Genomic DNA, 50,334 nt, shown 5'->3' with positions numbered 1-50,334 from the left:
TTAGACACATTTTATTTTGAAGCAGACCATCGTTTTTCTACTTCACACGATTATAAGGTTGCCAAGATTATTGCCAATGACCTGATACAAGTTTAATGCTTTCCTGCACCTTTGGGGCTTCATTCTGCTTTTCTGCCTGCTCCGAAGCATCTTGTTTGGTTTCCGGCGTAATAGATAGCTGTATCTTTCTTTCTACGGCAGCCAGTTCCGTTTTAAGCTCACTCAATCGACTTTCCTTAGCCCAAGTACCGTTAACCACTTCCTGAAGTATCGGCAGGTCTTTTTGTATTTCAGCGATTTTCTCCTGCTCCTGCTTCACAAAGCCCGGCAGTTTTTCCAAAGCCCTTAAAAAATTCATTGCGGCGGTTTCGGGGTCTTTTGCCATCAGACCGTTATTGTAGGTGTACTTGATATTGCCCTCGCCAGTTATAAAAAATCTATTGACCCTTTCGAGTGTTGAATTATCCTTTGGAAGTTCTGTTTTAACCAATAATTGAAACCCGTAGAGGTTGCCTATTTCACGATAGTCGCCTGCCGTGCGGGCTTTGTTCGCAATCTCGTTCAGTTTTGCGCCTATTTGTTTCGGATTTGCATTGGGCGGCAAGCCATCTAACAGCACAGGGTTTTCGATTGTACCGTCCGAACGCTTTTGCAGGCGTTGCTGTAAGTTTTCCCAGTCGGTACTCATCCGGTTCAAACGGGATTGAGTGCTTTGCAACATTTCCATATAATCCTGTACCTTAAATTTGGCACTGGATTTAGAGCGGTTGAACGCCTGCTTTTCGCTTTCCAGTCCGGCAATCTGTTTTTCCAGTTTGGCTTTATCCAACAGGTCTGTATTTCCTGACAGGATTGCCACATATTCCGAAAAGTTCATTCCCGATTTTTCGTCCATACTTCCCTCGTCAATCGTTCTTTTGGTCAGGTTGTTAGTCTTTAACTGGTCGATGAAAAGCTGCTTATTATACAGCAGGTTGAATTTGTAACTGTCCAACGATTTTTCAACTGCATAGATAATCACAGCAACTTTATTATCGGCAAAGAATTTGGCAATCTCATTGCCTTTTCTGATTGCCCGCCCGTCCCTTTGGGCAAGGTCAGACGGTCGCCACGGTGTATCTAAATGATGAACGGCAACAGCTCTTTTCTGTGCGTTTACGCCAGTTCCGAGCATACTTGTAGAACCGAACAGTACACGGATTTTGCCCTCGTTCATTCCGTTGATAAGTTCCTTACGTTGCTTATCATTTTTCGCTTCCTGAATAAACCTTACTTCGTGCGCAGGTATGCCGTGGTCCTCCACGAGTTTGCGTTTTATTTCGGAGTACACGTTCCATTCGCCGGGCTTGTAGGTTCCCAAATCGGAGAAAACGAACTGCGTTCCTTTCTGTGCGTTGAACTGGTTGTAATACTTGGCGATATTTACCGCACAATGCGAAGCCTTGTTGTCGGGATGGTCGTCGTATATACCACTTACCATACGCATATCGAGCGACATCTTACGGGCATAGTCCGTCGCAATGAGCATCTTTGCTTTTTCTTCCCTTTGCGATAATGGTTCTCTACCGAGCAAAGTAGCATCGCCCGTTTTGGCAAACTGCATCAGGCTTTGGATAAAGGCTTCTTGGTCGGGCGTTGGCGGTATGTTGTACAATACCTCGTTCTTAGTGGGGCGGTCAATACCAATATCCTTAGCCGTTCTGTAATCCGTGATTTCAGAATAGAACTGTGCCAGTTCCGGCACTTTGATAAAGTAGCGGAAACGCTCTTTTGCTACAATATTGTTAGCTACCGAAAATTCATAATCGGTCGTTTTCCGTGCATAGATAGCTGCCCACGCATCAAAGGAATGAATACCCTGTTTTTCCAATGCACGGGGGCGCAGGTATTTAAACAGCAGGTACAATTCCGTTAATGAATTGCTGATGGTTGTACCCGAAAGAAAGGTTGCACCCATATCCGCATTGGTACGCTCCTGAATGGTGCGGATTGCAAACAGCAGGTTCAGTGCCTTTTGGCTGCCGTCCACGTTCCCCAGTCCGGCAACCCGTGTATGACGGGTGTTGAACATCAGGTTTTTGAACTGGTGGCTTTCGTCCACAAACAAATGGTCTATGCCCATCATCTTAAAGTCCACAATATCATCCTTACGGTTTTCAATATCGTGTTGCAGCGTTTTCAGCTTTACTTCAAGATTTTCTTTCCGCTTGATTACCCCGGCGAGCATTCCCCTTGTCACTTCCTTGCCCTGCGATTTCAGGGCATCGAGATTGCGCTCTACGCTGTCCAGTTCTATTTCGAGGATTTCCTTTTCTATTTCGGGCGATTGCGGTATCATTCCGAACTGGTCGTGCGTAAGTATCACGCAATCCCAATCATTATTTTTAATATTCCCGAAAATCCGCAGGCGTTTTTTCGGCGTAAAATCATCAATACCCGGATAAAGGATTTTGGCGTGTGGATAGGCTTTACGGTAGTCTTCGGCAATGGCAGGTATATTTGCTTTCAGCCCGATAATCATCGGCTTATGGGCTAATCCCAAACGCTTCATTTCCTGCGCTGCGGTACACATTATCAGCGTTTTTCCTGCGCCTACTTCGTGGTCGCAGATAGCACCGTTGTTCAGCTTTATCATCCAAACGGTGTCCTTTTGACTTGAATACAGGTCTTCAATGCCTGCTCCCTTGCGGTCTAATCCCGGAAATTCCTGATGGCTTCCGTCATAGTTTGGGCGAACGAAACAATTAAAGGTATCGTTGTACTGGTCGGTCAGCCTGTTTTTAAACTCATCGTTCTGTGCGTGTAGCCAGTCGGTAAAGGCGGTACGGATTTCGTCAATCTTGGTGTTCGCCATTTGTATGGCTTCCATATCCCGTACTTTAACCTCTTGGTCGCCAACCATTACTTTTTTGGTAATATCAGGCGTGGTATTGACAAGGGCGTGTTTAAGCAGGGCAATACCGTCAAACGTGCGGCTTTCCGCTTTGACCGCATATTTTTCCCAAATGTGCATATTGCCCTGATGACACTTTACGGAAAAGTCGTCGGAGCTTTCGGAGTAATGAACCAGTACATCCGCATCGAACAAATGCGAAGCGAAACGGGCATAAATTCCGGTAGGTATCCACCGTTCGCCGAGGTTAAAATCCAGTTCCTCAAATTCGATACGTTTTGGTCGGGCTTCCTCTAAAGCGGTAAGGCTTTCTTTGGCTTCGGTATCATCGGGATAGTTTTCGAGATAGGCTCTTACTTCATCTGCTTTCTCCACCACGTTGCCTGCAATCCAACGTTCGGCTATTTCATATTCCTGTTGTAGCGGATTGTAGAACAACCGCCCGTGCAGGGCTTCTTTCAGGGTATCGGCAGGCAGGCTGCTGATTTCGGACATAAAGTCCAAATCCACATTTCCGTATTTGTTCAGGGAGGCAGCTAAAGCCTCTTCGGGATTGTCGGTTGCTAACGTGGTAGTAGAGAAACTGACCGGACGGCTGAAAATATCCGCTTTATGGATTATGCCGCCAATGACACGCTCCAGATAGGGGATTTCTTTACCTGCACTGTCTGTTTTTATCAGCTTGGCATTGTCGGCAGTATTGAGATTGCCGTATTTTTTGGTAAAGGCATCGTACAGCAGGTTCAGGGTTTCCCGTTCTTCCCTGTGTTCGGTCTGTTTTTCAGCTTCTTTTTGGTACAGGTTGATATAACTGTCCCTTACGGCTATGTAGGCTTCGGCTCTTGCTTTCTGTGCCGACGGCAATTGCAATGGATGAAAGATAGCTTTTTTGTCTTCCTTATCCACCTCTTGCAAATAGCCGATCCAACCTTTATCCACCACAAGGCAATCATTCCGGTGGAATAATTGCAGTTCGCCGCTATACGGAGCAGGTTCAGGAACGGTGTTAATATCGGTAACGGGAATGGCAGTCTTATCAGACTGGCCATTGCCGTTTATTTGTGAAAACAGGTCGCCGATGGCTTCCTGTTTTTTGCTGTTTACTTGGCTTTTTCCATTGGTAGCACCATTGGATTTTAGCGGTGTATAAGGTTGCTGCCTGGCACTGCTGAACAGGTCGGGTTGACGACCTATTGTGCCTCTTCTTTTATTACTACTTTGCCTTTTGTTTTGGGTAGTTCTTTTAGGTGGAGCAAGCACCATTACAGGCTCACCCGCACTTTCAAACAGGTCAAAAATGCTTAGTTGTTTTAGTTCCTGTGGGCTTTCCTGATGGACTACCGGAGTGGTTATAAGCTGCGGTTTTTGCTGAACGATTGCAGGGTCTATGACCGGAGGTGTAACCTTTGGTTCAATCGGAATTTGTATCATAGGCTCATCATTGCGTTCGCCTTTGTATAAATTCAAATTCAGATGGTTCCCAAAATCTTCGGAAAGCATTTGTTTCAAATCTTTGGCAATACCCTCAACACCGTCTTTATGCGTATAGATTAAGGCAGGTTGACCGTATGGGTCGGTATCTAATTTTTGGTCGGTATGGATAATTCTTGTACCGTCCTGAAAGAGCGCATTGCCCGGCGTATTGTATTCGGTTGGCTTGCTTTGGCAAAACAGATCTTCCCTGTCGGTCAGATTTTGTTTTGCCGTATTTTTTTGCAGGATAATCAGGTCGCTGCCCACTTCCGTACCTGCATATTCGGTAAACAGATTGTTGGGCAGTCTTACAACCGAAACCAAATTATTATCCTGCATCAACGCCCTGCGTATGGGTTCGTTCTTAGGGCTATTCAGAATGCCCTGCGAAGTGATGTAAGCCAACAAACCACCCTCACGGAGCATATCAGCACCTTTCAGAAAAAAGTAATTGTGTATGCTTCGGGCAGCCTGTTCCTTTGCGCTGTTTCTGCTGCGTGAATAAGAAAGGTCAAATACAGAAGTATCGCCGAACGGTATATTACTGGCGATTATATCATAGTTGTTTTGTTCCCTTTCGGGAATTTCCTCAAAACCGTTGATACGGATATTGCTTTCGGGGTAAAGCTGCTTTAAAATCTTGCCTGTAAGCAAGTCTTTTTCATAAGCGGTAACACTGGCTTTCTGATTTTCCGAAAAGGATTGGATGAATGAACCGATACCTGCGGAGGGTTCGAGGAATTTATCAATGTGCAGACCATTATCCCGCAAGGCAGATGAAATGGCATCTATAACCTTTGGCGGGGTATAAAAAGCCGTCAGCACGGAACTTTTCATACTGTCCACATACCTGCGGTATTGCTTATCGTCTTGGGAATTGTCTTTGAGGAGTTGGTGGAGTTCCTGCGTGAGTGGAAAAAGGTCGTGTTCTGTTTTTCTCCAATGATTGATGTCTATTTCGTTTTCTACGGCGTTCAGAACGAACTTAAGACCGCCAAATCCGCTGTATCGCATCATTAGCAGTCTTTCTCCTACGGTGGCTTGCCGTTTCTCCTTTTCCAGTTTAAAAACAATTCGCAGGGCATCAATATTCTGTTGGAGATGGAACCGCTTACTGAAGCCCATTTTCCTCAATCCATATTGAGATGGTTCCGGTCAGTTCGGTATAGAGTAAATCAAACTCATTTCCGTTGGCGAAATCATCAGTTAATTCATATCCTGCGAAAACATGCTCACAAACGGGAAACATTTTAAGGGCGAACGGTCGCAGTTCCTCGTCTGCCATTATGGTATCAAATTCATTGCATACCACTTTGAAAACCGTGTCGAACTTGGAGAAGTGCAAGCCCTCAAAAAGTATGTAATTGGCTATTTCGTCGCATTGCTCAACGGCGTTTCCTGAACGGAAAGCACCCTCATAAGCATTGGCAGCCCACGAAGACCGTTGATCTATAAATTTTTGGTCGTGTGCCTTTTCGGGAAAGCTGCTGTTTAATAATTCTTGCAGTCGTAATCTGAAATACGATAGGTCTTTTTGCTGTACATCCATACTTTATTTTTTTTAGAATTTTACTTAAATCCTAAAATTAGAAGCAGGAGCAAATGCCTTTGATAATGTTGCAGGGTTTAGCTTTGAAAGGCAGGATTTGGCGTAATGGGACAATAAAAAACCTCCGATAATTCGGAGGTTCATTTTTATGGCTTGTTCAATATTTGTAGCATCCTGCCGACTTCAATATCCATTCTCGAAAAGGCAAACCATTTTTTGCACAGGTCTTTGAGTGATGCACCTATATGGTAGTGTTCTGCATTATCAATAATCAAAAATCGGTCGTGGGCATCGGAGAAAACCTCAATAGTTACCGGAGGATAGTGGTTATTGTAGCGTTGTAAATCTAACCGTAACTGATTGCTGATACTTTTGGTAAGGATTGTAGCGGTTATATTAGTCTTACGCTTACCCAACAAAGTAAGCACTGTATCATCCACGTAATTATCAAGCAGGATAATAGAGCTTTTGGCACTTCGGATAATATCGGAAACAAAGGTGTAGGTATCAAATACCTGCCCATTGTAGAAAATGCCTTTCTCGCTGTGGAGCTTGTCGCTTTCCAAAGCTTTAAATAGCTCTTCAAATTTTTGGTCTGCTTCCAGTTGCTTTAACTCGATATTATCTAAACGATAAAACAAAGAGGCATTGCTGATAAGCATACGCCGCATTTCTACAAAGGCTTCCATTATTTCAACACTCATTTTAATAGCAATATCGGAGCGGAGTATGGCAGATGCCATTGCAATGCCTTGTTTGGTAAAAACATAGTGCAAATAACGTCTGCCACCATAATTTAAACTTGAGGTTTCAATTTGGAACCTCAAGTTTTCAACTTCCTCTTCGGTCAGTTCTCTTACTAACTTTTTTGAAGTCTACATATCCAGTAAATAGTATTTAAAATTTTCAAATACAATAAATAGCTGCCGACCTTTCATTTCTGCAATTGGTTATCGCTTATTTCAAATATACAATATTTTAATCATCGCTGAAATAACTGCTCAAGATCAAAATTTCAAAAAATCTTTTCGGTACTACGAAAAAGTAGTGATTTTATCTCAACTCCAATATTCAACTTTACACCAACAGAGCTGATCAGCTATTCACTTCATTTTAACATTTAAAATTAAAGTTATGAATATCGAGAGAACAGAATTTATAGCATGGATGGAGAGGATCATGGAACGATTCGACCTTCTAAAGGAACACATCATATCAAAACAATCCAAATATATTGAAATCGACGGGGAACAGCTGCTCGACAACCAGGATGTATTGCAGCTTCTGAAGATCAGTTCGAGATCCTTGCAGCGTTACCGGACTGACAAAAAGCTGCCGTACTATACGATTAGCGGCAAGCTGTATTATAAGCTGTCCGATGTCCACCAGCTCATCAGGAACAGCCTAAACTCAAAGATCACATAAAGTCAAACACAGCCAAATCATTCGGAAAGATTCCTGATTGAAAATGCCGGGTTGTTGTCCAAGTATCTTCCGTCCGTAGAAATCATAAAATATTAAGTGATGGAAGATAACCAGACTAGTAATATCAATGAAATAAAGCCGGCAAAGGATACGCTTTTGGTCCTGAACATCCATAACAACACGATAGAGATGGTGAAGGGAATCGATAAAGAAGGCAACCTGCAAACAGTACCTCCGGAAAATAAGAAAGAAAATGACCAGCTTGTAAGGGTCGATAAGCACGGGGATCTGTTCTCCAACTTTTTTTCAAATTTTTACCGGCAGCTTAAAAACCCGACGCATTTCAACTTCTTCAAAGTTTTGGAATATGATGCCGTCGATACCGCCAAAGACCTTCAGCAGTATGTCGATCAGGCATCTCCTGAAGAAAGAGAACAACTCAAGGAATATGAGATTTTACCTAAAAATACCAACCCATTAAAAAATCAGAAAACAATGGAAAACAACACAGACAACCAGGAATACCGTTTCCAGCCGGAGCAGATCGACTGGAAAACCATGGAAAAATTCGGGCTTACCCAGGAAAAGCTTGAAAAGATGAATGCCCTAGATCCTCTGCTCAGAGGCTACAAGACCAATACTTTAATTCCCATCACCATTAACCTCGGCGCTGCAGTCAGCAAAATGGACGTCCGGCTTTCCCTACAGGAAGGGGATACGGGCGACATCGGCATTAAGCTTCACGGCATCCGAAGGGAACCCAATCTTAACCTCAAATTCTTGGGTCACGAGTTCAGTGAAGAGGACAAGAAGAACCTGATGGAAAACGGCAATATGGGTAGAGTTGTTGATCTGGTCAATCCCAAGACCGATGAGATCATTCCATCCGTGATCAGCCGTGACCGCCTGACCAATGAACTGGTGGCTTACAGGGCAGAGTATATGAAGATCCCAGACGAGATCAAAGGAATCCAATTGGACGAGCATCAGAAACAAACCCTTTTGGAAGGTAAGCCTCTCTATCTCGAAGGTATGACCTCTACCAAAGGCACTACCTTCGATGCTACTGTGCAGTTCAATGCCGATAAGCGCTATGTTGAATTCATATTTGACAATAATCAAAAGCAGCATCATAGCCAGTCTCAAAAAGAAAACAATCCGCAAAACCAAAATCAACATAAAAACAGCGAACCCCCAAGAGTTTTCAGAGACAAAGAACTGGATGACAAACAGTATGAAAAATTCAAGGCAGGGGAGACGGTCTATGTCAGCGGTCTTGTTGACAGCAAAGGCAAAGAATACCAGGGCTACATAACTTTCAACAAAGAGACCGCCAAGACTGATTTTTCATTTACCAACCCCAACAAGCTAAGGGAAAAAGCACAGCCATCAGAAGCCCATAAAGCACAGACGGCTGTTAACACCGATGGTAAAACCAATGAAGCGACCAAAAACATCAAAGAACCGCTTCAATCCAAACAGCAGGAGCCTGCCAACAAGCAGCAACAGGAGCAGCAGAAAAAACCCGCCAGATCAAGAGGCAGAAAAATGTAATGGAGACCCCATTCCATTAGGGATCCTCGACCTGGCAAGAATAAATCAACCATAACAACAACCATCAAATCCAAACCTATGAAAGCCATCATTGCAGAAAAACCGAGTGTTGCCAGAGAAATTGCCCAGATTTTCAACGCCAACAACAAAAGAGACGGCCACTTTGAAGGAAACGGCTACTGTGTGACCTGGGCATTAGGTCATCTGGTATCATTGGGAATGCCGGAAGATTATGGCATTAGAGGCTTTGACAAAGCCTCTCTGCCTATCTTTCCCAATAATTTTATTCTCACTCCACGAAAGACAAAACAGACTAAACCAAAAAACTACAAGCCAGACCCATCCGCCTTAAAGCAGCTCAAGATCATTAATAATGTCTTTGGTCAATGCACAAGCATTATCGTTGCAACCGACGCAGGAAGGGAAGGCGAGCTCATCTTCCGTTATATCTATGACTACCTCCAATGCAAAAAACCATTTGAAAGACTCTGGATCAGTTCACTGACTGAAAAAGCCATACAAGAAGGCTTTAAAAATCTTAGACCCGGTTCGGATTTCGATGGTCTTTATGAAGCTGCAAAAGCCAGAAGTGAAGCCGACTGGCTGGTGGGCATCAATGCTACACAGGCATTAAGCATTGCAGCGAACAACGATGTCTATTCCTTAGGCAGGGTTCAGACCCCAACATTAGCATTGATCTGCAAAAGATTTCAGGAAAACAAAGGTTTTAAACAAAAGAAATACTGGCAGATCCAGTTACAGCACCGTAAGGATTATTTAAACTTTACAAGTCTTTCCAATCAGCAATGGGAAGACAAAAAACAGGCAGAGCAGATTTTAAAAGCGATAGAACGTGAGGGTAGAGCCACGGTAGAAGAGGTCTCCATCAACACGATCAAAGAACAGTCTCCATTACTGTTTGACCTGACAGAACTACAGAAAGAAGCCAACCGAAAGCTGGGATTATCGGCAGATGAAGTATTACAGACTGCCCAAAGTCTTTATGAAAAGAAGTTCATCACCTACCCGAGAACCGGAAGCAAATACATTCCTGAAGACCTCTGGTCAGAAATCCCTGAACTAGTAAGAATACTGAATCAATCCGACCTATTCAAGCCAGCGATAGCAACACTAAAATTCGGCAATTTCAACAAACGCATTGTCAATGATCTCAAGGTCACAGACCATCATGGACTTTTACCGACCACTAAAATACCATCTGCTTTGACCGCTAGTGAAAAAGCGATTTACTATATGATCGTTTACCGCCTGCTTGAATCATTATCAGAGCACTGTTCCAAACAGAACACACACATCACAATCAAAGTTCATCATTATGAGTTCAGTATCACAGGTTCAAAGATACTCCACAAAGGCTGGCGAGGCATCAAAGGCCTATTGTCTGATGAGAAAAATCCAATCCAAGATAGCAATAGAAATAATAATATCAATTATAGCAATAATAACGAAACACAAGAACCCCAGCTCATTGAACTTCCGGAATTCAAAAAAGTTGATGAGCTTAAAATCTCATCAACAGAACTCCAGGAAAAACTGACCAGCCCTCCAAAACTCTACACCGAAGCAGATCTTTTGTCTGCTATGGAAAACGCAGGCAGGCAGATCGAAGACAAGGAACAACAAAAAGCTTTAGCCAACATTGGTATCGGTACTCCAGCAACTAGAGCCTCCATCATTGAAACCTTAATCACAAGAAATTACATCACCAGAAAAAGCAAAACGCTGATCCCAACCCACAAAGGACAAAAGGTCTATGACCTTATCAAAGACCAAAAAATAGCCAATGTCCTGATGACCGCAGAATGGGAGATGGCGCTCCATCAAATTGAAAATAAAGAACTCGATTCAAACCAGTTCGTCAGCGACATCAAAAACTACACAGGAGAAATTACCCAAGAACTATTATCACTCAACATTTCCCAAGAAAGCATATCTGAACTCAAATGCCCCAAATGCCAGCAGCGTACTCTCACCATCAAAGAAAAGATCGTCAAATGCCCGGATGACCGATGCCAATGGATATTATTTCGGATGATATGCGGCGTACAGCTCAGCATCGATCATATCACTTCGCTCATAACAACAGGAAAAACACCACTGATCAAAAATATGAAAAGTAAAAACGGTAAAAAGTTTGATGCTTTTATTATTTTAAAAGATGATTATACTACATCTTTTGAATTTTCTTAAGATCAATAAATTCCATATTAAACCATCAAACCCACTTTCAGAATAAAGAGTGGGTTTATTCATTTTTTTTAGTACAGAAAAGATCTAATGCAATTAATTATATTTAATTTTCAGCAGCTTTAGTACTTCCAGTATTTTTTAACTTTTTTTTACTATCTGAAGTAATACCCTTTAATTCTCTACCAGTTCAAATAACTCTGAGTGTAAAGGCGCTGCTTCTCATAAGTATTCCAGATTTTGTCAGCTAATTATCAATTTATTATCAAATGATTTGTTTGGCGTCTTTTGTCTCTCAACTTTAGTAAATTTGTAGAACACGCTACAACAATGAAAAGAATTATATATTTTTCGAAAAACGATTTGGCTTGGATATATTCTATCGAGCAGATCAATAACTATTTCAATGATAATAGGCACCTGTCTGAGGCAGTAGAAATAGATGACATCTTAGAGCGTCAACATATTATTGATTATATAGAAAATGGATTTGTACATAAAGATTGGAGTTCTACAGACATTGTTACTTATAATGCCGTTATAAAAGATTTCAAAAAAGAGATTGCGCAGTACTTCAAAAATTTAAAGTGGGAAAACATCCTAAATATGTTCTCTCATATTTCTTATAGCTACACCAAAACATTTTGGTTTCTGGTAAATAAAACTGGAATATACAAAACAATTAATAGCGATCAATTTTTGGAAATAACACTTAAAAAAAATTTTAGGCTTAGTGAAATATTATACTGTAAAAATATTGTGTCATTTTTAGATCATGATATTTATACTTACATGATGTCTAGGCCAAGAACGGCAGAGATATTTCTGGACTATTTTGAGTCCAGTTATGATCAAGAGAGACAAGAAAAATTTTTTCCAAAATCTCTAAACACAACTGAAAGTGAAAAACTTATTTTAAACTATCTTGATTATGATGATGTCAATTTAAATTATGTCCGTTTAGTACAAAATAGTAAAGATTCGCCACATCTACGTATAACAGATAGAACAAGGCTGAAAGCAAAAAGGATTTCAGACAGATTAAATGATGAAATATTAAATAGTGATAATGCATTTTCTATTAAAAAAGGTATTTGTCTATCAGAAGACCAGGAGGAAATAAAGAAAACTATTTACCGAGATGGCGAGGAAATAATATCGTATAGTAGTAAGAAACTTGGTGAAAAAAAGGATGTCGCCACATTGTTTAAGAATTTCAGAACAATATTTAACTTCCTCGATTTCCAGGGTTGTATAGAATTTGTTTCTAAGAGTAGCCATCTTGAAGGTTTTGAGCGAGCGTTTATGAGGTCAAAAAATGATTACATCATTACATCAGCATTTACCTCAAGTTCGATGGATGCAATAATGCGTTTTGAAATCTATAATTATTTTTTAAAGGATTCAAACTTAAAGTTAGAAGATATTTTAGACAGCTACGTCAATAACACTTTGAATATTACTTACAATCTAAATAAATTGAGATTAAATCTTCCCAGTCAAGAAAGCTCCTTCCTTGCAAAAATAAGGTTGATCGTCCCGGAATTTGAGTCAGTGGTTGAGCAATATAAACTCTATGTTGAAGATGATATTGTAGATTACGAATTAATGCAAGTTTCTACTAAAACAACCAAAATTAGTTGCATCCCTTCACTTTTACAAAAAAAGTATGCTTACCCTACAGGAGATGATTACCACAAATTAAAATTTATCTTTTTTGATAGCGGAAGCTATTTGTTCGATTATAAAAAATATGGTGAGCGATATAGTAATTTATACGAGGTTCTAAGAAATGAAAGTCTTAATATCACTGATGTTGACGAAAATAGAAAATCTTTTTTACAATCATTAATAACAGAAGGATATCTAAGAAGTGATGAACAAGGAAATATAACAATAGTAAATACTGACACACTAATCATTATAGGTTACCTGAAAATATACGATGTGATTAGCTACCATTATTTTCCATTAGCTATTCAACAGGAATTGGACAGACTAAACCAATTGGGAATGATTAAATTCTCTGATAAGTTATTTACTGTCGCTGAGCAGGAATATTTTGACTATTACCTTAATAATAGATTTAGTAATGGTTTATGGCTTAGAAACAAATATGTTCACGCCACAAATAGCCACGATAATACTGAGCAAGAGAGAGATTATAAAATATTGCTTAAACTTATGGTATTATTAATATTAAAAATAGATGACGATCTTGTTATAGCAAGATCCATGTTCAAAAATAAAATTGGAAAAATTGAATAATTTTTAAGCCTAGCAGAGCGAACCAGCAACTTTGTCAAGAGGAAGGAGCTCCAAAGTTGGGAGTGAGCTCCTAACTTCTCCACCCAGTTTTAAAATCGTAAGCATCTCAATAAGCAATAAAACTATTTTTAAAACAAAATTTGAGAAAATTATTTTTATGATATAGGCTCGGTTTCATTGATTGTTTAAAAAAAGAATAGATGAAACAATCTAAATTTTGTTGATCAAGTTATAAAACTTAAAGGCCGATTTCTTAAAATTATAATATTTTCCTATATGGACTAATTACGCTGATTTAAATTAGCTATGTGAATATGCAGGTACATAATTATGTATATACCGATGGAAAAAATTGTAATTCCAATTTCACTTAATAATAACTATCTGTAAAAGTATGGTTGCTGCTAAATACATTTATACTAATTAGTTGATATCAAAATGCATATTATTTTTTTAGATGCAAAATAATTATCTTATGAAATTTCCACATTACCTTTTGAAGGCTTCTACATTATTTCAAAAAATAAAAATGGTAGAAATGTATGTGAGAGAGAAATATTCAAAATATAGTTGTAGAATAAGGGTTGTTTTAGTATCTATAATATTACCACTGATTAAGAAAAATTAAGAATTTCTTTGTAATTTAACCGCAAATATTAAATAATTGTATTAACAATCTTTTATTTATTCTAAAATATAAAAAATGTTCTTAGGGGATCTACACAAAATTAAAAATGACTTTTCAGCAAAATATTTAATTGATACAATTGAATCGATGGAAATAAGTAACTCATTTACTTATTATAATTTTCCTTTTTATAAAGGTGAAGTTGATGATGATATTATCAAAGCTCATGTACTGTTTGTCTCTCGGGAATTCGGAGTTATTTTTTTTAGGTGTATAGATGCAGAATCAAAATTAACAGATGAAGAAATAACAAAACTTGACGAATTAGATGGGCATATAGTTGGTAGAATTGGCAAAGTTAATGATTTACGTATTGGGAGAAGAGAACTTAAAATTAACGTGACGCCAAAATTTTTCATTGCAGATCATATCGATGTGGAAGGTGAGGATTATGTTAAAGCGGGAAACTTAGAAGACATTATAGAAAATAATAAGAAACAACTCTTAACTGATGATGAATTTCAAATACTGACCTCTGTAATTGAAGGCTCCTATCATTTGATTTCTAAGAAAGATAGATCTGTCAGTAAAGTGATCGATACCCCACCAACTAAAGGTTACATCTTAAATCAAATACAAAGTCAAATTACATCATTTGATGTAGAGCAGAAGAAGGCTGCACTTAATAATATTGATTCTCCACAACGAATAAGAGGACTTGCAGGTTCTGGAAAAACTATAATATTGGCTATGAAGGCGGCATTATATCATATACAACATCCAGAGGAAGAAATTTTATATACTTATTACACTAAGGCTCTTTATGGTCATATACGATATTTAATAGAAAAATATTATTTTGAATTTGCAGAAAATGGTAGTCCTAATTGGGATAAAATACATATTCTACATGGCTGGGGAGGAAAAGGTGTCAAAGGAGTTTATTCAACTTTGACCGAAGAAAATTTTATTAGACCAATTACTTTTATTGAAGCAAAGCGAAACAATCCAAAAAGTCCTTTTGAGCATTTATTTAATGAATTAGAAAAACATGATCTCAGTGAGAAGTTCGGTTTATCATTGATTGATGAAGGACAGGATTTTCCATCCTCTTTTTATAGAGTGATTAGAAAAATTACCACTAATTCTAGAGTTGTGTGGGCATATGATGATTTTCAAAATATATTTGATGTAAAAATTCAAGATGAAAAGCAAACATTTGGTAAAGACGCAAATGGAGATTATTTTGTGGATTTTTCGAGAGATGAGAATAATTTGCAAGATATTGTTCTTCATAAATGCTACCGAACTCCAAGGATACTTTTATTAAATGCTTTTGCTTTAGGACTTGGAATTTATAACGAACCTGTTTTACAGAGATTAGAGAATAATAATCATTGGCAAGATTTAGGGTTTGAAGTCGAATCGGGAGATTCTCAAACCGGATCCAGAATGTTGATATCTCGTCCTGAAAAAAATTCTCCTTTGATAACAAATGAATTGTTTAAGGAGGATTCTATAACATTACAAATTTTTGACGACCTTTACAAAGAATGTGCATATGTTGCTGATTTGATTGTAAAAGATATTTATGAGCAAGAATTAAATCCTGATGATATTAGCGTGATTGGAATTGATGGCAAACATATACATATTTATTTTGGGGAATTAGAAAAACTTCTGATCGAGAAAGGTATTAAGTGCTTCAATCATCTTAATACAGCCTATAATAATAAATTTTATTCTCAGACTGGGTTCGTAACACTTTCAACACTTAATAAAGCAAAAGGGAATGAATCTGGTATGGTTTATATAGTAGGAACGGAATATGCGTTTCAGCATAAAGACTATATAATTGATAGGAATAAAATATTTACTGCCATTACTCGAAGTAAAGGCTGGGTGGTAATGACTGGTTTTGAGAAGGCTGAGCAATGCAGAGTGGAAATGAATAGACTTAAAATAAATCAGAATAAATTTGATTTTATTCAGCCTTCTGAGAGTTCTACAAGAACCATTTTGAGAGGCATGGATAAGCAGCAGGGTATTTTAAATGAAATTAATGCTAGAGTTCAAGAGTTGAGTAAAATTGGACTCTCGGATTCGCAGATTCTAGAATTAATCAAAGATTTAAACAGCAAAAAATAATGAATATAGTAACATATAACACGTCTTTAAAGGATGCGGAAAAGTTGCTTAAAGAATTTGGTGTATTTAAAAAATCGGGCGATTCTTCTAGGCCATTTTCAGCTGAATTAAAGAAAATCAGTAAAAGTGCCAATATTATTGAATTACATAATTTCATTACATCTAATTCAGAGTTTTCTTTTTTATTAAACGACGATTCGGTATTTCAATTTTCTAAAGAGGGAGATGAGCTGAGATATAGTTTCATACAAACGCCCTACAAATATTTGACTATAGAACAGTATGTAGAAACAATGTACAGCAGAGAGTTTCTAGAAGAGTTAATGGATGAATATACTTCAGTTGAAAATTTTTACCCGGTTATTCAAGAAGATTACGAGCAATTTTTAGAAACCCAAGGATTGACCGCTAATTTTAATTATGTGCGCTACGATTTTAATGATATAGGATACCATCCAATGCTCCACTCTAAATCACATCTTCATATTGGAACAAATAGTAACTTGCGAATTCCACTATCAAAATACTTTACTCCGTTAAAATTTGTCAAATTTTGCTTGAAAAATACCTATTATAGAGAATGGAAAGATTTTTTTCTCAAAAAGACTGATCAAAATAAATTTTTAAAAGATATAAAAAATATGTGTGCTGAATTAGATTCAAAAGATTGGCATAATAGTGAAGAAAATGAATTTTTTATGAGTTAAGAATATCATATCACACATTTATATGCCCCCAACTTAATTTCTGTTGGAGGATATGCATAGAAGCAATCTGATGCTATCATATTTATCAGGCTTTATCCCTCCAGTCTCGATAATGTTTAAAGTAATAGCGATACATATTTTGAGAGATTATTTCTAATTAAACCATTTTTCATACATAGATGCTTTTTTATATTGAATAAAAAATCTTAAAAATAAAGTTTGATCATTTTATACTGTTCTAATCTGACCGATTTCTAGATTGTAATAATTGATTCTCATTTCGGATGAACATTGCACTAAAGAGAATTTTGCAATATTCGAATTGTAACTATCAATATTATCTTCCACAAGTAAATCCTGTTGTTGTTGAGATTTGAAAGCTAACGAATAAACTATATTTTTTTGCGAGAATAAATCTACAAATTCTTCTTGTGATAAATTATTAACACTTCTACCTTTATTTACAATAGCGCTATAGATTTTTACTAGGAAAGTTTTTTCTTCTGTTCCCAAACATTCCTTTAATCTTCTTGCTGAAATTAAAACTTGATTTGTTAGCTCTCTCATGTCAGCACTAAATCCTTTTTTTACATGAGTTAGATATATACGGTCATTAGTATAATATAGTACATCACATAATTCTACGCCATCAACTAAGATTGTGTCAATTACAATGAAATTTTCCATTTCATTATATATTAAATTATAGTCACCTTCTTTATTTAAAAGTCTAGACCAATTCATAAGATAATTATCACGAAGTTTGTATGTTTTTAAAACATGGACAGTTTGAGTCTTTAATTCTTTAATAAATGTATCTCTCAAGAAATACCATTTATTATCTATTAAGAATATTGGAGATGTTCCAAGTCTAAACTCTGAACTAATATGATATAAAAATGAGGCACTAACTGTCTTCACATTATCTTTGTAGCAGGTAATTCTAACTCCTTGAAGAAACACCATAAAGTTAAATTTATCTAAAGGTTGAATTTGTTTCAAAGCATAAGAAATAACATTTTCATAGATATCATCTTTGCTATTGACAATTTTAAACACAGAGTGACCGCCATTTTCCGTCTTTTCTTTTAATCTGTATTCGTCGGCTTCATAAAATTTTTCAATATTGTTAGGATTGCAAAAATCGAATTGAAACAATCTTACGTTTGCATCACCAACTATATATCTAATATCCTCGTAAATATTATCAATCAATAACCTTTTTAAATCTCTTTCGATAAAAGCTGAATCTGTAATTTCAATATAGGAACTTAAAAAGTCAGAAGATATCAATTGCCGTATGACTATTATCTCCTTGATTATTTTATGTAATTCATTAAAATTAATATTTTTCTTTATTTTGATACCTTTTCCAACAGTCAGTTGAGTTCTGGGTCGTTTTTTATCTATCAAAAATTTAAAATGAAGTTTAGATGTCTTTTCATTAAGTTTAATCTGGATTTCCTTTGGAACATTTCCAAATTTTATATAGTCTATAATTTTAAAATCATTTCTGTACTGTTCGCTAAAACCAGCCCTATTTCCAGTTATACCTCTAGCTTTGATTGAGGTAATACTATCTTCTGTTGGTTGAATTATCTTTGAATAAGTATCAATTCCAAAGCTTTGATCAATAAATGGTAAAATAATTTTGTATGAATTCCCTCCAATTACGCAATAAATATCGAATTCAGTCTTTATAAATAATATTAATGCAACAGATTGCTGGAAAAAGTTTTTGGTTTCACTTAAGGTTTTAGGGAAAAATGATTTCCACTCAGATTCAATTTCATCAGTATTGAATGTATAAAGAATATACTCAATATTTTCGATCGTAAAAATACTTAAATCTTCCTGTTCTATTTGATTGTTAAAATCCTTTAGAATTCTAAGTATAATTTCATAATCGCTTAACCCCCTGAGTTTCACAATTTGCTTATCTAATCTATAGATGTTTGGAACAATTTTCATAATTATAGTTTTTTTAAAATTATAAAAATTTCTTCATTTTTGAACCTTTTTCAGAGTAAAATAAACTTCTTTGTTTATAATAATTTTATAAAATCAGAACAATAATAGTGTGTTGATCAAATACATAAATTGTAAGTTTATAACGTCAAAATTCATCTATAAAAAGATGCGAAGTAGATAGTTATAAAATATTTACATTACAAAAAAAATTAGATAATTTGTCTTGGATTAGTTTCATGAGATTGCTTACAACAGTAGACCTATATTTCAATCATAAATTCTGACATATTTTTTAAATCCTCGTTAAAATGTTCCGACAATTGTTCGTCGTGGACTACCTTTCCTAACAAGGATTCGCTGAAAGGAAAGAAGTTTTGATAAATGTTCAGATCGAAACTATCAAGAAATTAGTAAATAAAACAGAAAATCCTAGCTCGTGAGTTAGGATTTTCTTCTATTATGATTTTTGAACTCTTTTTGTAATTGCATTATTTCAAGTTCAAGATTTTTATAATCAGTCGCAGTCAGCTTGGTAAATACAAATAATATATCAATTTTAAAGAAGTTGCAGAATTTAACGATACTCTCTACGGTAGGATTTGTTTCTGCTCTCTCAATTCTACCCACTTGATTACCTGAAAGATTAATCTCATTTCCAAGTTGCAATTGCGAAAGCTTATTCTTTAGCCTATAAAATTGGAAGATTTTTCCAATCTGAAATTTTAAGTCATCTACTTCCCATATATACATATAGTAAATTTTGGACTTTCTTTAATTTTTCATAAACACATATATGTGTTATTGATATTTTTTTATTATATTTGTAAAATAGGTTACAGAAAATGTAACTTTGCGATACTTCAAAGAATAATAGAAGCTATTGCTTAGAATCTTGTATTAGAAAACTGGTAATTTTAGAATGCACAAGACGATAAGCAGAAAGCTCACGACCTAGGCGTGGGCTCTCTTATCTTGTGCAAAGGTATACCAGTACCCCTAATACGGATAATGTAGAGTCCCACGCCGTCTTTTTCAATGCAGTTCGCCCATCTCTACATTACAATCTAAGCCCGCTTCCTAAAAATAGTATCAGACTACACGATACAATAGGAGGGTACAACCTATTGCGGCTTTAAAAAGCTTACACGGGACAAAGATTCATTCATATTAAATTCTTTCCGGTGCCTGGCGGTCACTGCTTACAGAACCTCACCAGTCCTTTTTCACACCAAAGGGCATCAGGAAAGTTTTATTAAAAAAGAATCAAAAATACTACTCAACTTAAAAATTCAGAAGAAAGAAAAAAGCCCCTTCCCATAGCGTTTGGAGACCAACGGGAAAGAGCGTAGTTCAGTAATTAATCTTTAGAAAATTAAAAACCTTTACAAATCTATGAAAAATTCCTATTACCATATAGGAGGTATTTTCTTTGGCCTTATGCTGACCGCTGTCAGCACTAACATAAAAGCCCAAACACGCAGCATTTCCGGTACCGTTACCACATCCGGCAAACCTCTTTCAGGAGTCGTGATCTCCCAAGAAGGGAGTAACCAGGTAACAATGACCGCTAATAATGGAACCTACACATTACAGGTTACAGCAGAAAATCCCATCCTATTGTTCAGACACCCTGATTATGCAGAAGAAAAAGTCACTCTCACTAATCAGACCGTCGTCAATATCAGCTTAGAACAAAAAGTAAAGGGAATCGAAGAAGTTATTCTCAACGCAGGCTACTACAAGGTCAGAGACAAGGAAAGCACCGGTAGTATCGCCAGAGTTTCAGCAAAAGACATCGAAAACCAGCCTGTCAACAATGTCCTTTCAGCTTTACAGGGCAGAATGACGGGCGTTAGTATTACACAGAATTCCAGTGTTCCCGGAGGAGGCTTTGATGTACAGATCAGGGGAAGAAACAGTTTAAGAAGTTATGCTACGACGGGCTATGACGGCAACAAGCCATTGTATATTGTCGATGGGGTGCCCTTACCTCAAGTCAATGATTTCAACACGGGAATGGCAAGTACAATATTGCCGTACAGCGAATCTAATCCTTTAAATTCGATCAATCCCGATGATATCGAATCCCTGGAAGTATTGAAGGATGCGGACGCCACCGCCATCTATGGAAGTAAGGGAGCCAATGGTGTTGTATTGATTACCACCAAGAAAGGTAAAAAAGAAAGAACCGAAGTCAATCTGAGAACAAGTTACGGACTTGGGCAGATGACCAACTTACCAAAGATGATGAGTCTTGATGAGTACATCGCTGTAAGAAAACTGGCGTTTGCCAATGATGGCGTAGCCGTCCCTTCCAATGCCTATGATATCAATGGGGTCTGGAGTTCAACAAAAACCACAGACTGGCAAAAATACTTTGTGGGAAATACTGCGGAGTATTCAGATGTACAGCTCGGAGTCTCCGGGGGGAGCGGCAATACCCAATTTTCAGTTTCAGGAGGGCATAACGAAGAAACGACCGTATTCCCCGGAAATTACAGGTATACAAGAAATAATTTGGGGGTTAACCTCAACCATACCAGTACAGACCGAAAGTTTCAGATCGGATTTAACGGGACTGCTGCGCTGCAAAACAATGTCCTGCCGCCAACGGATTTCAATTTGGTATATGCTTCGTTAGCACCCAATGCGCCTGACCTCTATATGCCCAATGGTATGATCAACTGGGAGAACAACACCTTTACCAATCCGATGGGGCCTGCAACACAGACCTATTCCATGAAGACCAAAAGTCTAAATGCCAACATCACTTCAAGCTACAATTTCGGAAGCGGCTTCAGCATCAACCTTAATAGCGGATACAGTACCTACAACAGTAATGACCAGAAGATTTTTCCAAAAACGACCTATAATCCATCCAGTAATATAGGCAGTAATAATTCATCAATACGAAAAGGGCAGAAGATGAACCAAAGCTGGATCTTGGAGCCTCAGCTGAATTATGAAAAACGATGGGAGAAACACCAGTTTTCAGCCTTGTTAGGCGGATCATTTCAGGAACAGAAATCAGATAATTTTGTGCTATTGGGACGAAACTTCCCGTCTGATGATATGCTGACCAATATTTCAGCGGCAGCCAATATAACGATTCCAAGCGCCAGTGAAACCTTATACCGCTATCAGGCAGTGTATGCAAGATTTAACTATGGTTATCATAAACGCTACTTTATCAACTTAACAGGCAGGCGTGATGGTTCCAGTCGGTTTGGTTCTGAGAGGAGATATGCCAATTTCGGCGCAGTGGGAGCAGCGTGGTTATTTTCTGAAGAAAATTTTCTTAAGAAGAGTTCATGGCTAAGTTTCGGAAAGTTGAGAACCAGTTATGGTGTTGCAGGGAATGACCAGATCGGAGATTACCAGTATTATGATACCTATCAGTCTACGGGAGGATCGTACGGCGGTTTTTCAGGAATCGTTCCCCAGCGTCTTTACAATAAAAATTTCGGTTGGGAGCTTACCCGTAAATTTGAGGCAGCGATTGAACTAGGTCTCTTTAAACAGCGGCTGAATTTCAATGCGGGTTATTATCATAATATCAGCTCTAACCAGCTGGTAGGGGTTCCAATGCCTGCCACCACAGGATTTGCCAGCATACAGGCCAATTTGAATGCTACCTTAAGAAACAAGGGATTGGAAGTATCCTTAGAGTCCGTCAATATTAAAACGGACCATTGGAGATGGATAACCAACCTCAATTTCACGTTGCCTGAAAACAAGCTGTTGAGTTTTCCCAACCTCGATAAATCAACTTATGCCAATCGATTTGAGATCGGGAAATCCACAAATCTTGTCAAGCTCTACCAATATACAGGTATTGACCCGACAACCGGCTTGTATACTTTTTACGATGCCAATTCTGATGGGATCATCAATACCGCAGATCGTGTTGTCAGCAAAGAGATCAAGGAGTACTGGTACGGCGGAATACAGAACAGTGTTCAGTATAAAAACTGGAGTTTAGACATCCTTTTGCAGTTTGTCAGCCAAAGCCAATACAACATCAGGTCGATGTACGGAAACATAGGCTACATGGCTAATAAACCGGCTGTTTTCAATGATTATTGGACACCCGATAATCCTGACGCTCAATTTCAAAGGCCGAGTGCCGGTTACAGTACGGCAGCGGTTACGGCGAGTTCACTCTATACGCTAAGTGATGCCACCGTTTCCGATATGTTCACATTGAGGGTGAAGAACGCAACCTTAAGTTACAACATTCCTTCAGCGAACGAATCAAAACTAAGGACTAAGGTGTTTTTAAGCGGACAGAACCTCTTCGTGTTTTCCAATAACAAGGACGTCAATCCCGAGTTTATGCTGGCCGGATTCAGCAGTCCACTTCGTGTGATCAGCTTCGGGCTTTCCCTAACCTATTAAACTGCATTTTTATGAAAAATATACCTATTAAAAATATCATAGTACTACATCTCCTGATTATATCATTTCTGACCTGTAACAGCTGTGACCGATTTACAGATGTGGGTTTACCTAAAAGCCAGATCACGAGAGAGGTTGTCTTTAAAGATGATCAGTTAGCTAAATCTGCCATGGCAGGAATTTACCGGTCTTTGGAAGAACAGGGGTTTTTATCGGGCTCGTCTTCAGGTGCACAGGTTGTTCTCAGTGCCTATGTCGATGAACTTCAATCGTATGCACCTGCTGCAAGTGATGCCACGATATTTTATCAACTCAGTCATCTGCCCAGTTCTACGAAAATCAGCAGCCTGTGGGCAACCACTTATACACAGATCTATAACATCAATGCCGTGATCGAAGGGGTTGAAAACTCTGAAAATCTCAGTCCGGAAGTTAGAAACCGATTGAAGGGAGAAGGTCTTTTTCTCAGAGCACTGCTGCATCTTTACCTGGTCCAAACATACGGACCTGTACCTTATGTAGTCACAACAAACTACGAAACCAATCAGGTGATCGATAAAAGCAGTATTGTCCAGGTGTATGCCCAATGTAAAAATGATCTACAGACGGCCAATGCACTGCTGCCCGAAACGTTAGTTACCGGAAGTAGAGTATATCCTACAAAAATGGCCGCTAACGCCGTTTTAGCCAGAATAGCCTATTACGAAAATAATTGGGATGACGCTGTGCAATATGCCGGTACTGTTGTTAATAATACACAGTACAAAATGGAATCTGATCTGAGCAAAGTGTTTTTAAAAGACAGCTCAGGCAGTATATGGCAGTTACTGCCCTTCAGCTCAATTTACAATACCTATCAGGGCAATGTATTCATTCTGAACACGGCACCGCCAACGAATGTCGCACTCCGTCAGGATTTTATAGATGAATTTGAGACGGGTGATCTAAGAAAAACAACCTGGATAGGGCAAAAAACGGATTCCCAAAACAAGACCTACTACTATCCATTCAAGTATAAACAGTATTCTACCAGTACGAATTCCCTGGAATATTCGGTAATTCTCAGGGTGGAAGAGCTTTATCTGATCAGGGCAGAGGCCTACCTTCAAAAAGGGCAGTATGATCTGGCCGCTTCGGATATTAATAAAATAAGAAATCGGGCAGGGCTTGCATCATTAGTGAATTCTGATCAGAATACTTTGATGAATGCTGTTATTAAAGAGAGGAGATCTGAATTGTTTACAGAATTCGGACATCGCTTCTATGATCTTAGACAGCATAATCTACTGGACCCGGTGATGGTTATTAAGAAAACAGGATGGAAAACCCATTTTAAGCTGCTGCCATTACCCGAAAGCGAACTTCTTATAAATTCTAATTTAAATCCGCAAAATGAAGGCTATTAAACTGTATTTAATTGGAATATTTTTAATCAGTACGCTTCACTTTTCCCAGAACATTGACAGTTTGGATTCTGTGTACCAGCAATATTATACAACTTCACTGTCGGCAAGCAGCCCCACAGGGCAGCACATCGTTCTGAATCATAGCAATGCCTACGGTAAGAATGATGACGAATTGATCACTGTAAATACAGGCAGTAAGAAAGTACTTGAAAAGCATACACAATATCACTTTTTAAACGCTCATCTTCTTCTGATGCGGAACGATAAGCATATCAGGATATTAAATATTAAAACCGGTCAAAGTAAAGATATCACAGGTAACTTTACGTTTGATATTTCCAATGTATCGGAAAAGCTTTTACTTCATAGTGCTAACGCCAGGGAGTTGGTTTCAGTATCCTATGATGGTACTGAATTGTGGAGAGAGGACAAGATCAATGCATATCATTTTGATCATAAGAATAATCGGGTTGTATATACTTCAGGAACGACTTTAGGCATCAGAGATCTAAATAATTATCAAGTCAAAACATTTAAGTTGGAAAGTGAATGTCACTGGCTGGCCAATTCTGAGAATAATATCTTTTGTGCGAACATTACGAGATCACAAATAGAATTTTACAAACTGGATGTGCTGTCGAATCAGTTATCGAGGCAGGTTATTGACAGCCCTTCAGCATTTGAATTTACAGCGAACCTAAAAGGTTACCTGGAAGTTAGGGAAGAAACGCACTTTATTGTGCCGGTCTATTTAAAAAGTAAGTTATATTCAAAGACCAATCCTGAACTACAGATCAGTTATTCAAATAGAAATAACAATGAAAATATACTCAAGCATTATATGGGTATTTATAACCTGAGCAATCAAACTTGGGATTATGCACCTGATACAACGCTGAAATTGCCTGTTTACAAATTTTTAAATGAGAAAGGTGATTTTATGGTTTTTGATGAGAGTCAAAATATTGTAGAGGAGCAGCAATATCCGGTTCTTGACTTAAAACTGATGCTGGATTATGGGAAAAGCTCTTACCTTCTGCCTAAAAAGAGAACAAATGATGGCAATTACTTATGGGATCGCGATACAGAACAGTTTATTTATTTTGATTTTAAAAGGTGGAGGTGCCATCATCTCAGGAAGGGAGAGGATCATGAGCTTTTCCCTTTGGAAATTCATGGATGGGAAAACCTTAAGAATAGTGGTCTGCAATATTTTCCATCAGAACTTCCCATAAAAATCAAAGGAACATCTTCTATTATGCTTCACAATCAGTTTGATTATTATATTGTCAATCTCAATACGCATCAAATAAAAAAAATCACGGCAGGAGAAGATAAAAATATTAAATACAAAGTACAGATTTCTAAAGATCAATATCCTGTATCCTCGTGGAATATCAAGTTTGCCATGCTGGACTTGGAAAAAGAATTGACATTCAACCTTTTTAATGAGGTAACTTATGATTCCGGATTTGCGACCTATGAATATCAAAAGAATAAGATGACTTCATACAGGCAAGGTCACTATAAGGAAATGAGACCTTACAGGAACGGATTCTTCTTAACGTCCCATTTTGCATTAGAACCTTTTAAATTGACAAAATTTGAAAGAGGGAAATACAGTGTAGTTTATGAGTCTATGAAAGCAGAGAAAAAACATTTTGCAAAATCAAGATATCAGATTTATCAATATAAAACGCAATATGGCATCTCTAATGCAGCGCTTTTGTTTCCTGTGAACTATGACCCGAAAAAGAAGTATCCACTGATTGTCAATATTTATGAAAATAAATCACAGGATGATCTTTTGTATTTTTGGCCACCTTACCTTAGAACAACTTTCGGCTTTCACTATATGCATTACCTAATGAATGGCTATATGGTTCTCTTACCGGATTTACAGTATGAAATCGGTAATGTTAAAAACAGTGTGATAACTTCTTTGGAAAAATCCATCGATATTGCAAAAACGATAGCCCCGATAGATGATAAAAATATAGGGGTCGTAGGCTTATCATTTGGCGGTTATGAAACGGGCTTGGCACTGACCAATTCCAGCTATTTCAAAACGGGTGTTGCCGGTGTGATGGTTTCAGATCTAGTTTCTTTTTCATTGACAAATTCAGAATTTGACGGTATGCCTAATTATAGGAGAACTGAAAATCAACAGTTAAGAATGAATAGAAATTTGTTTGAAGATGTTGGCAACTACAGGGATAATTCTCCCATTTATCATTTGAAAAATATTAATACACCTGTACTGATTTGGACAGGAGTAAAAGATAAAAATATTTCTCATCTTCAGTCACAGATGTTTTTTCTTGGAATGAAAAGGTTACAGAAAAAAGCCGTATTTTTGGAATATAATAACGAGACCCATAATGTATTACTGCCATCTAACCAGTTGGATCTTAATCTAAAGATATGGCAATGGTTTGATCACTATTTAAAGAATAAACCCCCAGCAGACTGGATCGGTCTAATGGCAAATTAAAAAATAGCTCCCTTTCGGGAGCTGTTTTTAATTGATTTTGTACAATTCGACATTGGCCGTTTCTGGATGGTCAACTTCCGGACCGCTCGTTCCGAAAACCTGCTGTCCTGTTGGCAATCCGTCTACAGTACAAATCGGGTTCAAAGTGGTTTCACACATGACACTTCGGTCCCACTGGTTGGTCGAGCTATTAAAGATGTAGCCCTGTCTTACTGCTAAATTTTCCTTGCTACCTTTTTCTTTTTGAGTAGCGAATGCAGTTCCTGTTCCTATCAGAATCAAAACTGCGGGTAAAATGAAATTTTTCATTGTAATAAAATTTGATGTTATGCCTACTCTAGATCAACAGGTTTTCGGCGTTCCCTGTTCTGTCGGCCAACAGATACTATTTAAATGTATACCTTGTAATTTTGTTACCAGACAGTACATAGAAATAATGTTTTGTAGATAATATTCCTCTGATCTTATCATGCTCCGTATTCCTGATATAAAAACTGTAGAGATATCGTTTCGTTGGATTATGATAGACGTCGATGATATAATTGTTTCTGGACACTTCCCGTGATTCATTTCTGCCCCTCATAATGGATACATTATAAAACTTATTCTCATAGATAGTTTGGACCTTGTTGATGACGCTTGGAGATCTGACTAATTTTTGTTGTCCGTTCTTAAGGTTTTGGGTTTCAATGGCCATATGAGACAACGAATCAATCATTCTTTCCCTTTGAATATTTCGGAAATTAAAATCCGCTGTCATCATCTCGCTACGGTAGTAATGGGTATAAACAATTTTTCTGTTTTGATGATCCAGAGTCAAGTCCCCATCGGTGTCAAAAATGCCGTCTGTCTTTTTCTGTAATGCATCCGGAAAAATTTGATATTCCTTCGTTGCAGTATTTAAAATACCCAGTTCACTTTCTTTTGTTTTAACAAGCATAGTTTTAAATACATATCGTTGTGGCTCAAGCATATAGAACCTCGAAAAATAAAGTCGATTAATACCTGTATCATACGCCATCAAAGAAGGGAGCTTTCCTTCAAAAATTACCGGCACCTTTCCATCAGAGACGCTGAAATATGGATAGAGGACATTAATAGTAACACTGACAAAATCATACTTATAATTATTCAATCTGATCTTATCAAGTTTAATAGCATTGAATTCAGGTGTTATGGTTGAAAGAAGGAGTGGTGTTTTGTGGTTTGCTAAAAACAGGGAATCACCATAACTACCTGCAAAATAATAGTTATTCATAGGAAACTTCAATATCTGATATTGCATTGTTAATGGTTCTTTTATACTCCTTTTAAAATCCCCTTGGTTATCATCAACAGTTATATCGTACACCAACACCACAGACAATATTGGCAGGACTGTAATCAATGCAAGCCGGCTCATTAACTTTACTGTGTTTGCAGCGTCACTAATCATAATTGTCACGATCAATAAGAGAACACAGCATAGATTAAAAATGAGGTGTTGATTCCAATCCATTTTCTCAAGTATACCTCCGCAGGAGCAGGGAATAGAATCACCGTAATTTAATATCAGGAAAATGTAAATCGTAAATGCTGACATGATACCAAGAGATGCATAAAGCCCTGTTAGACGAAATTTTTGGATGACTAAAAGATAGACAATTAGCAGTTCAACTGTAATTACGAGCAATGAAACGACGCCTGCATACGCCCCAAGCATAGGTGACTGCGCTAACTGTACCTGGAAATTCTCAAATTCCAACAGCTTACTTACACTTGCATATATAAACAGCAGGATAAAAAAATAAGAAACAGCTTTGACAAAAATGGACTTAAAAGATTTCATTGCTTTGTTTTTATTTAGTTTAACAGACCTGGATCAGCCTCCATTTGATCTTCATTCCGCAATAGTCAGGCATGGGCGCACCTTTAAATAGGGTTACCGTTGTTCTGAAATTCCCCATACTCTCCCAGATGCCGCTTTCCGGACATGGTAAGCCTGAGGCAGCTGATATGGAGGTATGAGGAATCATAGGTCATAGAATTGATTAATTTTTATTCGTGATCCTCCAGTTATCGCCATCTCTGACCGGCGGATCGGGATCCACTATTTCTTCTGATGATTTTGCAGAGTCTTTTTTCATGATCGATATTTTCAGCTCCTCATATGAGCTGTCATCAGTTATGAGATCTTCATCTCGGTTTGCACAGTTTTGTAAACTCATTGCAGCGATTACTATACTAAAAATTGGGATTAACTTTTTCATTGTAATTTCTTTTGATTAGGTTATCCCGACGTCGGATTGAATTAGAATTCTGAAGTCAAAGTTAGAGTCCTTGGAGACTGAAAAAAACTGTCCTGTGGGGCAATTTTAAAATAGATACGTCTCAATTTTAAAATTGTACCATTGCAAAAAAGCCTACAGAGGCTTATTGATCACTGGTAACAGGATTTTACGTATTGGATGGTCTTCCTTGGCTTCTAAAGGCATTTCTTATGATCAAAATTCGTATTTTTGAGTTGGTGAGGTTCTAATAATCAGTATATGAAAAAGTTAAATTACTTTCTCGTCCTGCTTTCTGCCTATTCACAATTATTTTTTTCCCAGCAAAAGGAAGTACGGACTTTCAGAGAGATCAGAAGCAATTACGAAAAAATGACCATCGACGATGAGCGGGCAATGCCTTTTGTTAAGGACTATATTCAAAAAGCAAAATCTGAAAGCGACATTTCCCAACTGATTCAGGGCTACAGGGACGGAAGGCAGTTTGATTATAAAAGCAAGATGAAATATGCTGACAGTGCTTTGGCATTCAGTATCAAGTATGGTAGTAACGATGACATCAGCAAAGACTATCTCAGCAAAGGGATCATCTACTACTTTTACCAGAAAAAATATAAGCTGGCCTTAAACCAGTACATGAAAGCCTATGAATTCTCAAAAGGTTCAGATGACCAATACCAGCATTATAAGGTCATTTACCATCTAGGAGTCGTCAAAGCACATTTGGGATATTACGACGAAGCATTAGAGCATTTTCAGGACTGTTCACAATTTTATGAAAAGGCCATGAACCAAAAAGGTCTGCACGAAAACCTACAATTCAACAACAAGAAAGCTTATCTTAATTCACTTCATCAAATGACCGTTGCCAACCGGTACTTGAAAAATGTCTCGACTAGTGACAGTCTGAACAAATTGGGATATAAACTGACTGCAGGTGACCGGGATTTTCTATTGGAGAACAGCTATTTTCTAAAATGTTTAGGGATCTCAAAATTTTTGAAGAATGATTATGAGGGTGCGGCTTCGGATTTAAACAGTGCATTACCTGAGATCTTGAAAAGAAACGACTTTGCGTGGGTTTCCGTCATCTACTATTACCTTGGAAAGATCTCAGAGGCTAAAAATCAGGAAGAAGTAGTGATCGGCTATTACAGTAAAATCGATTCAATCTTTGTCAAAGAAGGATTTATCCTACCGGAAGTTTATAAAAGTTACAATTATCTCATTAGCTATTATAAAAACAAGGACCTCGGCAAACAATTGTATTATACTGAGCAGCTTCTGAAGGCGGACAGTATGATCAGCAAAGATTATCCATATTTGTCCGGAAAACTTCACAGGGAGTATGACCGAAGGTCACTCATTGAGCAAAAAGAAGACATTGAGAAGGCAGGCAAGAAAAATATAAGGATCGCCCAGTTCCTGATCTTCACGAGTACGCTTACCATTATATTTTTTGTTATCCGATTCCAGAAGGACCGCAAGATAAAAAAACAGTACGATCTACTTCAAAAAAAATTGAAAGAAGGTTCTTACGGGATCCCCGATATTGTAGAGGTACAACCTCAGGAATATTCCCTAAGAAAAACTTTTCTGACACCTGAACTAACGATTGAAATCGGAGAGAAGCTCAAAAAGTTCGAGAGAGAACTGCAATTTACCAAGAAAGGCATTACTCAAAACAGTATTGCAGTAAAACTTAATACGAACGCAAATTATCTATCCATCTATATCAATGAGAATAAAGGCATGAATTTCACCAGGTATATTGCAGAACTCAGAATCAAGTATATAACAAACCTTTTAAATACCAATACTAAATACCTCAACTACACCATAGAAGCCTTGGCAGAAGAATGTGGTATTGCAGCGCGTCAGAATTTTTCCAATCTTTTTTATGATATTAACGGCATCCGTCCAACAGATTACATCAAAAAGCGGAAAAAAGAACTGAGAATCGGCTGAATGGACCTTCAGTAAACGTTTTTTTGTAAATTTCTAAAAAAAGGACATGGTAACAAAAACTATTTTTAGAAAAATTGCAAAGCTCCATGAAGAATTGGAGCTTAAAATTAATGAAGTGTATGATGAAGGTGATATGATCAAAGTAGCAGAAAGATCTTTACTGCTGATCGATGAGTCGATCAGAAAACTCAAGACATTGGTCTCCTCCCATAAATTTGAAAATTTTGGTGAGGAGGTTTACTTCTTCAAAAATCTGAAACCAAAATTCATTTCCAAATTTATTTACTATTCACTGGTGTTAGATCTGGAATCCCACAAGCCCAATGCAGGTAAGAAAGTGTTGAAGAAATACTACATGGCAGAACAGGAGAAGCTTAAGAACTTCTACACAGAACAATCTGATTTTTACAGTTATTACCGACGGGAAGCTACCTACTTAGATCATAAAATATTTGTAAGGGATTCCTATGATCTTAAAATGAAACTCTCATTGGGCTTTTACAATTTCGACACCAGCTTTACGACCTCTCATGACCAGTTGATTGCCAAATTTATGGCAGATGAAAAATTCGACCAGTACCTAAAAAAACAGATCGACGGATTATCAGAAAATGAAGTTCCTAAGTCTTTATCCCCTTTGGTCTGGTCTGCTTCTAAGGTAGGACTTATCGAACTGATCTATGCCCTGTACCAGATGAGATGTTTCAATGGCGGTAATGTGGAATTGAGTGAAGTGGTAAGGTTTGTAGAAAAATCACTCGGCACGGACCTTGGGAACTTTCACAAGACCATCTTTGAAATCCGCAACCGGAAGCAGGGACCGACCAAGTTTTTGAACATTGTCAGCGAGAATCTTCTACAGTACTTTCAAAGTACAGAAGAGGAGTAAATCATACTTGTAAACCTCTGGTGATTAAGGTGCATTGGAGGTTTTCTACTCTTTACTGATGAGATGCTGCAAGTCCGGGTCATTAGAAATCCGCTCCATTTCAATAGATATGATTTTTAAAATTTCAGCTTTGATATTCTTATAATTGCTGTCAATGGTTTCCAGCATCCTGTCATTTCCATCCTCATCCTCGAAACAACGGATGTCAGGAATTTTCTTATAGTTCTTTTCCTCCGCTGAAATTTTTGCCGTATCGACAACGATCTCCGAATGAAAAATCTTTTGCTTAATTCTTTCATCAAAATTGTCAGAAACGGCACCTACGAAAAATCCCTGGGTCAATGTCGAAATCTTCGATGCCGGAATAAGACTGTCCAATTGCGTGGATATTGAAGTTGACGTATCATTCCTGTTGATCGATATGCTCTGTCTTTTTGTAACACTTTACCAAACCTTTCGGATAAAGCCTTTGCGGTTTCCCCAACCACCTGTCCGCTGAAAATGTTTCCAACCGTATTCTGAATCACCTTGCTTTCTTTATCTCCATAATCCCTGGTTAACTGAGAAAAATCCTGAAATCCTAAACAAACAGAAACTTTATTGCTCCTTGCTGTTGCAATCAGGTTATCGAGTCCTCTGAAATATATGGTAGGTAACTCATCAATAATCACGGAGCTTTTGAGTTGCCCCTTTTTGTTGATGAGTTTTACAATCCTTGAATTGTATAGTCCCAGAGCCGCAGAATAGATATTCTGCCGGTCAGGGTTATTTCCTACACATAAAATCTTCGGCTCCTTGGGATTATTGATGTCCAGTGAAAAATCGTCTCCGGTCATCACCCAGTACAATTGAGGCGAGATCATTCTTGATAACGGGATCTTTGCTGAAGCAATCTGTCCCTGTAATTGATCCTGAGCTCCGCCCTGCCAAGCATCCATAAAAGGGGAGAGGTAGTTTTCCAATTCGGAATAGGAGGTCAAAATCGTGAAGACGTCTTCATATTTCTTGTTGAGCAGTTCTATAGCGTGAGGGAATGTACAGTATCTGCCGTTCTCATATATTTTCAAAAACTAGATAATGGCGGCCAAAAGAATAATCGGACTTTCAACGAAGAAATCACCCTGTTTCTGTATCCAGCTTCTGTTCAAATTCAACATAATGGTGTAAGCCGCTTCGTAGGCATCTGAAATATCCGTCATAAATTCAGGATTTAAGGGATTACACCGATGGCTTCTTCTGGGATCATCAAAATTTATCACGTAAAACTTCGGCTTTACCCTGTAAGAATGTGAATGTTTTAGAAGATGATTATAGGCTATGGTTGAAAGGTCATCAAATTTAAAATCATAGATATACATGGAGAAGCCTTTCTCAATGTGCTGCCTGATATAGTTATTAACGACGGCATACGATTTCCCTGAGCCCGGTGTACCTAACACAATGGTCGCACGGAAAGGATTAACGACGTTGATCCATCCTTTATGCCAGTTGCCATGATAGTAAAATTTCGTGGGGAGGTTGACCGAGTATTCATTGTACAGTAATCTGGTCTCCTGTTGAAAGCTTTCATTTTCATTGTTGAAAACGTCGGTCATCAGATTTGTTGTTAACAAACGGCTAATCCAAACGCCTGCCTGCATCAGAAGAATGTATCCGGCACCAGTGGATAAGATATAAAAGGAGGTGGCGCCGGATGCTGGAAATTTTAATAGAAATGAATTAAAAAAGAATAATACGGTACCGATAGAAGAGATGATCAGTATTTTTTTCCAGCTGATCTTTTCATTTTTAACCCCTTTTGTCCCCAAACAACTAAGGCCCAATAACAAGACGGCAAACAGTTTAGAATAAAGGGAATGAGAAAATAAACCTGCTGTTTTATTAAAGTTTTGGAGTATTTTATTGATGAGCTCCAAGGTCCATTGTCTTTGCGCAAAAAATCCGTAGCAAAACCAATAGAGGTGCATTATCACCAGAATAATGCTTACCGCTCTCATAAAGCCCATGATTTTGGCGAGTCCTCTCAAGTCGTCTTCTCCCTGCATTTCTCTACTATTTAAAGGTTTGGGGGGGGTAAGGTATGAGCCTCAATGATTTGTAATTCAATGATGGCGCTCATGGGAAAAGAAAGACTGGTTTTGTCTTCCCTAAACCGCTTAGGAATTGGTTTCGTACATTCACAGTCTTTAGTAAATTATTTAAAATTAAAACAGATTTATTCCTTTGGAGTTCAGAAGATTTTTCAATTAAAGTTTTTACTCTGGATGATCTACCGGATTCACGAATGTTTTTTGCGTTTGCGTTTGTTTTTCATCTTTTTTTCAAAATCAAGTTCCTCATCATCTTCTCCCTGCGCTTGAGGTACTAAGCCGCCTACTGCTTCGAATAAATCTTTAGCGGTATCTGTATCCATCATGTCCAAGAATTGATCTAATGTCGGAAAAAAATTGGTATCATTCGATGTAGTTGATCTATCATATGTTTGTTCAGCTTCTTTATCATCCGGTTTCAGATTGTTATTCCAGCACTCGTTAAATGCATTGGCAGAACATTCTTTTCCCAATCTTGAACCGTTCCATACCGTCTTTGATCCATGATCGATAAAAGTCATTCCGTAAATTCTTCCCTTGTCATTTTTCCGAATTACTGTATTAATGCCTTCTTTCTGTAACTTTTTTGTAAATGATTTTTCATCATTAGAAGACTGTAATATCCGTACAATTTTTTCTTTTAGTTTTTCCCTTTCAGAAAGACTGGTCATTTTTTCCTTGCTGGATTCAAAGTGCTTCTCCAATGAATCGAGTCCAGCCTTTTTTCCAAACAGCGATGCTTTAAAAGGTCTGCCTGTCTTTTTCCCGATCCTATCTGTCGGAAAATACAGCAAACCTCTTTGCACATGACCGTGCATTTCTCCTTCCACTTTTTCTGCGGTAATATGGTAAAGAGAGAGCAGTGCATTATATTCACCAAGGGATTGAAATTGATACTGAGAACTGATATTCCTTACCACTGAGGCGATTTGACTTTTGACATCCCCTCTCTTATAATCAACAGCTTTAAAAATTTCACTTTTTAAATTATTTTCTTTTTCAATAGCTGATATTAATCCGAATTGCTCCTCCAGTTCCCGGCATACTTTCATCGAACGGACCTTTTCGAATGTGTCAGAGATCTTTCTTCCCTCTTCATCCACACAGATTGAAACAATATGAATATGGCTTCGGTCTATATCCGTATGTTTAAATACAACAAACGGCTGTTCGCCATAGCCCATTTCCTGCATATATTGCTGAGCCATTTGTCTGTATTTCTCATCAGAAACTACGTCTTTAGGATCTGGATTTAAAGAAATATGCAGGGTAAGTTTTTCTGTATTTCGATTCGCCAAAAGGTAAGGTTCAAATGATTTTGCCAGCTGAACTACAGTATATTGTCCATTAGCTGTTTCGATCATTTTGTTGGTCAGCAGAATTTCTCCTTTCTCCTTTTCAATTTTCATATTATTGTAGGACAATGTACCGAACAAATTGCTGCTTCTTCCGATTTTAGCAATCATCTTATCATTCGTTTTTTAGATGTTTTTGATTAAATTCTTCGGTCAATTGAATTACTTTCTTGAATATCGCGATCATTTCCAGCGCCTGTTTTTCCAGTTTAAAAAGTAAAGCCGACGCTTTTTTTTCAGAAAAATGAGTGTAAAGAAGTTTTACCGATTGATTATAATTTACGCCTACCGAACGAAACTGGCTGTGAAATGAGGTCAGTCTCATATAAAAATCAATAGTTCCTTTATCCAACTTCACAGTCTTTACCGTCTTTTCGAAAATACAGGAGGTTATAAAATGAGCTTTGACAGTCATTCCTGATTGGTCAAAAAGTTCAAGAAACCTTGAGTGTTCTACTTCATTAAAAGAGATCGTATAACGATTCTTAGCAGGATCAGCCTTAGGGCGACGACCTGTTTTTCGTGTTTTCTTATTATTTTGATCATTCATAACCACCATTTTATTTTATAAAACATCGACTTCGGAGATCGTTTTCACAGCCCCCTGCAAGGGCAAGTTGTTTTCAGCATCCGAAAACGTTTCGAGATGCTCAAAACACAACTTGCCCCTTTCGGGTGAAAGGATAAATCCAAAATACAATGGAATCAATCCATTATTAAAGATTCTTTCTCTGCCTAATAGTGCAGAACTTCAAACAAGTCACCGAAGCTTTCACAAATTAAATGACAATGCTTCAGAGACACTCTAAAGTTCATAAAGCCAAACAAAACCATTGAAAGATAAAGACAACCACTTGGAAGATGGGTGCAGCCTGATGTTATTTATTTGTACCAGAAAGTTGGCAGGACTGATGTATGGCAAAATTGTTTGAGTTCCTGAAGTCAAGCATTCCAGAATTCAGGAATTCAAGCTTTCCGGACATCAGGAATTCAGATAGGATAGGGATCTGTCAGGAATTATATCCTGAAGGAAGTACGGGATCATTTCAGGAAAGCCGGACTGACTGATTGACTGACTGATTGAAGGATGATCTTCATTATTGCAGTCAGATCCACTTTCTGCTGTGCAAGATCTCAGGAGAGCGTGATGTAGCTGAATCCTGCCCGCCATCTTTCATTCAAGAAGTGTTATAAACTAATGTTCAACTAAAAAATCAAAAAAATGGAAACAAAAAAGCAACCAACAATCATTGCTTTTTCGACTCAAAAAGGAGGGGTTGGTAAAAGCACTTTCACCACATTGATCGCAAGTATCCTACATTACCGGATGGGATACAATGTCGCTATATTCGACTGTGATTTTCCGCAATACAGTCTGATACAGATGAGGGAGAGAGATCTTAAAACTGTGATGCAAAATGAGGTGTTGAAGAAAATGGCCCATAAACAGTTTACAACCATTAATAAAAAAGCCTATCCCGTTTTCCAAAGCAAGACCGATACGGTCTTGGAAGAGATAAAAATGTATGTGGATAATTCGGAAGTTGCACCGGATGTAGTTTTTCTAGACCTGCCTGGTACGGTCAACACCGCTGGAATCTTGAGTACACTTGTCAATGTGCACTATATTTTTTCACCCATAACCGCGGATAGGGTCGTTCTTGAAAGCACCCTGAGTTTTACGGATGTCCTGACCAATGTCCTGATGAAGAAAAAGAATACCGAGATCAAAAGCATACAGCTGTTCTGGAACCAGGTCGACGGCAGGGAGAAAACCCCATTGTACAAAAATTACAGTAAGGTAATCAAAGATCTGGGACTTCAATTAATGGAAACCTCCATTACCGACAGTAAGCGATTTCGTAAAGAAGGGGAGACAGTCGCCAAAACAGTTTTCCGTTCGACATTACTGCCGGCAGACCCGAAGTTGATGATATTATGCCGACTCGACCAGTTTATGGAGGAGTTTTTAAAGATAGTTAAATTGTAATGTTATGGAAGGTGAGAATAAGAACAACGAAGACGGCAGTATTGACGAACAATATCTAATGTCCATCATGGCTGGCAATACAAACAATCAACCGCAAAGTCAGGAACTTGATTCCCTAAAAGAAAAGCCAGCGCTCAGGCCAAAAATAAAAAGCAAAAAAAGCGTTGGAATTACCTACGCTGAGCAGTTTCTTACCCATCACACGATGACCAGGCGCGGGGATAAAAGTATCTATATCCGTCCCGAATATCATGAGCGACTTTCGCGTATCATCCAAATCATTGCGGATGATCAGATACCTTTATACGCATATCTTGATAATATATTGGCGTATCATTTTGAAATGTTTGAAAAAGAGATCACCGATGATTTCAACAGCAAATACCGTCCAATCTTTTAATCTATCATCTTATGGAACAATTAATCATCATAGGACTATTACTCATTATTATCCTACTGCTTTTGGATAAGAAGTTTATAAATCAGCTTCATCTTAAAAAAAGTGACGAAGCTGACCCACCTTTGCCCTCTATTGTAGGCAAAGCAAGGCCTGAAGAAAGAAAGTTACAGCCATCTGATGTCAATCAGGGACAGGGCGAATCTACCGTTCCAAAATCAAATAATTTTGATTCAGAAACCAAGGAGGAAGCTTTTCAAAATATTCTTATGAAGAAAGATCTGGATGATATTTTGGCTAAGGACATTGATTGGGAGGAAGAGGAAGACGAATGGCAATATCAGAATGATCCAATAGTTGAAAGCGGGTTTGCTACAGGGGTTACCTTTCAGGAATTGAGTACCGCGGGTCAGTTGCTTCAACAAGATATGCTGGAGCCTAATTTAGAACAACAAGCAGTTAATACTATTCAAAAAATTCAAGGAACCGAGCTTTTTGATCTTTTGGAAAATTCGATACATGATGCCTCAACGCGGATTGCTGCTTTGCTGAGCCAGAATATTTCGAATGCAGATGAGGACATTCCTTTTAAGCGTAAGGATAATGCAGAAGGTTTCGATATTGGGGAGTTTGTCTAGGCAGACTCCCTTATTTCTTAAAAGCTCCTTTGCAATTAGTAATTACCTGTAGTATTTTTTTCTAAGCCATAGACTTACTTTCACCAACAGAATCAGGACCGGAACTTCTACGAGCGGACCTATAACACCGACAAATGCTTGTGAAGAATGGATTCCAAAAACGGCTATCGCAACGGCAATAGCTAATTCAAAATTGTTTCCTGTTGCCGTAAAAGCTACAGATGCATTTTTGTCATAGGGTACTTTCAATGCTTTACTAATGAAAAAGCTGATAAAGAAGGTGAGAACAAAGTAGATGATCAATGGGATGGCAACTTTTACAACGTCCATTGGTAGTTCTAAAATTTTATCGCCCTTCAAACTGAACATCAGTACGATGGTAAACAGCAAAGCATATAATGTTAACGGTGAGATAGCCGGAATGAATTTTCTATTGAACCAGTCTTTTCCTTTTAATTTGATCAAGAAGTAACGGCTCAAAAACCCTGCAATAAATGGAACTCCCAAATAAATGAATACACTTTCTGCAACATCTTGCATGGGTACCTCAACATTGAAATTGCCCAAGCCAAGTTTTTGTGGCAATACATTAATGAAAAGCCAGACATAAAAACTATAGAACACCAATTGGAAAATACTGTTTAATGCAATAAGCAGTGCTGCATATTCCCTGTTACCTTTCGCCAAATCGTTCCAGACAATAACCATGGCAATGCATCTTGCCAAACCAATCATTATCAGACCTATCATATAGTCTGGGTCATCCTGTAGGAAGATAATCGCCAAAATGAACATCAAAATAGGGCTGACAACCCAATTCAGCAGCAGTGATACCGACATTACTTTTTTGTCTTTAAAAGCCATTAGTAATAGACTGTAATCGACTTTTGCCAAAGGTGGATACATCATTAAAACCAAGCCTATTGCCAGTGGAATATTAGTTATTCCTACAGATAAAGAATTTGTGACGTTAGAAATATCAGGAAAGAAATATCCCAAGCCAACACCCAAAAGCATTGCTAAAAAAATCCATAGGGTAAGAAAGCGGTCGAGAAATTTTAGTTTTGGTTGCATCAATTAATTTTTATCATAGAAAAGACATAGAACATTTCATTGGCTATCTCTAAGCTTCGCTGTGCATAAACCTTTGATTGCTGTGGTGTATGGTCTGAAAGTTTAGGATCTTCGTATGTAATGGGAATTCTTTCTTCTGCGCCTGCAATGAAGGGACAGCCTCCGTCTGCCTGAGAACACGTCATAATTGCTGCAAATTCGGAGGTAGGATTGAAGGGATTGTCGTATTTCTTTGAAAATCCAATGACGGGTAAAGCATTCTCGCTATACTTTACAGCATATACAGGATTAGCATTGTCTGAAATTCTGAATACAGTTAGGCCTTGGACGATGAGCGTCTCCGAAACTTTCGGAAATAATGCAGTTTCTTCTGTACCTCCAGAAAAACAATGCACTTGAGGAATATTAAAATATTTTGATGCTACCTGTGCCCAGATCTGCGCTAAATGGCTTCTGCGTGAATTGTGGGTACAGATGAAATTAATATTGATCTCCTTTTTACCGTTTACTTTGTATTGAATAAAATCTATCAGGGGTTGCAATGTTGTTTTACGTTCTTCATCAATCGTTTTTGCATTCAATTTTTCAATAGTTTTTGCTAATGCTGGATACATCATGTTAATTTTAGTTAATTCCAATAATTTTACTCCGTCGTTCCATTAATACAGTGTCTTTCCAAACACCGTTCTTTCTACCAATTTTTTCCCGATATCCGACCATCCGGAATCCACATTTCTCGTGTAGTTTGATACTAATTTGATTTTCCGCAAATATCCCGGACTGTAATGTCCATATTTCATTTGACTCACTTTGTTTAATCAATTCATTCAACAACATTTCACCAATCGCTTTTCCTCTGGCATCTGCTGACACGTAGATACTGACCTCTGCTACGCCCGAATAGACAACTCTGCTGGAAACCGGAGATAATGCAGCCCAAGCAAGCATCTCATCATTCCTGTACATACTGATTCTGCAAGAAACAAGATGCCCTTTATCCCATTCTTCCCAAGTGGGCAAATCATTTTGAAAAGTGGCAGTGTTGGTCGCTAATCCCTGACCATAGATTTCTATTACCTCTGGAAAATTTTCTTTGGTAATCGGCTTTATTTCCATAACAACTGAATTAGCAACATCCGCCACCTGGTGTGCAAGAATTGTTTCGATTTACATTAAGTTCGGATAAGTTTTTCTTTTCTTTTTCTGATGGAATTCTACAAGCGTCCTGTGCTAAACAAGCTGTAGTCTTATTTTTTAGAATAAATGTTTTCCCATTGAATTCTAGATCATATTTTCCAATCGTATCACTTTGATATTCAACTTCAATCTCAAAATCCCCAATTCCTAATTTATCTTCAGAGAGTTTAATAATGTTGAGTAATTTGTTAGGCTTCAAACGATGTTCAAAATCGTCTGCATTCCAAAGCTGAAAATTCACAACCTTCTCTGAACGGATGACTCCGCCACAATCGATAAAGTTTTTATTAATCATTCCTACTTCCGTAACGTGAAAATGTTCCGGAACAAATGCTCCATTTTCGAGTTGAAATTTAACATTTTCTAAGGTGGGCAAAATTTCTTTTACTTCTGATAATTTCATATTTAAATCTTTATAGGTTAAATGCAATATTGCGATATATTAATGTAAAAAAATACTTAACAGCATTTTAATTTGGTAACCGTTTGTACTATTGCGGAAAAATAAGTATTGAGAATCTCTATTGTTTTTTCGTCTATACAATAGCAGATAGCGTTTCCAGAAATATTACCTTTTATAATCCCTGCATTTTTCAGTTCTTTTAAATGTTGGGAAACGGTTGGTTGTGCTAAAGGCAATTCGTTCACAATATCGCCACAGATGCACTCATTGACTTTCATCAAATACTCAATAATTGCTATTCTGGCAGGATGTCCTAAAGCTTTTGCAATCGTTGCAATTTGATTTTGTTGATCCGTAAAATGTTCTGTCTTAGTCGCTCCCATAATAATGATATTATATATTGCAATATTACGATAATAAAGTTAGCTAACAAATCTTTTATGCTTTCAAACTGCCAAAAGATTCTCCAAACCGCCATTCGATCAAAATATTTCTTGGTATCTGACACCTTTGCCTCATCAACCCACAGGGTGTGGGAGCAAGTAACAATTAATGTGTTTCAATTATGGAAAAACAAAGAAAAAAAATACTGCTATCAGGTCTGACCTTTGTGGCAGTTACGGGAGCCTTTGCCCAGGGTAACGGCAGTGCCGGGATCAATGAGGCCACGCAGATGGTGACGTCCTATTTTGAACCGGCTACTCAGCTGATCTATGCCATCGGGGCAGTCGTCGGACTCATCGGAGGCGTAAAAGTTTATAACAAGTTCAGCAGTGGTGATCCCGATACGAGCAAGACTGCTGCCAGCTGGTTCGGTGCATGTATCTTCCTGATCGTGGCAGCAACGATCCTACGTTCATTCTTCCTATAAATTTTGTTACTATGAATACATATCATATCAACAAAGGAATAGGAAGAACGGTTGAGTTTAAAGGATTAAAAGCACAATACCTTTTTATTTTCGCTGGTGGCCTGCTAGGTCTGTTGATCTGCGTCATGATTATGTACATGGCGGGAGTCAATACTTATTTCTGTCTGGCATTCGGAGGAGCCAGTAGTGCAATTCTCATCTGGCAGACCTTCTCAATGAATCGAAAATACCGCGAGCATGGCCTGATGAAATTAGGAGCCCGTAAAAAACATCCCAAATATATCATCAGCCGAAAATGCATCTACCGCTATCTGAAAATCAAACCTAAAAGCACCGCAGCATGAGAAATACATCCAAAGCCGCAACGCTAGAGAGTAAATTTCCATTGCTTGCGATAGAGAACGACTGCATCATTTCAAAAGATGCGGATGTTACGGTCTGCTTCAAGGTCAGACTTCCTGAACTTTTTACGGTGGCATCGGCAGAATATGAAGCTATCCATTCCGCTTGGTTCAAGGCTGTCAAGACCCTGCCTGATTTTACAGTCATACACAAACAGGACTGGTTTATTAAAGAGAACTATAACCCTGACCTCTCAAGAGAAGATCAGAGCTTTCTTTCAAAATCATTTGAAAGACATTTCAATGAGCGACCCTTTTTAAACCATTACTGTTATCTGTTCATCACGAAAACCAGTAAGGAGAGAATGCGGATGCAGAGCAACTTTTCATCATTATGTAAAGGCAAGCTCATTCCAAAAGAGATCAAAGACAAAGAAGTGATCAGCCGCTTTTTGGAAGCTGTCGACCAGTTTGAAAGGATTATGAATGACAGTGGCTTTGTGCATCTGGAACGGATGACCGAAGATGAGATCTCAGGAACTTCCGAACAATCAGGTTTACTCGAACAGTACCTGACCCTATCGAGAGAAGCCAATCCTTCCTTACAGGACATCAAGCTCGGATCAGAAGAAATGCGCATCGGCAACAACCGTATCAGTATGCATACTTTATCCGATACCGATGATTTGCCAGGTACGGTATCATCGCACAGCCGGTATGAAAAACTGAGTACCGACCGAAGTGACTGTCTGTTATCATTTGCCTCGCCAGTAGGACTTCTGTTGAGCTGCGATCACATCTACAATCAATATCTGTTCATTGATAACAGCGATGAAAATCTTAGCAAATTCGAAAAGTCAGCAAGGAATATGCATTCGTTGGCTAGGTATAGCAGGGCAAACCAGATCAACAAGGAATGGATCGAGAAATACCTCAATGAAGCCCATTCCTACGGTCTCCAATCCATCCGCGCCCATTTCAACGTGATGTCCTGGTCGGATAATCCTTTAGAATTAAAACAGCTGAAGAATGATACAGGAAGTGCATTGGCATTGATGGAATGCAAGCCCAGATACAATACAACGGACACGGCAACCCTGTACTGGGCAGGGATCCCGGGCAATGCAGGTGACTTTCCAAGTGAAGAAAGTTTTTACACGTTCATTGAACCAGCCCTGTGTTTCTTCACGGAGGAAAGCAATTACCACAATTCTCCTTCACCGTTCGGGATCAAGATGGCTGACCGGCTGACAGGAAAACCCATTCATCTTGATATCTCCGATCTTCCGATGAAACAGGGGATCATCACCAATCGGAACAAGTTTATTTTGGGACCTTCAGGAAGTGGTAAATCCTTTTTCACCAACCATATGGTCAGACAGTATTACGAACAGGGAGCACACGTTCTCTTGGTCGATACCGGAAATTCTTACCAAGGATTATGCGAACTGATCAAAGGAAAAACGAAAGGAGAGGACGGCGTGTATTTTACCTATACCGAAGACAATCCCATTGCCTTCAATCCATTCTATACCGATGATGGTGTCTTTGACATCGAAAAAAGAGAGAGTATCAAGACTTTGATCCTGACTTTATGGAAAAGGGATGATGAACCACCAAGCCGTTCAGAAGAGGTTGCTTTGTCCAATGCGGTGAGCGGATATATTGGGAAGATTAAGTCTAATAAACACCATCCTTCATTCAATGGATTCTATGAGTACGTGAAAGATGACTACCAGAAAGTTCTGGAACAAAAGAAGGTCAGGGAAAAGGACTTCGATCTTGCCAACTTTCTCAATGTGCTGGAGCCCTATTACAGAGGAGGTGAATATGACTACCTGCTCAATTCAGAAAGACAATTGGATCTGTTATCCAAACGTTTCATTGTGTTTGAGATCGACGCCATCAAAGACCATAAGATCCTGTTCCCGATCGTGACCATCATCATTATGGAAGTCTTCATCAATAAGATGCGAAGACTGAAGGGGATCAGAAAACTGATCCTCATTGAAGAAGCGTGGAAAGCCATTGCCAAGGAAGGCATGGCAGAATACATCAAATATTTGTTCAAAACGGTCAGAAAGTTCTTCGGAGAGGCTATTGTGGTGACCCAGGAAGTGGATGACATCATCCAGTCACCCATCGTCAAAGAGAGTATTATCAATAATTCAGACTGCAAGATCCTTTTAGACCAGCGCAAGTATATGAACAAATTCGATGATATCCAGGCAATGCTGGGTCTTACTGACAAAGAAAAGTCACAGGTACTCTCCATCAATATGAACAATGATCCGCGAAGACTGTACAAGGAAGTCTGGATCGGACTGGGCGGAACGCACTCTGCGGTGTATGCCACTGAAGTTTCCACGGAAGAATACCTGGCTTATACCACTGAAGAAACAGAAAAGATTGAGGTGATGAATCTCGCTTCTGAATTAGATGGCAATGTGGAACACGCCATCAAAAGGATTTCTCTCAAAAGAATCAAATCGAACACAAAAGAAAATTAATTAGTCCAATCATTTAAAATTTTACAACAATGAAAAATTTGATTATCAACACAGCAATGGTGGTGATTTTCGCTACCGCAACATTTGCCAAAGCACAATTTGTAGTAACAGATCCAGGCAACCTGGCTTCAGGCATATTAAACTCTGCCAATGAGATTGTACAAACCTCTTCGACGGTATCCAATGTCATTAAGAACTTCAATGAAGTTAAGAAGGTCTATGAACAAGGAAAGGAGTATTATGACAAGCTGAAGGCTGTCAACAATCTGGTGAAAGATGCCCGAAAGGTACAGCAGACCGTCCTTCTTGTAGGTGATGTCTCAGAGATCTACGTCAACAATTTTGGGAAGATGCTTAACGATCCCAACTTCAATGTCCAGGAACTGACGGCAATCGCCAGCGGTTATTCAGCGCTGCTGAATGAAAGTACTGAACTGCTTAAAGAACTGAAAGAGATCATCACAGCCAATGGTCTTTCCTTAAACGATAAGGAAAGAATGGATGTGATCGACCGTGTATATAAGGAGGTTAAAGAATATCATAATCTGGTGCGATACTACACGAACAAGAATATTTCTGTAAGCTACTTAAGAGCAAAAAAACAGAACAACACCCAAAGGGTCTTGGATCTTTACGGAACATCAAACCAAAAATACTGGTAAGATGGAACCGAATAACTTACACGAAGTCCTTCGTTCGGTTTATGATGAGATGATGCCATTATGTGCCGATATGGCTGCGGTAGCCAAAGGGGTGGCCGGATTAGGTGCACTGTTCTATGTGGCCATCAAGGTATGGCAGTCACTCAGCCGTGCAGAACCGATCGATCTGTTTCCGATGCTCAGACCCTTTGCCATCGGTATTTGCATTATGTTCTTTTCGACTTTGGTATTGGGAAGTATCAATGGCGTTTTAAGTCCGATCGTTCAGGGAAGCCATTCGATGCTGGAGGATCAGATTCTTGATATGAACGAATTGCAACAGAAAAAAGACCTTTTGGAACGGGAAGCGATGCTCAGAAATCCCGAAATGGCCTATCTGATCTCTGATGAAGAGTTCGATAAAAAGTTGGAAGAGTTGGGATGGTCACCATCAGACCTGGTGACAATGTCCGGGATGTATATTGAAAGGGAAATGTTCAATATCAAAAAAGATATCAGGGACGGTTTCCGAGAGTTTCTGGAAATTCTCTTCCAGGCAGCTGCGTTGGTCATTGATACGATCCGGACCTTCTTTCTCATTGTACTTTCCATATTGGGTCCTATAGCTTTTGCCATATCGGTCTGGGATGGTTTTCAGAGCACACTGACCCAATGGCTGACGAGATATATCAGTGTTTATTTGTGGTTACCGGTTGCGGATATTTTCAGTTCAATCCTTGCAAAAATACAATCGCTCATCCTGGAGCGGGATATTGAGATGCTGGCAGATCCGAACTTCATTCCTGATACTTCTAACACGGTTTACATCATCTATATGATCATCGGGATCATCGGATATTTTACGGTTCCAACCGTTACCGGCTGGGTCATTCAGGCAGGAGGTGCCGGTAACTTTATGCGCAACGTCAACCAGACCGCCACAAAATCAGGAAATATTGCCGGAGCAGCAGCAGGCAGTGCAACAGGTAATATCTCAGGCAGATTATTAAAATAAAAATACGATCCAATGGAATTTAAAACTTTAAGAAATATAGAGAGCAGCTTCAAGCAGATCCGCTTATTTACATTCGTTTTTGCGGTGCTCTGCTTTGGCGTGGTAGGCGTGGTCGTTATCAAGTCCTATCAATTTGCAGAAGAACAACGTCAGAAGATCTACGTGCTTGACAACGGCAAATCTCTGATGGTGGCACTGTCTCAGGATATGTCGATTAACAGGCCTGTCGAGGCCAGGGAGCATGTAAGGCGTTTTCACGAACTGTTCTTTACAGTTGCACCGGATAAAAATGCCATTGAAAGCAATGTTAAAAGAGCTTTTAATCTGGCAGACCAGTCAGCATTCGATTACTATAAAGACCTTCAGGAGAAAGGCTATTACAACCGGATTATCTCAGGCAATATTCAGCAGAGGGTAGAGGTTGACAGTGTCGTTGCCAACTTCGACAGCTATCCTTATAACGTAAAAACGTACGCAAGACAATTCATCATCCGGTCCAGCAATCTGACGATACGAAGTCTGATCACCAATTGTTCATTAGTGAACTCTGTGCGGTCAGACAGCAATCCCCAGGGATTTACGATTGAAAAATTCAATGTTCTTGAAAACAAAGATGTTGAAACAGTTGAACGTTAAAAGTCAGAACAATGAAAAAAATAAGGGATAAAATAGAGCGGCAGATTTTGCATGCAGACAAAAAATGGAAAGAGCTCCCGGCGAAACGTCAGAGGTTTTTCACCAAGCTGTTTTTTGCAGGTTATACCGTAGTTACATTACTGGTGTTGATCAGCATCTTTATCACAACAGCAAATAATAACAACACCATGTCGATCAGTCATATTACGACCATATCTGATCACACTGCTATGAAAAGACAGTCACACGATAACAAAACGGGTTCAACCCTTAAAAAATAGGACAATGAAAGATTCAAATAAAATCAAGGTCACGGAGGGCGAATCGCAGGAACAGGAAAGAGAAGCAGAAGGTCTGCAGAAATTTCCAGTGGAACGATTTAAAAAGCCGATCATTTATTTTCTGATGGCTATTGTCTGTGTCGGATGCCTCTACCTCATCTTTAAACCAAACGAGGATAAGGTCATTGAAGAATCAGGCTTCAATGCGGGTATACCACAGGCAAAGGATGATCAGCTACAATCTGACAAACAGAAAGCTTACGAACAGCAGCTGCTGGAGCAAAAAAATGAAGAGAAACGAAATGCGATGACCACCTTGTCTGATTACTGGACTGACCAAAACAGCCTTAACCAAAATTCTGATCAGACGTCATTTACTGCTAATCCGAATAGTCTGTCACCATCTAATCCGAGTGCAGTTAACAGTTATCGCAATGCGCAGCAGACATTAGGTTCCTTCTACAGCAGGGATGATCAGGAAGTGAATAATCTTAGGAAAGAAATATCCAGATTAAAGAATGAAGCTTTGCAGAACAATGCTGTTCCTGCAGGTCTTGGGGTCAATGACCAATTGGAACTGATGGAAAAATCCTACCAAATGGCTGCGAAATACCTTCCCCAAAGTAGTAAGCAGGAAGATCCTATATCAAGAGAAGAGGATGTGAAGCAGCCTTCTGGAAATAAAGTACAGCTCACGTCAGTAAAATCAGCTCACTTAAATATTGTCTCTTCTTTGTACAGAGAGCCATCGGACAGCGCTTTTCTGGCTGGTCTGAATGATAATAGATTGTTTGGAACTCAGGATGAAACCAATGATTCAAAACAATCAAAAAATGCGATCAAAGGTCTTGTACAAGAGTCAATGACGATGACCAATGAAAGTACATTATCGATCAGACTCTTGGAAAGTATGCTTCTGGCTCATACCAAAATTCCTGCAGGAACCTTACTAAAGGCAAACGGCAAATTTCAGGGTGGGAGACTGCAATTGAAAATTTCGTCGATAGAATATCAGGGTAGCATTTATCCTGTAGAGATCAATGTTCATGACAATGATGGTCAGCTCGGCTTATATGTTCCTTATTCACCGGAGCAAAATGCTGTGACCGACATTGTGGGCAGTATGGGGCAAACTTCTGGTACCAATATTATGATGACGCAGTCGGCAGGTCAGCAGATCGCTGCGGACCTAAGCAGGGGAGCTGTACAGGGTCTGTCGGGCTACTTCCAGAAGAAGGTCAGACAACCAAAGGTTACCGTAAAGGCAGGGCATCAGGTTCTGTTGGTGCCAAAAAAATAACCACTTAAAATCAAAAAAAAATGAACAAAATAAAAAGCCTTTATCTCGCTATAGTAGCATTTCTGCTTTTGACAGGCAAGGCACTGGCGCAGGATTCCATATCAGGATATCCTCCATTGCAAGAGGCAAGGTTGGAACCCTACAAAATGCAGGTCACCTATAATAAAACCTCGCACCTGCTTTTTCCTTCGCCGATCCGGTATGTCGATCTGGGGAGTGACCTGCTGGTCGCCAATAAGGCCGAAGCTGTTGGAAATGTTCTCCGGATCAAATCGGCAGTCAGGGATTTTGAAGAAGAAACCAATTTTTCGGTGATCACCGAAGATGGGAAGTTCTACAATTTCGATGTGTTTTACAGTTCATATCCTGATGCACTCAGCTATGATCTTTTAAAGATGCAAAGAAGCCATGAGCGTCAGTATGCTACGGATGTCATGTTTGAAGATCTTAAAGGAAGTTCTTCTTCCCTGACAGCACTCATCATGGAAAACCTGTACGAAAAGAGCACAAGAACCATCAAGCACATTGCTTCCAGAAGCTACGGGGTTCAGTTTTCAGTCCGGGCACTGCATGTAAATGAAAGCAAATTCTATTTCACCTTAGAGGTTAAGAACAGCAGTAACGTAGCATTTGATATTGACCTCATCAATTTCAGGATTGTCGATAAAAAGAATCTGAAAAGAACGGTCGTTCAAGACAAACTTTTGCAGCCGCTTCGCATCCATTTTCCGGTAAGGACAGCTGCTCACGATTCTGAAATATCTGGGGTTTATCTGATGGATCAGTTTACGCTGTTAAAAGACCAGGTTCTGGAGATCGAAGTTCTTGAAAAGAATGGAGGAAGACACCAGATAGTCCAGCTTGACAATGCAGATTTGATCCAAGCGAGGCTGATCAGCAGTTTAAACATAAAAACAAACTAAAGATGAATAAGATATTTTTAGCTATAATCTTGATTATTGCGATGGGTAAAAAAACTCTGGCTCAGCAAATGATCCCTCATCAAAAAGGATTCGAAATTTCATATTCAGTATTTCCACAATCTCCTGAAAAGCAAAATTACGCTTTAGGTGCAGGTATTATTTCTTACACCAAAAATGGTAATTATCTTTTCGGACTTACCGAATACAGCAGAAAATATTACGAATATACCGATTACGATATCCCGATTGATACTTTTTTATTCAATGGTGGTTACAGTCTCCATTTGTGGGGAGATCTGATGAGAAATCTCAATATTAATTTTGGTATAGGTGGGCTTGCAGGTTATGAACAAATCAATAAGGGAAATGAAATGATTTATGATGGCTCTAACATTAATGCAACCGGGAACTTTATTTACGGTGCAG

41 protein-coding genes and 2 pseudogenes (1 of these 43 only partly in view) are annotated in these 50,334 nt (G+C 38.5%); 26 read left to right on the top strand and 17 right to left on the bottom strand.

What is annotated here, in order from left to right:
- Nucleotides 1–93: pseudogene (locus tag BMW64_RS16865) on the top strand (RteC domain-containing protein); the annotation flags it as partial.
- Here the strand turns inward: BMW64_RS16865 and BMW64_RS16860 are convergent.
- The 3 genes from BMW64_RS16860 to BMW64_RS16850 form a co-directional block, all read right to left on the bottom strand.
- A complete protein-coding gene (locus tag BMW64_RS16860) occupies nt 68–5,491 on the bottom strand; it encodes an N-6 DNA methylase (protein WP_090001240.1) in 5,424 nt (1,807 codons plus the stop codon). The pseudogene BMW64_RS16865 and the gene BMW64_RS16860 overlap by 26 nt on opposite strands.
- Nucleotides 5,478–5,915: a DUF1896 domain-containing protein gene (locus tag BMW64_RS16855; RefSeq protein ID WP_090001238.1), complete on the bottom strand. Its 438-nt coding sequence runs from the start codon at nt 5,913–5,915 to the stop codon at nt 5,478–5,480. The genes BMW64_RS16860 and BMW64_RS16855 overlap by 14 nt, the downstream gene beginning before the upstream one ends.
- A 146-nt stretch (nt 5,916–6,061) precedes the next feature.
- On the bottom strand, nt 6,062–6,766 hold the full coding sequence (locus BMW64_RS16850) for an ORF6N domain-containing protein (protein WP_449390428.1): 705 nt from the start codon (nt 6,764–6,766) through the stop codon (nt 6,062–6,064).
- Between the two features lie 283 nt (nt 6,767–7,049).
- Between BMW64_RS16850 and BMW64_RS16845 the strand changes: the two genes are divergently transcribed.
- The 6 genes from BMW64_RS16845 to BMW64_RS16820 all read left to right on the top strand — a co-directional run bounded on the left by BMW64_RS16845 (nt 7,050) and on the right by BMW64_RS16820 (nt 16,853).
- Nucleotides 7,050–7,340 (top strand): helix-turn-helix domain-containing protein, encoded by a 291-nt coding sequence (locus tag BMW64_RS16845; protein ID WP_059153762.1) that lies wholly within the window; start codon nt 7,050–7,052, stop codon nt 7,338–7,340.
- 99 nt (nt 7,341–7,439) lie between these two features.
- Nucleotides 7,440–8,894 (top strand): DUF3945 domain-containing protein, encoded by a 1,455-nt coding sequence (locus tag BMW64_RS16840; RefSeq protein WP_090001236.1) that lies wholly within the window; start codon nt 7,440–7,442, stop codon nt 8,892–8,894.
- A gap of 78 nt (nt 8,895–8,972) precedes the next feature.
- Nucleotides 8,973–11,105 carry a type IA DNA topoisomerase gene (locus BMW64_RS16835; protein WP_090001234.1) on the top strand — a complete coding sequence of 711 codons (2,133 nt, stop codon included), beginning with the start codon at nt 8,973–8,975 and terminating at the stop codon, nt 11,103–11,105.
- A 327-nt stretch (nt 11,106–11,432) separates the two neighbouring features.
- A complete protein-coding gene (locus tag BMW64_RS16830) occupies nt 11,433–13,370 on the top strand; it encodes a hypothetical protein (RefSeq protein WP_090001232.1) in 1,938 nt (645 codons plus the stop codon).
- A gap of 703 nt (nt 13,371–14,073) precedes the next feature.
- The gene (locus BMW64_RS16825) at nt 14,074–16,146 is read left to right on the top strand and encodes a DEAD/DEAH box helicase (RefSeq protein WP_090001230.1); all 2,073 of its coding nucleotides are present in this window, start codon (nt 14,074–14,076) and stop codon (nt 16,144–16,146) included.
- Nucleotides 16,146–16,853 carry a DUF2290 domain-containing protein gene (locus tag BMW64_RS16820; RefSeq protein WP_090001228.1) on the top strand — a complete coding sequence of 236 codons (708 nt, stop codon included), beginning with the start codon at nt 16,146–16,148 and terminating at the stop codon, nt 16,851–16,853. Before BMW64_RS16825 ends, BMW64_RS16820 begins: the two co-directional genes overlap by 1 nt.
- A 228-nt stretch (nt 16,854–17,081) precedes the next feature.
- On the opposite strand, the gene BMW64_RS16815 is transcribed toward BMW64_RS16820, so the two are convergent.
- Together BMW64_RS16815 and BMW64_RS16810 are read right to left on the bottom strand one after the other, a co-directional pair.
- Nucleotides 17,082–18,824, bottom strand: coding sequence for a DUF6119 family protein (locus BMW64_RS16815; RefSeq protein ID WP_090001226.1), 1,743 nt, complete (start codon nt 18,822–18,824; stop codon nt 17,082–17,084).
- Between the two features lie 441 nt (nt 18,825–19,265).
- Nucleotides 19,266–19,574, bottom strand: a complete 309-nt coding sequence (locus BMW64_RS16810; protein WP_090001224.1) for a helix-turn-helix domain-containing protein — start codon at nt 19,572–19,574, stop codon at nt 19,266–19,268.
- A gap of 642 nt (nt 19,575–20,216) precedes the next feature.
- Here BMW64_RS16810 and BMW64_RS16805 point away from each other — a divergent pair.
- Genes BMW64_RS16805 through BMW64_RS16795 form a run of 3 tightly spaced genes read left to right on the top strand, consistent with a single transcriptional unit; the run spans nt 20,217 to nt 27,122 of the window.
- Nucleotides 20,217–23,222, top strand: a complete 3,006-nt coding sequence (locus BMW64_RS16805; protein ID WP_090001222.1) for a SusC/RagA family TonB-linked outer membrane protein — start codon at nt 20,217–20,219, stop codon at nt 23,220–23,222.
- A gap of 11 nt (nt 23,223–23,233) precedes the next feature.
- Nucleotides 23,234–24,628 carry a RagB/SusD family nutrient uptake outer membrane protein gene (locus tag BMW64_RS16800; protein ID WP_090001220.1) on the top strand — a complete coding sequence of 465 codons (1,395 nt, stop codon included), beginning with the start codon at nt 23,234–23,236 and terminating at the stop codon, nt 24,626–24,628.
- Nucleotides 24,615–27,122: an alpha/beta hydrolase family protein gene (locus BMW64_RS16795; RefSeq protein ID WP_090001219.1), complete on the top strand. Its 2,508-nt coding sequence runs from the start codon at nt 24,615–24,617 to the stop codon at nt 27,120–27,122. Before BMW64_RS16800 ends, BMW64_RS16795 begins: the two co-directional genes overlap by 14 nt.
- 27 nt (nt 27,123–27,149) lie before the next feature.
- Here BMW64_RS16795 and BMW64_RS16790 read toward each other — a convergent pair whose 3' ends face one another.
- The 4 genes from BMW64_RS16790 to BMW64_RS16780 form a co-directional block, all read right to left on the bottom strand.
- The gene (locus BMW64_RS16790; RefSeq protein ID WP_090001217.1) at nt 27,150–27,431 is read right to left on the bottom strand and encodes a DUF6520 family protein; all 282 of its coding nucleotides are present in this window, start codon (nt 27,429–27,431) and stop codon (nt 27,150–27,152) included.
- Nucleotides 27,432–27,507: 76 nt separating this feature from the next.
- Nucleotides 27,508–28,950 (bottom strand): MauE/DoxX family redox-associated membrane protein, encoded by a 1,443-nt coding sequence (locus BMW64_RS16785; protein ID WP_090001215.1) that lies wholly within the window; start codon nt 28,948–28,950, stop codon nt 27,508–27,510.
- 19 nt (nt 28,951–28,969) lie between these two features.
- The gene (locus BMW64_RS20755; RefSeq protein ID WP_177175314.1) at nt 28,970–29,137 is read right to left on the bottom strand and encodes a hypothetical protein; all 168 of its coding nucleotides are present in this window, start codon (nt 29,135–29,137) and stop codon (nt 28,970–28,972) included.
- Nucleotides 29,138–29,152: 15 nt separating this feature from the next.
- Nucleotides 29,153–29,371 carry a hypothetical protein gene (locus BMW64_RS16780; protein ID WP_090001213.1) on the bottom strand — a complete coding sequence of 73 codons (219 nt, stop codon included), beginning with the start codon at nt 29,369–29,371 and terminating at the stop codon, nt 29,153–29,155.
- A gap of 279 nt (nt 29,372–29,650) precedes the next feature.
- Here BMW64_RS16780 and BMW64_RS16775 point away from each other — a divergent pair, with 279 nt between their 5' ends.
- Together BMW64_RS16775 and BMW64_RS16770 are read left to right on the top strand one after the other, a co-directional pair.
- Nucleotides 29,651–31,357 (top strand): helix-turn-helix domain-containing protein, encoded by a 1,707-nt coding sequence (locus tag BMW64_RS16775; RefSeq protein ID WP_090001211.1) that lies wholly within the window; start codon nt 29,651–29,653, stop codon nt 31,355–31,357.
- 46 nt (nt 31,358–31,403) lie between these two features.
- Complete coding sequence (locus BMW64_RS16770) at nt 31,404–32,246, top strand: RteC domain-containing protein (RefSeq protein ID WP_090001209.1); 843 nt, start codon at nt 31,404–31,406, stop codon at nt 32,244–32,246.
- Between the two features lie 45 nt (nt 32,247–32,291).
- On the opposite strand, the pseudogene mobC reads toward BMW64_RS16770, so the two are convergent.
- The 3 genes and pseudogenes from mobC to mobA all read right to left on the bottom strand — a co-directional run bounded on the left by mobC (nt 32,292) and on the right by mobA (nt 36,241).
- A pseudogene (gene mobC, locus BMW64_RS16765) lies at nt 32,292–34,291 on the bottom strand (conjugal transfer protein MobC).
- A gap of 233 nt (nt 34,292–34,524) precedes the next feature.
- Entirely contained in the window at nt 34,525–35,802 is a 1,278-nt protein-coding gene (gene mobB, locus BMW64_RS16760; RefSeq protein WP_090001207.1) for a conjugal transfer protein MobB, read from the bottom strand.
- A 4-nt stretch (nt 35,803–35,806) separates the two neighbouring features.
- Nucleotides 35,807–36,241, bottom strand: coding sequence for a conjugal transfer protein MobA (gene mobA, locus BMW64_RS16755; RefSeq protein ID WP_090001256.1), 435 nt, complete (start codon nt 36,239–36,241; stop codon nt 35,807–35,809).
- Nucleotides 36,242–36,606: 365 nt separating this feature from the next.
- Here mobA and BMW64_RS20750 point away from each other — a divergent pair, with 365 nt between their 5' ends.
- From BMW64_RS20750 to BMW64_RS16740, 4 genes are all read left to right on the top strand, one after another.
- Nucleotides 36,607–36,759 (top strand): hypothetical protein, encoded by a 153-nt coding sequence (locus BMW64_RS20750; protein ID WP_177175313.1) that lies wholly within the window; start codon nt 36,607–36,609, stop codon nt 36,757–36,759.
- A 154-nt stretch (nt 36,760–36,913) separates the two neighbouring features.
- A complete protein-coding gene (locus tag BMW64_RS16750; RefSeq protein WP_090001205.1) occupies nt 36,914–37,681 on the top strand; it encodes a ParA family protein in 768 nt (255 codons plus the stop codon).
- A 4-nt stretch (nt 37,682–37,685) separates the two neighbouring features.
- On the top strand, nt 37,686–38,081 hold the full coding sequence (locus tag BMW64_RS16745) for a DUF3408 domain-containing protein (protein WP_090001203.1): 396 nt from the start codon (nt 37,686–37,688) through the stop codon (nt 38,079–38,081).
- 11 nt (nt 38,082–38,092) lie between these two features.
- The gene (locus BMW64_RS16740) at nt 38,093–38,716 is read left to right on the top strand and encodes a hypothetical protein (protein ID WP_090001201.1); all 624 of its coding nucleotides are present in this window, start codon (nt 38,093–38,095) and stop codon (nt 38,714–38,716) included.
- 42 nt (nt 38,717–38,758) lie between these two features.
- Here the strand turns inward: BMW64_RS16740 and arsB are convergent, their stop codons facing one another.
- Genes arsB through BMW64_RS16715 form a run of 5 tightly spaced genes read right to left on the bottom strand, consistent with a single transcriptional unit; the run spans nt 38,759 to nt 41,773 of the window.
- Nucleotides 38,759–39,790, bottom strand: a complete 1,032-nt coding sequence (gene arsB, locus BMW64_RS16735) for an ACR3 family arsenite efflux transporter (protein WP_090001199.1) — start codon at nt 39,788–39,790, stop codon at nt 38,759–38,761.
- Nucleotides 39,790–40,404 (bottom strand): low molecular weight phosphatase family protein, encoded by a 615-nt coding sequence (locus BMW64_RS16730; protein WP_090001197.1) that lies wholly within the window; start codon nt 40,402–40,404, stop codon nt 39,790–39,792. The genes arsB and BMW64_RS16730 overlap by 1 nt, the downstream gene beginning before the upstream one ends.
- A gap of 10 nt (nt 40,405–40,414) precedes the next feature.
- Nucleotides 40,415–40,906, bottom strand: a complete 492-nt coding sequence (locus BMW64_RS16725) for a GNAT family N-acetyltransferase (RefSeq protein WP_090001195.1) — start codon at nt 40,904–40,906, stop codon at nt 40,415–40,417.
- Between the two features lie 10 nt (nt 40,907–40,916).
- Nucleotides 40,917–41,390 (bottom strand): DUF6428 family protein, encoded by a 474-nt coding sequence (locus BMW64_RS16720; RefSeq protein ID WP_090001193.1) that lies wholly within the window; start codon nt 41,388–41,390, stop codon nt 40,917–40,919.
- A 56-nt stretch (nt 41,391–41,446) separates the two neighbouring features.
- Complete coding sequence (locus BMW64_RS16715; protein WP_090001191.1) at nt 41,447–41,773, bottom strand: ArsR/SmtB family transcription factor; 327 nt, start codon at nt 41,771–41,773, stop codon at nt 41,447–41,449.
- A gap of 182 nt (nt 41,774–41,955) precedes the next feature.
- Here BMW64_RS16715 and BMW64_RS16710 point away from each other — a divergent pair, with 182 nt between their 5' ends.
- The 10 genes in view from BMW64_RS16710 to BMW64_RS16665 are tightly spaced (at most 29 nt apart) and all read left to right on the top strand, a layout consistent with a single transcriptional unit that may run on beyond the window.
- Nucleotides 41,956–42,261 (top strand): DUF4134 domain-containing protein, encoded by a 306-nt coding sequence (locus BMW64_RS16710; RefSeq protein ID WP_090001189.1) that lies wholly within the window; start codon nt 41,956–41,958, stop codon nt 42,259–42,261.
- An 11-nt stretch (nt 42,262–42,272) separates the two neighbouring features.
- Nucleotides 42,273–42,605: a DUF4133 domain-containing protein gene (locus tag BMW64_RS16705; protein ID WP_090001187.1), complete on the top strand. Its 333-nt coding sequence runs from the start codon at nt 42,273–42,275 to the stop codon at nt 42,603–42,605.
- Nucleotides 42,602–45,112 (top strand): TraG family conjugative transposon ATPase, encoded by a 2,511-nt coding sequence (locus BMW64_RS16700; RefSeq protein ID WP_090001185.1) that lies wholly within the window; start codon nt 42,602–42,604, stop codon nt 45,110–45,112. Before BMW64_RS16705 ends, BMW64_RS16700 begins: the two co-directional genes overlap by 4 nt.
- 29 nt (nt 45,113–45,141) lie before the next feature.
- A complete protein-coding gene (locus tag BMW64_RS16695; RefSeq protein ID WP_090001183.1) occupies nt 45,142–45,774 on the top strand; it encodes a DUF4141 domain-containing protein in 633 nt (210 codons plus the stop codon).
- A 1-nt stretch (nt 45,775) separates the two neighbouring features.
- On the top strand, nt 45,776–46,768 hold the full coding sequence (traJ, locus tag BMW64_RS16690) for a conjugative transposon protein TraJ (RefSeq protein WP_090001181.1): 993 nt from the start codon (nt 45,776–45,778) through the stop codon (nt 46,766–46,768).
- A gap of 12 nt (nt 46,769–46,780) precedes the next feature.
- Entirely contained in the window at nt 46,781–47,404 is a 624-nt protein-coding gene (gene traK, locus BMW64_RS16685; RefSeq protein WP_090001179.1) for a conjugative transposon protein TraK, read from the top strand.
- A gap of 11 nt (nt 47,405–47,415) precedes the next feature.
- On the top strand, nt 47,416–47,685 hold the full coding sequence (locus BMW64_RS16680) for a hypothetical protein (protein ID WP_090001177.1): 270 nt from the start codon (nt 47,416–47,418) through the stop codon (nt 47,683–47,685).
- A gap of 4 nt (nt 47,686–47,689) precedes the next feature.
- Nucleotides 47,690–48,985, top strand: coding sequence for a conjugative transposon protein TraM (traM, locus tag BMW64_RS16675; protein WP_090001175.1), 1,296 nt, complete (start codon nt 47,690–47,692; stop codon nt 48,983–48,985).
- A gap of 20 nt (nt 48,986–49,005) precedes the next feature.
- Nucleotides 49,006–49,908 (top strand): conjugative transposon protein TraN, encoded by a 903-nt coding sequence (gene traN, locus BMW64_RS16670; RefSeq protein WP_090001173.1) that lies wholly within the window; start codon nt 49,006–49,008, stop codon nt 49,906–49,908.
- A 2-nt stretch (nt 49,909–49,910) separates the two neighbouring features.
- A protein-coding gene (locus BMW64_RS16665) for a conjugal transfer protein TraO (protein ID WP_090001171.1) crosses the window boundary here: on the top strand, nt 49,911–50,334 show its 5' portion. Its footprint extends 137 nt past the window's final position; 424 of the gene's 561 nt are visible here — the first part of the coding sequence; its start codon is at nt 49,911–49,913; its stop codon lies off the right edge, out of view.

Origin of the sequence: Chryseobacterium taichungense, assembly GCF_900109935.1 — a bacterium.
GTDB lineage: Bacteria > Bacteroidota > Bacteroidia > Flavobacteriales > Weeksellaceae > Chryseobacterium > Chryseobacterium taichungense.
The sequence above is the reverse complement of the archived record's forward strand: the minus strand, read 5'-3'. Positions and strand labels throughout refer to the sequence as shown.

Excerpts from the sequence above, each read along its gene's own strand:
- BMW64_RS16860 (WP_090001240.1), bottom strand. The coding sequence starts at position 5,491 with ATGGGCTTCAGTAAGCGGTTCCATCTCCAACAGAATATTGATGCCCTG.
- BMW64_RS16855 (WP_090001238.1), bottom strand. The coding sequence starts at position 5,915 with ATGGATGTACAGCAAAAAGACCTATCGTATTTCAGATTACGACTGCAA.
- BMW64_RS16845 (WP_059153762.1), top strand. The coding sequence starts at position 7,050 with ATGAATATCGAGAGAACAGAATTTATAGCATGGATGGAGAGGATCATG.
- BMW64_RS16840 (WP_090001236.1), top strand. The coding sequence starts at position 7,440 with ATGGAAGATAACCAGACTAGTAATATCAATGAAATAAAGCCGGCAAAG.
- BMW64_RS16835 (WP_090001234.1), top strand. The coding sequence starts at position 8,973 with ATGAAAGCCATCATTGCAGAAAAACCGAGTGTTGCCAGAGAAATTGCC.
- BMW64_RS16830 (WP_090001232.1), top strand. The coding sequence starts at position 11,433 with ATGAAAAGAATTATATATTTTTCGAAAAACGATTTGGCTTGGATATAT.
- BMW64_RS16825 (WP_090001230.1), top strand. The coding sequence starts at position 14,074 with ATGTTCTTAGGGGATCTACACAAAATTAAAAATGACTTTTCAGCAAAA.
- BMW64_RS16820 (WP_090001228.1), top strand. The coding sequence starts at position 16,146 with ATGAATATAGTAACATATAACACGTCTTTAAAGGATGCGGAAAAGTTG.
- BMW64_RS16815 (WP_090001226.1), bottom strand. The coding sequence starts at position 18,824 with ATGAAAATTGTTCCAAACATCTATAGATTAGATAAGCAAATTGTGAAA.
- BMW64_RS16810 (WP_090001224.1), bottom strand. The coding sequence starts at position 19,574 with ATGTATATATGGGAAGTAGATGACTTAAAATTTCAGATTGGAAAAATC.
- BMW64_RS16805 (WP_090001222.1), top strand. The coding sequence starts at position 20,217 with ATGAAAAATTCCTATTACCATATAGGAGGTATTTTCTTTGGCCTTATG.
- BMW64_RS16800 (WP_090001220.1), top strand. The coding sequence starts at position 23,234 with ATGAAAAATATACCTATTAAAAATATCATAGTACTACATCTCCTGATT.
- BMW64_RS16795 (WP_090001219.1), top strand. The coding sequence starts at position 24,615 with ATGAAGGCTATTAAACTGTATTTAATTGGAATATTTTTAATCAGTACG.
- BMW64_RS16790 (WP_090001217.1), bottom strand. The coding sequence starts at position 27,431 with ATGAAAAATTTCATTTTACCCGCAGTTTTGATTCTGATAGGAACAGGA.
- BMW64_RS16785 (WP_090001215.1), bottom strand. The coding sequence starts at position 28,950 with ATGAAATCTTTTAAGTCCATTTTTGTCAAAGCTGTTTCTTATTTTTTT.
- BMW64_RS20755 (WP_177175314.1), bottom strand. The coding sequence starts at position 29,137 with ATGATTCCTCATACCTCCATATCAGCTGCCTCAGGCTTACCATGTCCG.
- BMW64_RS16780 (WP_090001213.1), bottom strand. The coding sequence starts at position 29,371 with ATGAAAAAGTTAATCCCAATTTTTAGTATAGTAATCGCTGCAATGAGT.
- BMW64_RS16775 (WP_090001211.1), top strand. The coding sequence starts at position 29,651 with ATGAAAAAGTTAAATTACTTTCTCGTCCTGCTTTCTGCCTATTCACAA.
- BMW64_RS16770 (WP_090001209.1), top strand. The coding sequence starts at position 31,404 with ATGGTAACAAAAACTATTTTTAGAAAAATTGCAAAGCTCCATGAAGAA.
- mobB (WP_090001207.1), bottom strand. The coding sequence starts at position 35,802 with ATGATTGCTAAAATCGGAAGAAGCAGCAATTTGTTCGGTACATTGTCC.
- mobA (WP_090001256.1), bottom strand. The coding sequence starts at position 36,241 with ATGAATGATCAAAATAATAAGAAAACACGAAAAACAGGTCGTCGCCCT.
- BMW64_RS20750 (WP_177175313.1), top strand. The coding sequence starts at position 36,607 with ATGGCAAAATTGTTTGAGTTCCTGAAGTCAAGCATTCCAGAATTCAGG.
- BMW64_RS16750 (WP_090001205.1), top strand. The coding sequence starts at position 36,914 with ATGGAAACAAAAAAGCAACCAACAATCATTGCTTTTTCGACTCAAAAA.
- BMW64_RS16745 (WP_090001203.1), top strand. The coding sequence starts at position 37,686 with ATGGAAGGTGAGAATAAGAACAACGAAGACGGCAGTATTGACGAACAA.
- BMW64_RS16740 (WP_090001201.1), top strand. The coding sequence starts at position 38,093 with ATGGAACAATTAATCATCATAGGACTATTACTCATTATTATCCTACTG.
- arsB (WP_090001199.1), bottom strand. The coding sequence starts at position 39,790 with ATGCAACCAAAACTAAAATTTCTCGACCGCTTTCTTACCCTATGGATT.
- BMW64_RS16730 (WP_090001197.1), bottom strand. The coding sequence starts at position 40,404 with ATGTATCCAGCATTAGCAAAAACTATTGAAAAATTGAATGCAAAAACG.
- BMW64_RS16725 (WP_090001195.1), bottom strand. The coding sequence starts at position 40,906 with ATGGAAATAAAGCCGATTACCAAAGAAAATTTTCCAGAGGTAATAGAA.
- BMW64_RS16720 (WP_090001193.1), bottom strand. The coding sequence starts at position 41,390 with ATGAAATTATCAGAAGTAAAAGAAATTTTGCCCACCTTAGAAAATGTT.
- BMW64_RS16715 (WP_090001191.1), bottom strand. The coding sequence starts at position 41,773 with ATGGGAGCGACTAAGACAGAACATTTTACGGATCAACAAAATCAAATT.
- BMW64_RS16710 (WP_090001189.1), top strand. The coding sequence starts at position 41,956 with ATGGAAAAACAAAGAAAAAAAATACTGCTATCAGGTCTGACCTTTGTG.
- BMW64_RS16705 (WP_090001187.1), top strand. The coding sequence starts at position 42,273 with ATGAATACATATCATATCAACAAAGGAATAGGAAGAACGGTTGAGTTT.
- BMW64_RS16700 (WP_090001185.1), top strand. The coding sequence starts at position 42,602 with ATGAGAAATACATCCAAAGCCGCAACGCTAGAGAGTAAATTTCCATTG.
- BMW64_RS16695 (WP_090001183.1), top strand. The coding sequence starts at position 45,142 with ATGAAAAATTTGATTATCAACACAGCAATGGTGGTGATTTTCGCTACC.
- traJ (WP_090001181.1), top strand. The coding sequence starts at position 45,776 with ATGGAACCGAATAACTTACACGAAGTCCTTCGTTCGGTTTATGATGAG.
- traK (WP_090001179.1), top strand. The coding sequence starts at position 46,781 with ATGGAATTTAAAACTTTAAGAAATATAGAGAGCAGCTTCAAGCAGATC.
- BMW64_RS16680 (WP_090001177.1), top strand. The coding sequence starts at position 47,416 with ATGAAAAAAATAAGGGATAAAATAGAGCGGCAGATTTTGCATGCAGAC.
- traM (WP_090001175.1), top strand. The coding sequence starts at position 47,690 with ATGAAAGATTCAAATAAAATCAAGGTCACGGAGGGCGAATCGCAGGAA.
- traN (WP_090001173.1), top strand. The coding sequence starts at position 49,006 with ATGAACAAAATAAAAAGCCTTTATCTCGCTATAGTAGCATTTCTGCTT.